The following is a 55770-nucleotide window of genomic DNA, read 5'->3' as shown; positions in this document are numbered from 1 at the left end:
CCCTGGTCCTGGCGCACCTCAGCCCCCGCAAGGCCTCCGCCGTGATGTCCGGGCTGCCCGGATCGCTGCGGGCCGACGTCGCGCTGAGCATCGCGACCATGGGTTCCGGTGCCCCCGAGGCAATCGGGATCGTAGCCGACACCCTCAAACTTCGCGGCGGCGCGGCCGTCTCACAGCAGGCATCCAAGGTGGTGGGCGGCATCCAGCCGCTGCTGGAAATCATCAACCGGACCGACGCCGGCACGGAACGCTCCGTGCTGGACGGTCTGGACCTGCTGGACCCGGACCTCGCGGGGGAAATCCGCGCCCAGATGGTCACCTTCGATGACATCGTGAAACTGGAACGCCGCGACGTGCAGCTGGTCCTCCGCGGCCTCGACGCGTCCGTGCTGGCGGTGGCCATGAAGGGGGCCTCGGAGCCCGTCCTGGAGACCATCACCACCAACGTTTCCGGCCGCAACCTGGAAATCCTCGAATCCGAGATCGCCGCGCTGGGGCCGCTGCGTGCCTCGCAGATCGAAGAAGCCCGTGCCGCCGTGGTCCGCTCCATCCGCGAACTCGAGGCGGAAGGCCAGATCACCATCCAGCGCGGGGACGAAGAAGACTATGTCTACTGACGGGACCGCTACCGACAGCGCCCCGGCCCGGATCATCTTCCCCTCGCTCCGCGCCAGCGGGCCCGCCAACGAACAGGCCGGTTACACCGAAGGGCACGCGGCCGGATACGCTGCGGGCGTCCGTGCCGCCGCGAAGGAACAGCGCCGCTGGCGTGACCGCATGGCCGCCGAGCAGGCCGCCACGCTGGCCTCCGGGCAGCAGGACCTCGACCGCGCGGTGCGCGCCCTCGCCGTGGCACGGACGGACTTCGCCTACCGGAACGTCCAGGCCCTGCACGACGCCGAGGAGGTCCTTGCCCGCACCGCCCTGGAGCTCGCCGAGGCCATCCTGGGCTACGAACTGGCTGACGGCACCCGGACCGCCCGCGCCGCCCTGGACCGGGCCCTTTCCGGACATGACGCCGCCACAGTGCTGGCCATCCGGCTGAACCCGGCTGACATCCAGGTCCTCGCCAAGGAAGGCCAGGACCTGCCGGCCGGCTTGCCGCTGCTGGCCGACCAGTCGCTCAACCGCGGCGACGCCAAGGTCGAATACCAGCAGGGTTGGCTCGACGCCAGCCTCGGCAGCGCCTTGGCACGCGCCCGCGCTGCGCTCCTGGGCGACCAGGACCGGGCAGAGAATCCGCCGGGGGACCCGCGATGATCGCCGAGTGGCGCCCCAAGGGGGCAGACTACGTTTCGGCCCTGCGCGCCGCCGCCCCGCAGCGGGTCGGCGTTGTGACCTCGGTGATGGGCCTCGGCCTTGAAGTGTCCGGACTCGACTGCGCCCTGGGCGATCTGGTGACCGTGGGCTCGAACCCGGGACTGGACGCCGAGGTGGTGGCGGCCCTGGACAGCTCCGTGCGCTGCATGCCGCTGGGCCGGCTCGCCGGTGTCGCGGCCGGCGATCCCGTCCGGGCCAAGGGCGGCACCGTCCTCGTCCCGACCGGATCGGGGCTCTTCGGCCGGGTCATTGACGGCCTCGGGAGGCCCATTGACGGCAAGGGGCCACTCAACAGCGGTCCCCGCGTACCGATCGACAACGAAGCCCCCAACGCCATGAAGCGCGCCCGCATCGACACGGCACTGCAAACCGGCGTCCGCGTGCTGGACACCATGACCACACTCGGCAAAGGCCAGCGCATGGGACTCTTCGCCGGTTCCGGCGTCGGAAAGTCGTCCCTGCTGTCGATGATCGCCCGCGGCACCGACGCCGAGGTTTCGGTGATCGCCCTCGTCGGGGAGCGCGGCCGTGAGGTCCGCGAGTTCCTCGAGGACGATCTCGGCCCTGCCGGGCTGGCCCGCTCCGTCGTTGTCGTCGCCACCTCGGACGAACCCGCTCTGATGCGCATGCGCGCAGCGTTCACCGCGACCCGCATCGCCGAATCCTTCCGGGACAAGGGCCAGGACGTGGTCCTGATGATGGATTCCCTCACCCGCGTGGCGATGGCCCAGCGCGAGATCGGGCTCTCCGCCGGCGAGCCGCCCGCGACCCGGGGCTACCCGCCGTCGACCTTTTCCATCCTGGCCCGGCTGCTGGAACGCGCCGGCACCGCTGAGACCGGCTCCGTCACGGGCATCTACACCGTGCTGGTGGACGGCGATGACCACAACGAACCGATCGCCGACGCGGCCCGGTCGATCCTTGACGGCCACGTGGTCCTGGACCGGAAACTTGCCGTCACCGGGCACTTCCCCTCGGTGGACGTGCTCGGCTCGGTCTCCCGCGTCGCCACAAAGGTCAACTCCCGCCCGCACCTTGACGCGGCGGCGACCCTCCGGCGCGTCCTCGCAGCCCGGAAGGCCGCCCAGGACCTGATTGACGTCGGCGCCTACCAGGCGGGCACCAACCCGCTGGTCGACGCGGCCCTGAACCACGAGCAGGACGTCAGCACTTTCCTGCAGCAGCCGATGGACGAGTCCACCGCCCACCACGACTCCTGGCAACGGCTCGCCCACCTCACCTCGATCCTGGGAGCAGCAGCATGAACCGCCAATTCTCACTGGCAGGGCTCCTGCGCCTCCGCCAGATCCAGCAGGACCAGGCGGCCACCGGACTGGCCGGTGCCCGCTCCCGCTCCAGTTCCGTGCGGGCCCGCGAAGCCGCCGCGCGCCGCGAACTGGCCGCGGGTGATGCGCCCATTTCCAGCTCCGCATCCCTGCGGGCCGTTGCCGCGGCGCGGTCCTCGTCCCACAGCATGCTCGCAGACCTGCAGAACCTCTCGAGGATCGCGGAGACCGAGGAAGCAACCGCACGGGATGAGTTCACCGCCGCCCGCACGCGTTCGGTCGGCCTGGAGAAGCTGCAGGCCCGCCACGAGGCCGAGGTCCACTCCGCGGACCTGCGTGCCGAACAATCGACCCTGGATGAGATCGCGTCCACCGTCTGGCACCGGGAAGAGCAGGAGGTGACGTCATGAGCATGACCGAAGCCATCGGCCGGATGCAGGGCATCCAATCGATGATCGCTGAATTGACACGCCCCACGGCGGCTGAGACCAATCCCGCAGCGCTGAAGTCGGCGGCCGCGACCTCGCTCGCCACCGGGACGGGAAGCGGCGACGCGGCATCCTTCACCGACGCCCTGACCGCGGCGCTGGGCGGGACCAGCGGGAACGGCAGTTCGTCCCTCGCGAACAGCCTGGGCATGGGCAGCACGGCGGCGGTCGGGGCACTGAAGGGCATCACCGCGCCCGCAACCGTTCCCGCGGCCGGTGCGGCGACGGGCACCGACGTTGTGGCCATGGCCAAGAAGTACATCGGCGTGCCCTACGTCTGGGGCGGCACGAACCCGGCCACCGGCATGGACTGCTCCGGCTTCACCCAGCGGGTGTTCAAGGACCTCGGCGTCGAGATTCCCCGCGTGGTGAGTGACCAGATGCGCCAAGGCACGCCGGTAGCGTCCCTGGCCGAGGCCAAGCCCGGTGACCTGCTGGTGAGCTTCGGCGGGAACCACATCTCCATCTACCTTGGCAACGGCAAGGCCATCGACGCGCCGGTCCCCGGCAAGACCATCCAGATCCGCGACGCCTGGGAACAGCATTCCAACCTGACCTCCATCCGGCGTATCGTCCCGGCCGGGACGGCGTGATGAAAGGCATGGATCTGACTTCCGCACTGGCCGCGCCGGTCCAGGGCCGCGACTCCGGGCAGGGCGCACGTTCCCGGTCCGAGGCCGGGAACACCGAAGCGGAGTCTTTCGACACCGTCTTCAATGACGTCCATGGTGTTGCCGACGCTGCGCACCGGCAGACCGACGACGCCGGCGCGGACAGCGCCGCCGACCGCGCCGCTCAGGGCGCCGACGTCGGTTCGGCCGCTGTGCAGATCCCGGCCGTTGCCGCCGGGAATGAGGGCGCGGCCTTTGCAGAGTCCGCCGGGCACGCTTCCGGTGACGTCGCCGGAGGCCCCGCGGACCAGCCGGCACAGCTGACATGGGCGCCCGGTCTCCCGGTGCAGGACGGCCAGGCGCCGCCAGGTGCCCCGGCGACTGTGGCAACAACCTCCGGGCCCGACCCTCGGCTTGCCGTGCCGGGAACGCTGTTGGCCGCGACCACCCAGCCGGCGGCCCTCCAGACCGCAGCGCCGGGGACGGCACAGACACCCGGTCTGCAGACCATCACCGCACCTGCCTTCACCGGGCAGGGGCCCGTAGCCGACCAGGCGCTGAACATCGGCGGCCCCTCCGGCGTCGCTTCCGGCAGCGCGGAAGCCGGCCCGCCCGCGGCGCCAGTCACGGGCACGCGGTCCGCCACCGTTCTGGGCAACGTTCCGGCACCGAACACGGACCCAGCAGGGGCGCCGTCGTCGACGGCCCCCCTACGCACCGCGGCCGCCGGCGGAAGTGCATCAGACTTCCCGGCCGCAGCCCTCGCCGAGGGGGTCAGCCCAGGACCCGCCCGGACCGGGACCACTCCCGCCACCGCTCCCGTCACGGCATCAGGGGACGCCCTCGCCGCCACCGGAACCGCAGCGGCGGCCGCAACGGCGGTCGCAGCGCCGGCCGGCCAGCCGACGTCGCCAACCGCTGCCGCGCCGCAACCCGCAGCCCCAGCGGCTCCCCAGCCGGGCGCCACGCTCCAGCCGCAGTTGGCCAAGCCGCTCTTCACGCTCGCCGGCGCCCCCCAGGGCCAGCACATCATGACGCTGCAGGTGACCCCCGAGGACCTGGGCCCGATGACTGTCAGGGCGCACATTGATGCCGCCGGCGTGCGGATCGAGCTCTTCGCCCCGGGCGACGCCGGACGCGAGGCCATCCGCGGGATCCTGCCGGAACTCCGCAAGGAACTCGCCGATGCAGGCTTCGGTGCCAGCCTCGACGTCTCCGAGGACACCGGGCCGGGCAGTTCGGCCCGGAACGGAACCAGCCAGGACCGTGCCAGCCAGGGCGGCGCCGCGCGGGACTCCGGCTCCGGGCAGGGCAACCGCAACGGCCCGGGCGATCCGCGCCCCGGCCACCGCTGGGCATCCTTGGCCGATGACGACGCCCTGCGCGACGCCAGGATCCTGAACGGCCCCCAGACCACCCTCGACATTCTTGTCTGACACGAAGGAACGCGACTCATGACGATCCAGCCCATTGCCCCGCAGCCGGTCACGGCCGCGGGGCAGACCGCCCAGGCAACTGCCGTCCGGGCACCCGTGCAGACCATGGATTCGGAGGTCTTTATGTCCCTCCTGGTGGCTCAGCTCAAGAACCAGAACCCGAGCGCTCCCATGGACACCAACCAGATGATGAGCCAGACCATCCAGCTCTCCATGATGGAGAAGATGCAGGAACTGACCACGAACAGCAAGGAAGGGTTCTCGCTGCAGATGCGGCAGGCCGCTGCGCAGCTGATCGGCCATTCCGTCGGCTACACGCTTGACGACGGCACTACCGGCACCGGCACCGCCAGTTCGGTGTCCTACTCCGGGGCAGTTCCGGTCGTCAAGGTCGGCGAGCTGTCCATCCCCCTAGACTCCATCACCGGCTTGACCGCTCCGGCCGCTTCCTGACCAGTTTTCCACCCGTAGAAAGGCAGTTCCCATGCTCCGCTCGCTGTACTCCGGAATCTCCGGCCTTCGTGCCCACCAGACCATGCTGGACGTCACCGGCAACAACATCGCCAACGTCAACACGGCAGGCTTCAAGGCGTCCTCCACCCAGTTCCAGGACACCCTCTCGCAGATGACCCAGGGCGCCTCCGCGCCGCAGGGCGAGACCGGCGGCAGTAACCCGGCCCAGGTCGGCCTCGGCGTCCGGGTCGCCGGCGTCAGCACCAACTTTGCCCAGGGCTCCTCGCAGAGCACGGGCCGCGCCACGGACATGATGATCTCCGGCGACGGCTTCTTCGTCACGAGCAAGGGCGGCCAGCAGCTCTTCACCCGCGCCGGCGCCTTCAGCCCCGACGCCGCCGGACAGCTGGTCAGCCCCGACGGCGGCATCCTGCAAGGCTGGTCGGCCGTCGACGGTGTGGTCAACACCGGCGGCCCGGTCAGCGGCATCACCCTGAACTCGAACAATCTGGTTCCCGCGAAAGCAACGTCGACGGTGGCGGTGGACGGTAACCTGCCCGGCGACGCTGCGGACGGCACCAAGCTTGAGCGCGTCGTCAAGACCTACGACGCCCAGGGCGCAGAGAAGGATTTGGCGCTCACCTTCAGCAAGACTCCTGCCGGGTGGGATGTGTCGAATGATGGCGGGGTCACAACCGACGGTTCCCTGGTATTCAACAGCAGCGGAGCGCTGACCTCGGGCAACCCGGTCAGGATTGACGGCGGAGCCGTTACCGTCAACCTCCCTGCTGTCACGTCCTACGCGGGGCTGACCTCACTCGCCGTCAGCGGCCAGAACGGCTCTGCGGCCGGCAAACTGGAGTCCTACACCCTCGGCAGCGACGGATCCGTGATCGGTTCCTTCAGCAACGGCGTCAAGCAGGTCCTCGCCAAGATTGCGCTGGCCAAGTTCACCAACCCCTCGGGACTGGAGAAGGCCGGGGGCTCCTCCTATGTTGCCACCGCCAATTCCGGTGGCGTGCAACTCGGCGGAGCAGGCGACGCCGGCATCGGCAGCCTGTCCGGCGGCTCCCTGGAAATGTCCAACGTGGACCTCTCGCAGGAGTTCACCAACCTGATTGTTGCCCAGCGCGGCTTCCAGGCCAACGCCCGCATCATCACCACCTCGGATGAAGTCCTGCAGGAACTCGGCAACCTCAAGCGCTAACCTTCGATTCACCCGGACGCACCCGGCGCCCCTCTCGGGCGCCGGGTGCGTCCGGGTTCGGGGCTAGCCAGGTGCACCCCAATGAGGACTTTGCCGAGTCCTTCGCCCACTATCTGCACATCACGGACGCCATCGATACCGCCCGGGAATTCGGCCTGATTTCGACGCCGCCGAGAACCCCGCCGTTCCGCACGTTGGTTGAGACAGTCTGGCTGCCGCTGTCGATCGCGCCGAATCAGGTCAACCGGAGCATGGGGCAGCGCAGACCGATACCCGTTCGTCCTTCCGGGCGCGGTGATCGACAAGCTCGAGTTCGTCTACGGGCTTCGCTGCTGAGCATCCGGCGGTTCCCGTCCTGCAGCCGGCCTGAAGCGGTCCGTCAGCCGGTTGCAGCGCTGGCGCCCAACGGCACTGCTCCGCCAGCACTGCCGGGTCCGGGGTCTGTCACCGTCCGGCGCAGTGCGTCCCAGAAAGCTGTGGCCTCGGCGGGCCGGGGCACGTCGAGGATCTCCTGGCGGGTCAGTGAATCGGTCCATTGCTGGACCAGTTCATGGTGGAAGACGAACTCCTGAAGCGCAGTCCGCTCGGGAAGGAGCATTCCGGCGGGATCGTGGCCGGGCGGCAGCTGATCGATCGCAGCCAGCAGGGACTCCAGGGTCCGCCGGGCCGTTTCCGGCCCCCGGGTCTGTTCCGGCAAGCGGCCAACGCGCTTGGCCGTGGCGATCTCGTCCCGTAGGGTCCTGGTGTACGCGGCCCAGGACCGCGCCTGCTCCGGGTCGATGGGCAGGGTGCAGCCGGAGTCGAACGCGCTGAGCCGGTCGTAGACCACATACCGGTCCCTGCCGGCGTGCTTTGCCGCGTACATGGCCTGGTCTGCCCACTCCAGCAGGTCTTCGACCTCATCCGCCCCTGAGCCGAGGGCCACACCCACGCTAGCCGTCATATGCAGTTCCGCCCCGGCCACGTGGACCGGCGCCGCCACAGCCTTCATGACCCGCCGTGCCATGCTGCCTGCAACGTCGCCGCCGGAGCCCGGCAGCAGGACCGTGAATTCGTCGCCGCCGGTCCGCGCCGCGGTGTCGCCGGCGCGGCAGCAGGTCTGGATGCGGCGCGCCAGTTCGAGCAGGACGGCATCACCGGCGGCATGGCCATAGGAATCATTCACCGGTTTGAACCCGTCAATATCCACGGAGAGCACCAGCAGCGGCGCGCCCGCCGTACTGGCCGCTTTCAGCCGGTTGTGCAGCAGAGTGCGGTTGGCCAGCCCGGTCAGCGGATCGTGCAGGGCCTGGCTGGCAAGCCGGTCCAGCAGAACGGTTTCCTCAGCCCGGGCCCGCTCGTGGATGGTCCAGTGCAGGATGCTCGTGGCACAGATGGCGAGGAAGAGGGCACTGTGGATGAATCCCCACACCAGGGGATCCTGCAGGGCAGCTGGATGGTTGTAGAGGTGCTGGGGCGCCAGTGCCCCGAGCACGCCGTGATGGGTGAAGACCACCGCCGCCGCGGCCGCGAGCGGAGTCCAGTCCTCGTAGAGGGCCACAATCGGCACCATGATGAAGAACAGGAAGTGCGCTTCGATGGCGCTCGACGCATGGACGGACATGGCCGCCACCGCCATGAGTGCCATCGAGGTCAGGGTGGCCCGGAAGCGGCGTCCCCAGCGGGCCCGCCACGCAACCGCCGCCATCAGGACAGGCACGGCCGCCTCCAGTAGCGCGTGTCCCGGATCGGTCCCCTGGGATACTGCGAACACGGTGGCGGCCAGGGTCGAGGCCACCACGAACCCTGCGATCATCCGGTGGCGGAACGCCCATGCCGGCTCGGGGAGTCTGGAACCGCGGGGAAAAAAGCTGCCGATCGCGCGAAGCCATTGCGGTGCCACGGAGACGCTCCCAAGTTGTGAAGTAAGTTTGACGATTGCTGGAACCCGCGCCGCGATGGTGCCGACAGCCCACTTTAGCCACCGCAAGCGGATGTGACGCGTATTACGGCCCAGAGTCGCGCTTCAGGCAGACGCAGTCGCCCCGCGCCTAACGGATATGCCCGCGATGCCGACAGTAAGTACAAGAACACCGCCACCTACTAACAGAGCAGAATCGGCCCATGATCGTCGTCACACGCCTCAACGGAACGCGCTTCGCGGTCAATCCGGACCTGATCGAGCGTATCCACGAGAGCCCCGACACCCACCTGGTGACCCTCGACGGCGCCGCCTATGTGGTGCTGGAAAGCCTCGCCGACGTGGTCGAACTCATCGCCGACTACCGGGCGTATGTCCTGAGTAAGGCACGGGATTTTCCCGCCGTGACGGGATACCCGTTGAGCCTCGTGCCGCCGTCGGACCCCGCGGACGCCGGCCGCCGCCCCGCACCTGAGCCCCCAAGAAAGTAATCCATGGATCCCGCAACAGTCATTGGACTGCTCCTCGCCTTTGGCTCCCTCATCGTCATGGTCCTGCTGGAAGGCGGCAGCCTCTCGTCACTGCTGCTGCCCGCCCCCATGATCCTCGTCTTCGGGGCCACCTTGGCCATCGGGCTTGCCGGTAACACCTTCAAGGACGTGATCCAGGCGTTCAAAGCGGTGCCGGGGATGTTCATCGGAAAAACCGCGAAGCCGCAGGACAGCATCGACCAGATGGTCCGGTTCGCGGAAAAGGCGCGCAGCGAGGGCCTGCTGTCCCTCGAGGAAGAAGCTGCCGGCGTCAACGATCCCTTTCTGGCCCGGGCGCTGCAGAACATCGCCGACGGCACCGACGCCGAGGACCTCCGGATGCAGATGGAGGATGAGATCGACACGAAGTCCCGCAGCGACCATTCCGCCTCGAAGTTCTTCGCCTCGCTCGGCGGGTATGCCCCCACCGTCGGCATTGTCGGAACCGTTGTGTCCCTGACCCACGTGCTGGAAAACCTGTCTAAGCCCGACGAGTTGGGGCACATGATCGCAGCCGCCTTCGTCGCCACGCTCTGGGGCCTGCTGTCCGCCAACTTCATCTGGCTCCCGTTCAGCAGCCGCCTGGCCCGGCTGTCCGAGTTGGACCTCGAACGCCGGACGCTGCTCATGGAAGGGATGCTCGCCGTGCAGGCCGGCGCCCAGCCGCTGTTGCTGGCCGAGCGGCTCCGCTCCATGGTTCCCGAGCACCAGCTCAAGAGCTCCGGAAGCGGCCGCAAGGCAGCTGCCGGCGACGCTGAAACGATGGACACCGCCGCGTGAGCGGCCGCCGGCGCCCCCGCAAGAAACCCGAAGAGCACCACGTCGACGAACGCTGGATGGCGTCCTACATGGACATGGTCACGGTGCTCATGTGCCTTTTCATCGTCCTTTACGCCATGTCCACAGTGGACGCCAACAAGTTCGACAAGCTCCGTAATTCCCTGGCCACCGGCTTCGGGGCCGTCGCCAGCGAAACAGTGGACACCGCCGAGGGCACGGTGGTCCCGCCGGAACTCGTGGACGAAAAGCTGGAGGCCTTCGCCGCGCTGCAGGCGGCGGATTCCGCAACGGCTCCCGACGCACTCGACGCGGCCCTCAAGGAAGTGGACCGGCTGCGTGCCCTTGAGGAGCAGATGAAGGCCGCCCTGGCGGCCGACGGGCTCAGCGAAAACGTCGAATTCCAGATCGACCAGCGCGGGCTCACGGTCAAGCTGGTCGGCTCGCAGACATTCTTCGCGCCGGACCGGCCGGAACTCACCGAACGGGCCTCCCAGGTCCTGACCATCATCTCGCCCATCCTCGGGCCTGCGTCCCTGGAGATCATGGTCGAGGGCCACGCGGCCAACGGCGTGACCGCCTACCCGTCCACCTGGGAGCTCTCCTCGGCCCGAGCCGTGAATGTCCTCCGCTTTATGGTGGACCGCGGCGGGATCGCCCCGGGAACCATCGGCGCCGTCGCCTTCGGCTCCGCGCGCCAGGTCAACGACGATTCCACGCCGGAGCTCATGGAGCTGAACCGCAGGGTGGACATCGTGATCATCTCGGACCAGCCCGACGTCGTCCGGGCGCTGATTCCGGAAGTGCTGAAGCTCAGCGGATAATAGCTGTCTGTTGCCCACACAATGCCTGCCGTGTATCTCGAAGTATTTGCCTGCGGCAGACTGCTTACCCCGCGCGATCCCTTGCCGATAGTGGCAACCGTGAGTGTTCTGGATGAGCGGGGAGTGGCACGGGAGCGGATGGTCAGCGTCTATGACTTCCGGCGTCCCGCGACGCTCGCACGCGAACACAGCCGCGTCCTTGAACTCGCTTTCGAAACCTACGCCCGCCAATGGGGAACCCAGCTGACCGCAAAGGTCCGCGTCAAGTCCGTCGTCCGGCTCGAAGACGTCAGTATGGTCAGCTATGACGAGTACGCAGCCTCCCTGCCCGCGGTCACGGCCATGGTGCTGTGCACCGTCGAGGGACTCGATTCCAAGCTCGTGGTGCAGTTCCCGGCCCCGGCCGCCCTCGGCTGGGTGAACCGCATGCTCGGCGCTTCAAATGATGCGCCCATGCCGGACCGCAAGTTCACCCAGATTGAACAAGCCCTGGTCAAGGGCCTGATGGACGAGGCACTCGAGGACCTCGGCTACTCCCTGGGACCGCTGCTGAGCGAAACCGTGCGGGTGGACACCATCCAGTACAACTCCCAGTTCGCCCAGGCCGCGGCCCCCAGCGAACTGATGATCGTCGCGGCGTTCACCATGAACGTCGGCGAGATGAGCGCCCCCGCCACCCTGGCCGTACCCGCCAGCCTTCTGCTCGGGCGGCTCAAGAAGGTCAACCCGACCGACAACCGCGGAGACGCCTCAGCGCGCGTGAGCGCTCAGTTGGAGCGGGTTCCCGTGGAGCTGTCGGTCCGGCTGTCGACGTCGTTCGTCACCCCCAGCCAGGTCCTGGGCCTGGCCGTGGGCGACGTCCTGCCCCTGCCGCATCTGGAAAACCGGCCGTTTGACCTCACCCTGGACGGCACCCGGCTCGCCACTGCCGCCCCGGCCCGCAATGGGTCCCGAGCGGCCGCCGTCATTGTCACAATCGAGGAGAATCACCGATGAGCATCACCCTGACCAGGCACGAATCGTCGGCGGAACGGCTCGTTGAAGAACTGCCGAGCCCGGTCGCGCTCAAGGTCCTGGCCCTCGTGCCGGGCCGCACCGCCGCGCCCTTCGCCCGGCAGGCCGTCGCCGCCACCTTCGTCGGCTCCGTTACCGCAGACCTCGCGCTCATGTTGAGCGACCGCACCTTCCTCGACGAAGCCGCCGGCGGCGTGACGGGAAACCAAGCCGGCGTTGTCTCGGTGACGGACGTGCTGCGTCCCGCGATGGAAAGCGCGAGTTCGGTGTTCGGCGCAGGTGTCCTGAGCGACCTGCGGGAATCCGACGCCTCCGGGCTGCTTTCGGACCCGGACACCGCGGTTTTCGAACTGACCGACGGCGCCAACGCCGCTGCCTGGTTTGCCGTCCGCATCCGGGAGCACAGCACCAGCCAGGAGCGCACGGGCGACGTGTTCCGCGATGGCGGGGCAGTCGCCGGCCGGCTCGGGCGGATCAACAACATCGAAATGGCCTTGACGGTGGAGATCGGACGCACCCGGATGTCGGTGCGCGACGTGCTCTCGCTCGAACCCGGCAAGATCATCGAGCTCGACCGCTCCGCCGGTGCGCCGGCAGACGTCCTGCTCAACGGGCGGCTGATCGCCCACGGCGAAGTGGTGGTCCTGGACCAGGACTACGCCGTCCGGATCACCCGCATCCTCGACGTTGCCGAGGGACTCAGCTGAATGGACGCACTGATCCTTGGGCTGCGGGTATTCGTGGCCCTGGGCGCGGTGCTGGGCCTCATGTGGTTCCTGCAACGCCGGCTCGGCAAAGGCACCGGACGGCGGCGGGCCGACCGTGCACTGACCGTTGTCAGCCGGCAGAGCGTCGGACAGAAGGCCTCTGTAGTGGTCGTCGACGCCGCCGGGCAGCGCTTCCTGCTGGGCGTCACCGAACACGCCGTCAACGTCCTGCACACCGGCGACATCCCGGCCGAAGCCGTTGAAGCCACAGTTCCGGAAGCCCGCCGCGGGGCCGGCGAATTTGCCCGTATCCTTTCCGGTTTCGGCCCGCTGACCGGCGGCCAGCCCAGTTTCGAGGAACTTCCCGAGGACAACGCAGGGGCTCCCGGTGCCACCGCCGACAAAGGCCCGCTGTCCCGGCGCAGCACCCTGCACCGGGACTCCCATGCTCGGGGGCCGGCACTGCGCGGCAGCGCCTCCGGCAAGGCCGGCCACCCGCCCCTGCACGGTTCAATCCTTGCCGGCTCCACGTGGAAGCAGGCCGCTGCCGCTCTCAGGAGCGGACGCCGCAATTGACCAGGATTCTGACTTCCCGTTCTGCATCCGCGCTCCCGGCTGCCGCACCGCTCCCGGCTGCCGCCGCCGCCGCCGCCGCCGCCGCTGCCGCCGCCGCCGGCCCGGTCCGGCCCGGCATTAGCCGGCCGGGCAGGGCCATGGTCCTCGGCCTTGCCGCCGTCGTGTTCGCGGTGCTGCTGCTGTGGTTGAGCGCCTCGGCCGGCCACGCTGCCCCCATCGACCCCACCCCGCCGGTCGCCCCGACGGATCCGGCGAACCCCGGCGGGGGTAGCGTCAACATCGAGATCAACGGTCTCGACGGCAAACCGTCGACGGCAGTCCTGACCCTCATCGGCATCACCTTGCTCTCGGTGGCGCCGGCCCTCCTGCTGATGATGACGTCCTTCACCAAGATCTTCGTGGTCCTGGCGATGACCAGGAACGCCCTGTCGCTGCCGACCATCCCGCCGAACCAGGTCCTCGCCGGGCTGGCACTGTTCCTCTCGATTTTCGTCATGTGGCCGGTCATCAACGAGATGAACACAATCGGGATCCAGCCCTACCTCAACGGCACCCTCGACTTCAACGGCGCGGTCGGCGCTGCCAGCGGCCCGCTGCAGCAGTTCATGCTGGCCCACACCAGGGAAGAGGACATCGCCCTGATGTCCCGTGCCGCTGCAGCGGAAAACCCGGCCACCCCCGAGGCCGTGCCCATGCAGACCCTCATTCCCGCCTTCATGATTTCGGAATTGCGTTCCGCGTTCATCATCGGGTTTGTCATCTTCATTCCGTTCCTCGTCATCGACCTCGTCGTTTCCGCAGCGCTCATGTCCATGGGCATGATGATGCTCCCGCCGGTGATGATTTCATTGCCCTTCAAGATCCTGCTCTTCGTTCTTGTGGACGGCTGGGGCCTGATCATCACCTCGCTCGTCCAAAGTTATGCAGGCACCGGATGAACGCCAACGCCGTCCTGGACATCTGCCTTCAGGCCATGATCATCGCGGCCAAGCTCTCGGCCCCAGTGCTGGTGACAGCGCTCGTGGTGGGACTGGCCATCGCACTGCTGCAGTCCATCACCCAGCTTCAGGAAGCGACCCTGTCCTTCGTGCCCAAGGCCGCGGCCGTGGCGGTGGCCCTGCTGATCTGCGGCCACTGGATGATCTCAGAGATGGTGGCGTTCACCAACGATCTCTTCGCCAGGATCCCCTCCCTGCTCGGAGGCCTGTGAGGTGGCCATACCGATCGACCCGACGTGGCTGGAAGCGCTTCTGCTGGCCACCGTCCGGATGACGGCATTCCTGGTCGTGGCACCCCCCTTCGCTTACCAGGCGTTTCCAGGCCGCGTGAAAGCCATGCTCGGACTCGGGCTCGGCCTCGCGGTTTCCCAGCGGGTATCCGCCGGCTATACGGCTCGCGACACTGCCGGCTTCCTCACCGGGGTGGTTCTGGAGCTCGTCACCGGGCTTGCCCTCGGCTTCCTGGTCCTCGTGATCTTCTCCGCCATCCAGTCCGCCGGCAGCCTGATCGACCTCTTCAGCGGCTTTCAGATGGCCCAGGCCTTCGACCCGCAGATGAACGTCAACGGCGCACAGTTCACCAGGCTGCTGCAGATGGCCGCGCTGGCGCTCTTGTTCGCCTCTGACGGCTACCAACTCGTCATCACGGGCCTCACAGGCAGCTTCGCGGCCCTGCCGCTGGCCGGCGGCATCGATCTGGCCCAGCCGGTCCAGGCCCTGATCCCGGCGGTCACCGGGATGTTCCTCGCCGCCGTCCAGATCGCCGGACCGCTCGTGGTCGTGTTGTTCCTCGCCGACGTCGGACTGGGCCTGCTGACGCGCGTGGCGCCGGCACTCAATGCCTTCTCGCTCGGCTTCCCGCTGAAGATCCTGATGACGCTGATGCTGGCCGGATTCATGTTCCTGGCGCTGCCCCGGATCGTCTCCAGCCTCGCCAATCAGGCCGCCAAGACAGTGCTGGGGGTGGGCTGATGTCGGATTCGCAGGAAAAGACCGAGGAAGCCACCGACAAACGCATGAAAGAGGTCCGCTCGAAGGGCCAGCTTTCCCGTTCCCAGGACCTCACCGCGTGGCTCGGCGTCGGCGCGGCCGCCATCATGATTCCGGCTACCGTGGAACGCGCCTCCAACGCCGCCACGGACCAGCTCTTCACCGTCCGCGGCATCGTGGCAGCACCGGACCGCGGCAGGGCCCTCAAGGCCTTGGAGGACGGCCTCGCCGCCATCGCCGGGATCGTCGGCCCAATGCTGATTGTGGTGTTCATCGTGGTCCTCGCCGGGGCCGCGCTGCAGGGCGGCGTGCACGTGAAGAAGTTCAAGGTGGACTTCGAGCACTTCAAGCTCCTCGACGGATTGAAGCGGATGTTCGGCATGCAGGCGGTCTGGGGCGGCGTCAAGGCGCTGCTGAAGGCCAGTGTGGTAGGTCTGGTCCTTTACAGCGTCGTGCAGGGACTGGTTCCTGTGCTGCTGACGGCCGGCGGGATGCCGGTCTCAGGGGTCGTGCAGGCCGCCGGCGGCGGTGTCGCCTCGCTGGTCCAGTTCGCGGTGGCCGCCGGCATCGTGTTGGCGGCGGCTGACTTCTTCGTCGTGATGCGCCGAAACCGCAAGAAGACCCGGATGTCCAAGAAGGAAGTCCAGGACGAAAACAAGAGCAGCGAAGGCGACCCCCTGATCCGGTCCCAGCGGCGGGCCCGGCAGATGGCGATGAGCCGGAACCGCATGATCGCGGCGATCGGGGACGCCGACGTCGTGCTGGTCAACCCTACGCACTTCGCCGTGGCGCTCAAATACGAACCGGGAAAGTCCGCACCCCGCGTGGTGGCCAAGGGTTCCGGCCACATCGCCGCCAGGATCCGGGACGAGGCCGAGGCAAAGAACGTGCCGATGGTCCAGGACATCCCGCTGACCCGGGCCCTGCACAGCGCTTGCGAGCTGGGCCAGGAGATCCCGGTGGACTTCTACCGTGCGGTGGCAGGGGTCCTCGCCTTCGTGATGTCCCTCAAGGCCCGCGGCGCCGCCCGGGGTATGCACCGGATGGCCGCTGCCCTATGAACACTGCTCCAGCCAGCGTCTGTGAAAGGACCGCACCATGAAGAACAAGCTCGCCCCGCTGACAGTGCCGATCGGCATCGTCGGCATTGTGCTGCTGCTGATTGTTCCGGTGCCCGCGCCCCTGCTGGACGTCCTCATCGTCTGCAATATCCTGCTGGCGCTCTTGGTGCTCCTGACCAGCATGTTCGTGAAGAAGCCGCTGGATTTCTCCGTTTTCCCGTCGCTCCTGCTGGTCGCCACGCTCTTCAGACTGGGCCTGAATGTCGCCTCCACCCGGCTGATTCTGGGGGAGGGGCACGCCGGACAGGTCATCGAGGCGTTTGGCCAGGTGACCGTGGGCGGTTCCATGATCATCGGTGCCGTGGTGTTCCTGATCCTCGTGGTCATCCAGTTTGTCGTGGTCACCAAGGGTGCGGAGCGCGTGGCCGAAGTCGGCGCGCGCTTCACCCTGGACGCCATGCCGGGCAAGCAGATGGCGATCGACGCCGACCTCAACGCCGGGCTGATCACCGACACCCAGGCGCGCGAACGCCGCGCCGAAGTCTCGGCCGAAGCCGACTTCTACGGCGCCATGGACGGCGCCTCGAAGTTCGTCAAGGGCGACGCCATCGCCGGGCTCATTATCATCATCATTAACTTCGTCGGCGGCATCGCGATCGGCATGCTGCAGCGCGGCATGGAGATCGGCGACGCCGTGAACACCTACGGCATCCTGACCATGGGCGACGGCCTCGTGACGCAGATCCCGGCCCTGCTGATGGCCGTCTCCACCGGCATGATCGTGACCCGCTCCAACGCGGAATCGGACATGGGCCACACGGCGTCCACCCAGCTGATGCAGTCACCCAACGCGCTGATGATCGCCGGCGTCGCCGCCATCGCGATGGCGTTGATCCCGGGCATGCCGCCGCTGCCGTTCGTTCTGGTCGGGGCCGGGCTGGTCTTCGCGTCGCGCCGGATCGCCGCCCAGCAGTCGAAGGAAAAAAAGACCCGTGAAGCAGAGGCCAGCGCCCTGAACTTCCCGGAAATGGACCCCAACGAGAAGCTCCTGGAGGACATGCGGATCCACCCCGTGGAGATTCTGCTGGCCCCCGACCTCGTGGACATGGTCTCCGGGGCCTCGGATGACCTGCTGGCCCGGGTGCGGTCCCTGCGGCACAAGATCGCCATGGAGCTAGGCCTGGTCATCCCGCCGGTCCGCACCAGGGACAGTCTGGACCTGCCCCCGGCGAGCTACTCCATCCGGATCGCCGGCGTCGAGGCGGGCGCCGGCACCGCCCCCGGCGGCCAGATGCTGGCCCTGGGCGACAGCCTCGACTCGCTCCCCGGGGTCGCGATGATCGAGCCCGTTTTCGGTCTGGCCGGGAAGTGGATCCCGGCCGAAATGCGCCACAACGCGGAGATGACCGGCGCCACCGTGATCGACCGCGTGTCCGTCCTTGTCACCCACCTCTCCTCCATCGTCACGGCCAACGCCGCCAGGCTCCTGTCCCGCGAGGACGTGCGTGTCCTCACCGAGGGGGTGCGGACACAGAGCCCGTCCGCCGTCGACGAACTCACTCCGGCTCTGCTCTCCCTCGCCGAGCTGCAGCGCGTGCTCCAAGGCCTGCTGGAGGAACAGGTCCCCATCAACGACCTCGCCCGGATCTACGAGGCGCTCACGCTCCGCGCGAAGGTCTCCACCGACCCGGAATCACTGGTTGAATCCGCGCGGCAGGCCCTCGGTCCGGCACTCACGGCCAAGTTCATGGACGGCCCGGTGCTGAACGTGATCATGATCGACCCCGTGCTGGAACAACACATGCTCGAGGACATGCGCCCCGCCGAGGGCGGAAGCCAGATCGTGATGGCCCAGAACCGGCTCGACGCCGTGCTCCGTTCGGTGCGCTCCGCCGTCGACGCAGCGGCCGTCGCCAACCGCCCGGCCGTGCTGGTCTGCGCCCCGGCGCTCCGCCCTGCCATCCGCCGACTTGTGGGAGCGCAGCCCGGATCGGTCCCGGTACTGTCCTACCGCGAAGTCACCTCAGCCAACGTCCGGATCGAAACAGTAGGAGTCGTTCGCCATGAAGAACAGCTTTCGGCTTAAGGGCGCTTCGCTGGAGGAGATCCGCCGCAAGGCGGAATTGCAGCACGGCCCGGCGGCACGCATCGTCTCTGCAGAGCGCGTCATCAGCCCAGGGATCGCCGGACTCTTCGCCGGCGACCGCTACGAGGCGATCGTCGAGGTGGTAGCGGAACGTGAGGTTGTCACCGGCGAGGTGGTTCCCGATCCGGACATCCTGGCCGATGCAGTGGCGCCGGCGATCGGTTCCGCTGCCCCGCTCGCGGGAGCGGCGCCCGCCCACGACCTGCAGGGCGCCACGATCGCGGCCCTTCTCGAAGAAGCCGATGCGGCCGAACTGAACCTGCACCGGCCCGGCAACCGCGGAGTCTCAACGGAGTCTCCGGACTTCGCCGAACTGCTCGAACAGCTCGGCGCCGGGTTGCGCGGCCCCGGTGCTGACGCTTTGGCCGTGCGGGGCAGCCCCCGCGGGCAGGGCTCCGGAACGGCCCCGGCGGCGGCGGCGTCGACGTCGGCCGCGCAACCGAAAGCGTCCCACGCGACAGCGGCACAGACGCCCGCGGCACCCCAAATACACCCGCCGAGCACACCCACACCGCCGCCCGGACCCGCCCTGCCACCCGGACCCGCCCTGCCGCGCGAGTCGGTGCCGGTTCCACTGAGCGGGATCGGGGATCTGGTGGTCCTCGTCGGGCTTGGCGACGACGCACTGGACACCGCGCTGGCCATGTCGACGGCAGCCGGCGGCGCCGACGTGCGCACCGCCGGGAAGCTGTCCGCCTACGGCCACCTGCACGTCGACGGGCGCCAGGGCGCGACGGCGGCACGCGCCCGCGCTGTCTTGACGGACCAGACCGTCGTGGTGGCCTTCGGCCTGGGAAGGGCCCGCGACGCCCTCGCCCGGCTCCAGTCCGTCGCGGCACTGTCCGCGGATCAGCTGTGGGTCGTGGTCGACGCCGGGCGCAAGCAGGAGGACTCTGCGCGCTGGGTTGGTGTGCTGGCTGCCCAGTTGGACATCACTGCGGTGGCAGTCGTGGGGGCGTCCGAGACCACTACGCCGGAAACCGTCAACGCTCTTGGATTTCCGGTGGGCTGGATCGACTCCGGCCCGGCCCGCTCGGTCAGGATCTGAGATGCCTGGAACTGACTGGCCGCCAGCGGCCAGATTCGTCCGCAGTTCCGCCACGCGAAGGGTAGATTGAGAGGATGCTGGTACTCACACGCAAACCGGGCGAACAGATCATGATCGGCGACGGGATCGTCATCACGGTTCTGGAAGGCCGCGGTGACGGTGTCCGGATAGGTATTGAGGCACCCCGAGGAGTTCCGATCCAGCGCCGGGAAGTCATCGAAGCCATCGCCGCAGCGAACCTGGCGGCAGCTGAAGCCGGCGCCGAAGCAGGTCCGGACACCGAATATGCCCTGCGGCGGCTATTGCCGCCGGGCGCCACCACCAAAGCGGGTCCCAGTACCGACTGAGCCCTGCACGGGGATCAGTCGCTGTTGCCGTCGAGGTACAGGGCCAAAAGCGGCTGGGGTGTCCGGCGGGTGACCGCCAGGGCGCGCTCAATATTCCCCGCCGTCGTGAGCTGATCGAGAGTTTGGGCGGGGTCCGAAGGCAAAGACGCCTCGCCCTCACCGTTGCCGCCTTGTCCGCGCTTCGCGCCGGACGGTACCGAAGTGCCCCGATGGCGCAGTGCGTCCTCGTTGGCCCGGGCGGCATCCCCGAGCTGTGCAAGCAGCACGCGCAGGCCGTCAAGGTGTTCGCGGAGGATCTCCGGCCAAGGACCGGAGGGAGCCCCTGCTGCGAGTTCGATCAGCGTCGCCTGCGCGGGAAGCCCCCATTCGGCCGCCACCGCGGCCGAATCGACGTTCCGGGCCAAGGCTTCGAAGCGCAGGCGGTCGAGGACGCTCTCTACTTCAGAGGCCGTGAAGCTCAGCCAATGGAGGTTTCCGGCCATGACATGAAGCCGCTGCGTCTCCAGCCTGAACAACAGCAACTCCAGCTGCCGCCGCTCCTGCCAGAGAGCTGCGGAAAGATCACCTGCACCCATGAACCCCATTCCCCTTGCCGCCCCGGCTGAGAAGCGTTACCGCATTTTCAGCCAAGCTTTGTCCTGAGGTTACACGCAGAATGTGACTCAGGTGATAGGTTTCGTCATGGGTGCTGCCCCGGGTTTTGAACTCCGACTTCCATTGGGGAGCACGGGGCGTCGTTTGTGGGTGCGGCTTTCAATCTTTTTACGCTTCCGGAACCTGTCTCATGGGGGGACACTATTGAATCGCGTGGAACGCAACGAGATGGTCACACAGCATCTCCCGCTGGTGGGCTACCTCGTCTCAGACTTGTGCTCGAAGGCCTCACACCTTTCCCGCGATGACCTGGCGTCTGCGGGCGCCATTGCACTGATTACGTCGGCGGACTCGTTCAACCCGGACCTCGGCGTGCCGTTCGGTGCCTTTGCGCGCCGGCGTATCCTGGGTGCATTCGCTGACGAGATGCGCGCCAGCGACTGGGCCACCCGCTCGGCGCGCCGCCGAATCAAGGAAACGATGTCGGTCCAGGAATCCCTGGCCGCAGCCCTCGGACGCACCCCCAGCGTTGACGAGATTGCCTCGGCCCTGGGCGTCCAGCAGAGCGTCGTCGAAGCAGCCCTGGCCGACGCCTCCCGCACCCTGACACCACTTGATGAAGCTGTTGTTGACACGCTGGCCGCTGAGACGCTGACCCCGGAACAATCCGTGCTCGCGGACGAGCGGCTCCAGTACCTCCGCGCCGCGGTGAAGTCCCTCCCCGAGCGGATGCGCTACGTCGTCGAGGAGATCTACTTCGGCGACAGGACAGTCAAGGACCTGGCCGCGGAACTCGGATCCACCCACGCGGCGGTCTCCCAGCAGCGCGCGGAGGCCATCCGGCTCCTGCGTGACGGTTTGACCGCACATTACGCCGACGACTCCGAGCAGGTCTTCGAGCCCCAGTCCCGGATCACAATGAAACGCCGGAATGATTACCTTTCCCAGCTGGCGGAAGCGACCACGGGCGGCATTACAAAGGCCATTTTCCCGCAGGGGCCGGTCCTCGACGAGGCAGTCTGAGCCGGCCTGGCTTCCCGCCGCCGTGATTAGTAAGCCTTCTTAGTAAGCTGACCGAGAAATTCCTCCGGGACCGTCGCGGTCCTGTTGCGCCCTGCGGTAGCGTCGAAGACATCGGACCTAGCCATACCGGACGCAACGGTATCGCACCTACTCAGGAGGACGCATGAAAGCTTCACCGACCCTCACAACGAACCTGCAGGCAGTGCTTGTTGACCTGATCGAACTTCACGTCCAGGGCAAGCAGGCGCACTGGAACATCGTCGGAACGAACTTCCGGGACCTCCACCTCCAGCTGGACGAGATCATCGAATCGGCCCGTGAGTTCGCGGATGATCTGGCGGAGCGCATGCGCGCCCTCCACGCCCTGCCGGACGGGCGCAGCTCCACGGTGTCCAAGTCCACTGCGCTCGCCGAGTTCCCCAGCGGCCTGATCAACACCAAGGACGCCATTGAGCGGATCGTCGCGGCCCTTGACGCCGCCGTCGGCACCATGCGCAAGGTCCACGACGAAGTCGACGAGGAGGACCCCACCACGGCAGACCTGCTGCACGCGTTCATTGCCAAGTTCGAGCAGTACGCCTGGATGGTCAATGCCGAGACGATGCGGGCTAACTCGAACGTCACCACGGCGGACAGCAAGTAGCCTTCCCCCGGCAGACTCAGCGCCCGGCCCCGGTTCCCACCGGCGCCGGGCGCTTGGCGTTTAAGCGGCGCCCGGCCCCGGGAGCGTCCGGGTGCCCGGCTATTTGGCGGTCGGCACGTTCCGGAGCACGACGGCGGCGAGCACCGACGCCCCCGCCATGAGGACGAGTGCGATGGTGGCCGTGATGTGGACGCCTGAATCGAACGCTGCCCGGGCGGCGGTCATTACGGCCTCCGCCAGCGGTCCCGGCAGGGCCTGCGCCAGTTCCACGGCCCCGGCGAGCGTCTCGCCCGCCTGGGCCGATGCCTCAGCCGGTGCCGCGTCCGCGACGCCGTCGGGAAGCCGCAGATTGCCCTGGTAGGAAGCCGTCAGGATGGAGCCGAGGATGGCGGTGCCCAGCAGGGAACCGATTTCGTAGCCGGTCTCGGATATTGCGGCCGCCGCCCCGGACTTCTCTGCGGGGGCGGCACCGAGGATCAGGTCATTGGAAATGGTCTCCGCGGCGCCGACGCCCAGGCACAGCACCAGCAGGGCCGCCAGCAGCAGCGCAGGGCCGTTGCCGTGATCGCCGAAGGCCACCAGGAAGTAGCCGCCGGCGCTCAGGAGCAGGCCGCCCGCGACCACAAAACCAGGGCGGATTTTCTTCACCAGCGGCACCACCAGCAGGCCGGCCAGGACGGTCGCGATGAGCGCGGGGACCATGGCGACGCCGGATTCCGAGGGGGACTGCCCCTCGAGCAGCTGCAGGTGCTGGGCCAGGAACAGGATGAAGCCGTTAAAGGAGAACAGCGCCAGCACGTTGGCGATGATGGCGGTGGTGAAGACCCGGTTGCTGAAGAGGCTGAGATCCAGCAGGGGAGCGGTCCGGTTTCGTTCCCCTGCGCCGTCCGCTGGCACACCTGTCGGTTCCGCGGCGCCCTGCGGGAGGCTGTCCTGCGGGAGGCTGCCCTGCGGCAGGCCGGCCGCCAGGAGCTGCCGCTGCCGCCGGATGAAGATGTACCCCATCAGCAGGCCGAAGGCGATGGCGGCCAGCGGTTCCAGTGCCAGACCGTGTGTGGCCAGGATCTTGATGCCGTAGACCACCGGCACCATGACCAGCAGGGACAGGACGATGCTGGGCACGTCCACCCGGCCGGGGTTCGGGTCCCGGGATTCCGGGATCAGGGCCGGGCCCAGGACCAGCAGCGGCAGGATGATCGGCACGGCCACCAGCAGTACTGCGCCCCACCAGAAGTGCTCCACCAGCCAGCCGCCGAAGATCGGGCCCAGCGCGGCACCACCGGAGAAGCCGGCGGCCCAGATGGCCACGGCCAGCCGGCGCCGGTTGGGCTCGGGGAAGATGTTGCGGATCAGGGAGAGGGTGGAGGGCATCAGCATGGCCCCGAAGAACCCCAGCCCCGCCCGCCCGGCGATCAGCCACTCGGCGCTGGGGGCGAAGGCCGTGACCGCCGAGACGGCTGCGAAGCCGGTGCTGCCGATAAAGAGCAGCCGGCGGCGGCCGATCCTGTCGCCGAGGCTGCCCATCGCCACCAGGAGACCGGCGAGGACCAGCGGATAGGCATCGACGATCCAGAGCAGTTCCACCCCGGAGGCATCGAGGCTGCGCGCGATGGCCGGCAGCGCGAAGGTCAGGGCCGTGTTGTCGACGGCCACGAGCAGCACGGGAAACATCAGCAGAGCCAGCGCCAGCCAGTCGCGCCAGGGCGCACGCGGCGGTGTCGACGTCGTTCCGGCGGCGGAGTTGCCAGCGGCGAAGCTGCCGACCGTACCGGTGCCGCTGCGGGTGATCGATGCGTTGCTCATGATCATAACTGTACCGTCTGGACGGTACAGTTATGAAACCGACCGCAAAGACTCGTCTCCGCCCGGGGCATGATTGGAACCATGGCCAGAAAACCCGTCGCCCGCGAAGCCGTCCTTGACGCGTTCGAATCCCTGCTCATCGAAGAGGGCGAACGTGCCGCGACGCTGGATGCCGTCGCCCGGCTGGCCGGCGTCTCCAAGGGCGGGCTGCTCTACCACTTCCCCAATAAGGAGGCGATGATTTCCGTCCTGTTGGAACGGCTGGACCGGCTGCTCGCCGAGGACCTCACCGCCATGGCCGCCGCGCCGGAGGGCGCCGCGGCGTTCTTCATCAAGTCCTCGGTCTGGGCGGACACACCGCTGGACCGGGTCTTCGTGGCCGCCACCCGGCTGGCTGAGGTGGCCCACCAGGAAACCCTGCGCCGGATGGCCGCGGCCCAGGCGAGCTGGTTGGAACTGCTGGCGGTCGACGTCGGCCCCGCCATGGCCAAGCCGGTCCTCTACATGGGCGACGGGCTCTACTTTAACGCCATGCTGGCGCGCGGCCCGGGCGGCCCGCTCCCGGAGGTCGGGCCCGACGTCGAAAGCCTGCTCACCGCCCTCGAGCGGCTCCGCGGCTGACCGCAGGAGCGCCCTGGCCGCCGAATTCGCGGGATGGGTGCGGGGTCGCGGGAACGTTTCGGCGACGCCGCAGCTTTCCCGCGATTTCGCGTCCGACAGCTGTCGGCTGCGGTTCCGCCGGCAGCTTTCCCGCGATTTCGCGTCCGGCAGCTGTCGGCTGCGGTTCCGCCGGCAGCTTTCCCGCGATTTCGCGTCCGGCAGCTGTCGGCTGCGGTTCCGCCGGCAGCTGTCCCGCGATTTCGCGTCCGACGGCGGCCCCAGCGCGTCACTGGTTTGCGGACGCGGGCCCGGCATAGGACAATGGGGGCTGTGACTGTGGTCACGAAAATTTAATATGCCTTTGATCTGCGGCGGGAGAGTTCTGCAAGTAGGTACAAGCAGGCGCCGTAGGAGCAAACCCTCCCCAGGAATCTCTCAGGCCCACGTACCGCCGCGGCAAGGCAACTCTGGAAAGTAGCAGGCATGTCCTTTGACATGCTGTGCTCACCGACGGTGCAAGCGGAACCATGCGAGAGCACGGCTGCGCGGAAACTCTCAGGTCCAATACAGAGCGGGGAGGAACCCGAATCAATGTGGCGTACCCTGCGCCGCCTTAGTTATGGAGTTCCTTGTGACTGTTTCCTCAGCGTCCACGTCCTTCGTTGACCGGCACATCGGCGCCCGCCGCCAGGCCGACGTCGATGCCATGCTGAAGGCTGTCGGCTACGACACCGTCGATGCGCTCGTAGACACGGCCGTCCCGAAGGACATCCGGCAGGACTCCGCACTGGCCCTCGGTCAGGCGCTCAGCGAAGTCGAGGTCCTCGCCGAGCTGCGCAAGCTCGCCGCGAAGAATAGGACGGCCGTCCAGATGATCGGGCAGGGCTACTACGACACCCTCACCCCGGCCGTCATCCGCCGCAACATCCTCGAGGCGCCGGCCTGGTACACGGCCTACACCCCGTACCAGCCGGAAATCTCCCAAGGCCGGCTCGAGGCGCTGCTGAACTTCCAGACCATGGTCCAGGACCTGGTGGCCCTGCCCATTGCCAATGCCTCGCTGCTGGACGAAGCCACCGCCGTCGCGGAGGCCGTGCTCATGATGCGCCGGGCCAACAAAAACAAGTCCGCTCACGACGGCAAGACCGTCCTCGACGCCGACTGCCTGCCGCAGACGATCGCTATCGTCAGGGGCCGTGCCGAGGCGCTGGGCTTCGAGGTCGAGGTCGCCGATCTCTCCAAGGGACTGCCAGAGGGCGTCATCAACGGCGTGGTCCTGCAGCAGCCCGGCGCCTCCGGCCGCGTGTTTGACCACACCGCCGTGATCGCCGACGCCAAGGAACGCGGTGCCCTCGTCACCGTCGCCGCGGACCTCCTGTCCCTGGCCCTCATCACCCCGCCCGGCGAGCAGGGCGCCGACATCGCCGTCGGCTCCGCGCAGCGTTTCGGCGTCCCGCTGTTCTTCGGCGGCCCGCATGCCGCCTACATGGCGGTCCAGAAGGGCCTCGAACGGTCCATGCCCGGCCGTCTGGTCGGCGTCTCCAAGGACAACGCCGGCGTCCCGGCCTACCGCCTGGCCCTGCAGACCCGTGAGCAGCACATCCGCCGCGAGAAGGCCACCTCCAACATCTGCACCGCGCAGGCTTTGCTGGCGATCGTGTCCTCCTTCTACGCCGTTTACCACGGCCCGGACGGCCTGAAGGCCATCGCCGAGACCACCCACGGCCACGCCAGGACCATCGCCGCCTCGTTGAAGGCCGCGGGCCTGGACGTACTGCACACCAGTTTCTTCGACACCGTGACCGTCTCGGTCCCCGGCAAGGCCGCGCAGATCATCGCCGCGGCCGAGGCCAAGGGCATCAACCTGCGCTGCATCGACGCGGACACCGTTGGCATCTCCGCCGATGAGGCCACGACGGCGGCCATCGTCGCCGACGTCGTCGCTGCCTTCGGCGCCGCCGTTGTGGATTCAGTAGAGGCCTTCGCGCTGGATACCGCGCTCGAGCGCACCTCGGACTACCTGCAGCACCCCGTCTTCAACACGCACCGCTCCGAGACGCAGCTGCTGCGCTACATCCGCCGCCTCTCGGACCGCGACCTCGCCCTGGACCGCACCATGATCCCGCTGGGTTCGTGCACCATGAAGCTGAACGCCACGGCCGAAATGGAAGCCATCTCCTGGCCGGAGTTTGCTTCCATCCACCCCTTTGCCCCGGAATCCCAGACCGCCGGCTGGCGCGAACTGATCGCGGACCTCGAAGCCGACCTGACCGAGATCACCGGCTATGACCAGGTCTCCATCCAGCCCAACGCCGGGTCGCAGGGCGAGCTTGCCGGCTTGCTGGCCATCCGCGGCTACCACCTCTCCCGCGGCGACGCCCAGCGCACCATCTGCCTGATCCCCGCCTCCGCGCACGGCACCAACGCCGCCTCGGCGGTGCTGGCCGGGATGAAGGTTGTTGTCGTCGCCACTGCCGCCAACGGCACGATCGACCACGCCGACCTGCAGGCCAAGATCGAGCTGCACAAGGACGCGCTGTCCGCGATCATGATCACCTACCCCTCCACCCACGGGGTGTTCGACGCCGACGTCCGCGAGGTCTGCGACGCCATCCACGCGGCCGGCGGCCAGGTCTACATCGACGGCGCCAACCTCAACGCCCTCGTTGGGCTTGCCCAGCCGGGCCTGTTCGGCGGCGACGTCTCGCACCTGAACCTGCACAAGACCTTCTGTATCCCGCACGGCGGCGGCGGCCCCGGGGTCGGCCCGGTCGCGGCCAAGGCCCACCTGGCACCGTTCATGCCGGGCAACGCCGCCGATCCCGCCAACGGCGAAAGCGGAACTCCGATCTCCGCCTCGCGCTACGGCTCGGCCGGCGTGCTGCCGATCTCCTGGGCCTACGTGAAGCTCATGGGCGGCCAGGGCCTCACCGAGGCCACCAAGTCAGCGCTGCTGGCCGCCAACTACATCGCGGCCCGCCTGAACGAATTCTTCCCGGTGCTCTACACCGGCGAAGGCGGACTCGTGGCCCACGAATGCATCTTGGACCTGCGCGAACTCACGGCCAAGACCGGTGTGACCGCCGAGGACGTCGCCAAGCGCCTGATCGACTACGGCTTCCACGCACCCACCCTGGCGTTCCCGGTGGCCGGCACCCTGATGGTCGAGCCCACCGAGTCCGAGGACATCGGCGAGATCGACCGCTTCATCACGGCCATGATCTCCATCCGCGCCGAAATCGACCAGGTGGCGCACGGCGCCTTCACCGTCGAGCACAGCCCGCTGCGCAACGCCCCGCACACCGCCGCCGCCGTGATCAGCAGCGACTGGGCCCGCGAGTACCCGCGTGAGCAGGCCGTTTTCCCGATCCACACGCTCAAGCAGGACAAGTACTTCCCGCCGGTCGGCCGGATCGACGGCGCCGCCGGTGACCGAAACCTGATCTGTTCCTGCCCACCCCTCGAATCCTTCGAAGAAGACACAGCAGTCCACTCCGACGACTCCGCCTCTGACAATTAGGGACAGCCACCGATGACTGAGAATTACACGGCACTTTACGAAGAGCACCAGAAGCTCGGCGCCTCCTTCACCGACTTCGGCGGCTGGCAGATGCCGCTCAAGTACAGCTCCGAACTGGCCGAGCACCACGCCGTCCGCAAGTCCGCCGGCCTGTACGACCTCTCCCACATGGGCGAAGTCTGGGTCACAGGCCCCGACGCAGCGGCCTTCCTGGACTACGCCCTGGTCGGCAAGATCTCCGCGATGGCGGTCGGCAAGGCCAAGTACTCGCTGATCTGCAACGCGGACGGCGGCATCATCGACGACCTCATCACCTACCGCCGCGGCGACCAGAAATTCCTGGTGGTCCCGAACGCGGGCAACGCGAAGGTCGTGGCAGCGGCCCTGGCCGAGCGGGCCGGTTCCGGCACGGAAGGCGGGTTCGACGTCACGGTCGAGGACGCCTCCGCCGGGACCTCGCTGATCGCCGTGCAGGGTCCCAAAGCCCAGGAGATCCTGCTGCGCCTCGTTCCGGCCGCGCAGCACGAACTCGTCACCGGCCTGAAGTACTACGCCGCCGTCGACGTCCCCGTGATGTTCGGCGGCACCAGCCAGGAGCTCCTGCTCGCCCGCACGGGCTACACCGGCGAGGACGGCTTCGAAATCTTCGTCGCGAACGGCGACGCAGCCACCCTCTGGCAGGCGCTCGTGGCCATCGCCGAGGACGGCGAACTGACCCCCGCCGGCCTCGCGTCCCGCGACTCGCTCCGGCTCGAAGCCGGGATGCCGCTCTACGGCAACGAGCTCTCCCTCGACGGCGACCCCTTCGCCGCCGGGCTGGGCCCGGTCGTGGCGCTCTCCAAGGAAGGCGACTTCGTCGGCAAGGCTGCCCTCGCCGCCAAAAAGGAAGCCGGCGCAGGCACCACCACGGGCCGCAAGCTCGTCGGGCTCAAGGGCCTGGGCCGCCGGGCCGGCCGCGGCCACTACCCGGTCCTGAAGGATGGCAACACCGTCGGCGAAGTCACCTCCGGCCAGCCCAGCCCGACCCTGGGCTACCCGGTCGCGATGGCCTACGTCGACGTCGAGTTCACCGAACCCGGCACGGCCCTGGACATCGACCTCCGCGGCAAGGCCGAACCCTTCGAAGTGGTCGCACTGCCGTTCTACAAGCGCCAGAAGTAGCCACTTAGATTTAGCACCAACGACCACTCCAAGACTTAGGAAAAAAACACATGGCAAGAGTTGCCCCTGAACTGCAGTACTCCGACGAGCACGAGTGGGTTGCTCGGGACTCCGGCAACGCCGGATCCAACATTGTGTCCATCGGCATCTCGGCGGTCGCCACGGACGCCCTCGGCGACATCGTCTACGTGGACCTGCCCGAGGTCGGCGCCACGGTGACCGCCGGGGAGACCTGCGGCGAGGTGGAGTCCACCAAATCCGTCTCGGACCTGTACGCCCCCGTCACCGGCGAGGTGACCGAAACCAACCCGGCCGTCGTCGAGGACCCCGCGCTGATCAACAGCGACCCCTACGGCGCCGGCTGGCTCTTCAAGGTCGCCGCCGAATCCGAGGGCCCGCTGCTCTCCGCCCAGGAGTACGCGTCCAAGAACGGCGGCGAGCTGTGAGCGCGGCCGCAGGCACCGCCACAGCAGCCGGCACCGGGACGGTGTTTGAGCAGGTGGTCTCGCCGAGCCTGGATGCCGAGCTGTCCGCCCTGGACCCGGAGATCGCCGCAAAGATCGACGCCGAGCTGACCCGCCAGCGGGACGGCCTGGAAATGATCGCCTCGGAGAACCACACGGCCAGGGCCGTTATGCAGGCGCAGGGGTCCGTGTTGACGAACAAGTACGCCGAGGGTTACCCGGGCAAGCGCTACTACGGCGGCTGCGAGCACGTTGACGTGGTCGAGCAGCTCGCGATCGACCGGGTCAAGGCCCTGTTCGGGGCCGGGTACGCCAACGTCCAGCCGCACTCCGGCGCGCAGGCCAACGCCTCCGTCATGCACGCTCTGATCCGCCCGGGCGACACCATCATGGGCCTGAACCTGGCGCACGGCGGTCACCTCACCCACGGCATGAAGATCAACTTCTCCGGCCGCCTGTACAACGTGGTCCCGTACCAGGTCCGCGAGGACGACCACCGGATCGACATGGCCGAGGTGGAGCGCCTCGCCCAGGAGCACAAGCCGCAGCTGATCGTCGCCGGATGGTCGGCCTATGCCCGGCAGCTGGACTTCGCCGAGTTCCGCCGGATCGCCGATTCCGTGGGCGCCTACCTGATGGTGGACATGGCCCACTTCGCCGGCCTCGTCGCCGCCGGGCTGCACCCGTCCCCGGTGCCGCACGCCCACGTCACCACCTCCACCACGCACAAGACCCTCGCCGGTCCGCGCGGCGGCATCATCCTCTCCAACGACGCCGACATCGCCAAGAAGATCAACTCGGCAGTGTTCCCCGGCCAGCAGGGCGGCCCGCTGGAACACGTGATCGCGGGCAAGGCCGTGGCGTTCAAAATCGCCGCGTCCCCCGAGTTCAAGGAACGCCAGGAGCGTGTCCTGGCCGGGGCCCGGATCCTCGCCGAACGGCTGGTCCAGCCGGACGTCACCGCCAGGGGCATCAACGTCATCTCCGGCGGCACCGATGTGCACCTGGTCCTCGTGGACCTGCGTAACTGCGAGCTCAACGGCCAGCAGGCCGAGGACCGCCTCGCGGAAATCGACATCACCGTGAACCGGAACGCCGTGCCGTTCGACCCCCGCCCGCCGATGGTCACCTCGGGGCTGCGCATCGGCACCCCCGCGCTGGCCACCCGCGGGTTCGGCGAGGCGGCGTTCGCCGAAGTCGCGGACATTATCGCGGAGGCCTTGACCGCCGACGCCGGCACGGACCTGTCCGGTCTGCGCTCCCGGGTGCAGGCCCTCGCCGCCGCCCACCCGCTCTACCCCTCGGTTGCCCAGCTCGCCTGAGCGCCGAACCACAGGCAGTAGCAGCAATGGATCACGACGCCGGGCCGGCCGCCACAAGCCGCCGCCCGGCGTCGTGCATCCGGCGGCACCGCCGCCACCCGGCGGCCGTGCCGCCTTCCGGCAGGACCATCTGCCGGGCCACAGTTAGAGCTAGTTAGGAACGACAATGGCCGTTGGAGTCTTCGACCTTTTTTCCATCGGAATTGGGCCCTCCAGTTCGCACACGGTGGGCCCCATGCGGGCCGCGGCGGTGTTCGCCGGGGAACTCAAGGCCTCCGGTGCGCTGGAGCGGGTGGCCTCGCTGCGGGTTGACCTCTACGGTTCCCTGGCCGCCACCGGCCACGGCCACGGCACCATGACCGCCATCCTGCTCGGCCTGGAAGGCTTCCATCCCGAGCTGATCCTCCCCGAGGAGGTGGAGGAACGGCTCGCCACAATTGCCGAGACCGGCATCCTGCAGCTGGCCGGCGCCGGCGAAGGGGCCGGCGTTCCGCTGCCCTACGGCGTGAAGGACATGGTCCTGCGGCCCCTGACCGTCCTCCCGCGGCACACCAACGGCATGACGTTCACCGTCTCCTCTGCCGACGGGGAAGTCCTGCACGGCGCCACCTTCTTCTCCGTGGGCGGCGGCTTCATCGTCCGCGAGGGCGAGGAGGACGCGGCGCTGAAGGAACTCGCCGAGTCCAAGAAGGAACTGCCCCTGCCCTTCCGCACCGCCGCGGAACTGCTGGGCCGCTGCCAGTCCAAGGGCCTCTCGATCGGCGAGATCATGTTCGTCAACGAACGTGCCTCCCGGACCGAGGCCGAGATCCGCGAAGGCCTCCTGCACATCTACTCCGTGATGGAAAGCTGCGTCGAGGTCAGCCTCAAACGGGTTGGACTGCTGCCCGGCGGGCTCAAGGTCCGCCGCCGTGCCCCCGACTGGCACGAACGCCTCATGAAAGAAACCCTGGATCAGGACCCCGACTTCCGGGACCCGAAGTACTGGCAGGAATGGGTCAACCTGATCGCCCTGGCCGTGAACGAGGAAAATGCCTCGGGCGGCCGCGTGGTCACCGCCCCGACGAACGGTGCCGCCGGCATCATCCCCGCGGTGCTCTACTACGCCCTGCACTTCGCGCCGGGCATGGACAAAGCCACCCAGGCCGACCGGGACGACGTTGTGGTCAAGTTCCTGCTGACCGCCGCCGCCATCGGGGTGCTGTACAAGGAACAGGCCTCGATCTCCGGCGCGGAGGTCGGCTGCCAGGGCGAGGTGGGCTCGGCGTCGTCGATGGCGGCGGCGGGTCTGGCCGAGGTCATGGGCGGCACACCGCAGCAGGTGGAGAACGCCGCGGAAATCGCGATGGAGCACAACCTCGGCCTGACCTGCGACCCGATCGGCGGGCTTGTGCAGATCCCCTGCATCGAACGCAACGCCATCGCGGCGGCCAAGGCCATCAACGCCGCCAAGATGGCGCTGTGGGGCGACGGCTCACACCGGGTGTCCCTCGACGAGGTCATCGTCACCATGCGGGAGACCGGCCGGGACATGAGCTCCAAGTACAAGGAGACCGCGATGGGCGGGCTCGCCGTGAATGTGGTGGAGTGCTGAGTCAGTTGTTTAGCGCCATCCAGAGATTCAGCGACGAGGCGAACACAATCCAGGCCAGGTAGGGCAACAGCAGGAGCCCGGCCGCGCGGCTGATCGGTCCGAAGTAGAGCACGGTGACGGACACGGCCACAGCCAGGGCCACAATGATGACAAAGGCGATCCACAGGGCCGGGGCGCCGAGCGCCGGATACAGGCCGAAGAAGACCGGCGTCCACAACAGGTTCAGCACCAGCTGGACGGCGTAGGCGGTGAGGGCGGGTCTGGTCCCTTCCGCCCGGCTCCTCCAGATAAGCCAGGCGGCCACGGCCATTGCAATGTAGAGGGCCGTCCAGACCGGCCCGAACACCCAGTTCGGCGGCGACCATGGCGCCTTGTCTGCGGTGGCATACCAGCCGTTGACGTTGTTGGCGGTGGCCAGTCCGCCCAGTCCCGCGACCAGGGCGGAGGCCGCGAGGAAAGCCAGCAGCCCCAGCAACTGGGGTCCCAACGCGCGCCTTGCGGGCGCGTGTTCCTGGCTTCCGGATCCTGCGGCTAACGATTGCTGATCAGCGGGCATGCTTCCAGCGTAGCGGCTCCGTTCCCGGGCGGGAACAGGGGCCCGGGCGGATAGACTTGAACCTGCATGTCCGCATGCCGCCGACGCTCGTACCGCAATGATTGGACCCCGCACCCTTGCGTGAATTCACCGCCCGCTTCGCCTCTGCCGAAGAGACCGCCAACTGGGACGCCCACGTCACCGCGAACCCCAATGGCGGAAATCTCCTGCAATCGGAAGCCTTCGCCGAGGTCAAACAGCACTTTGGCTGGAAGCCCCTTCACCTCGTCTACGAGACGGCAGATTACACGAGCTACAACCTCATCCTGGAGAAGTCCTTCCCGCTCCTGGGCAAGCTCTGGTACCTGATCAAGGGCCCGGATGTGGCTTCGGTCGAGGACATCCCCGGCATCGCCGCTGCCAACGCCGAGTTCGTCAAGCGGGCCCGGCTGGGCGTCTTCGCCATTAAAATCGAGCCGGACATCGTGCTCTCAGCGGAGGCCACGCGAGTGATCGAGGGCGCAGGGCTGGTCAAGACGCACAACCTGCAGCCCAACGACTCCACAGCCCTGCTCGACATCTCCCCGGACCCCAACCAGCTGCTGCGCAACCTGCACTCGCGCGGCCGCAACGCCGTCCGGCGCGCGATCCGCGAGGACGTGGTGGTCCACAACGCGGAGCCCACCGAGGAAAACTTCCGCGCCATGTACGCGCTGATGACCACCACGGTGGAAGCCAAGTCCCAGGTCCGGGTCCGCGAGTACGAGTACTACCGCCAATTCTGGACCAATTTCATCAGCCGCGGCCAAGGCAGGCTACTCTTCGTCTACGAGGACGGCGTGCCCTCCGTGGGAGCCTTCGTCATCAACTACGGCCGCAAGGGCACCTACAAGGACGGCGGCTCGCTGCAGAAGCGCGGCCAGTACGGCGACTCCCACCTGGTGCAGTGGACGGCCATCAACCAGCTCAAGGACCTCGGCTGCACCGAATACGACTTCTGCGGCACGCCCCCCAGCGACCAGCTCAAGGACACGTCCAACCCGTTCCATGGACTGGGCCTGTTCAAGACCAGCTTCAGCAAGACCGTGACCGACTTTGTCGGCTGCTATGACCAGGTGCTGAGCCCGTTCAAGTACAAGGCCTGGATGGCCGCGGGGGAACGCATTGCCCGCCAGCTCTTCACCCGCCGCACGGGCCAGCAGTTCTACTAGACCGGCAGCCACGGAAATTAAGGACGCCGGAATGACCCAGGAACCCGATGGCCGCCCCAGGCCGCACACCGACGCGCTGCCCAGGACCGAGCCGATGTCGGCCACGCAGGTGCGCCAGAACGCCGCGGCCAAGCGGATGCTGCGCCGCCTGGTCCAGGGCGAAAACCCGCCGACCGCCCCGATGAGCATCGTGGACCGCCTGGCCGGCAGCCCCTACGCCAACCCGATGATCCAGGTCGGCGGGGTGGACACCTCGGCCCGCAAGACCATTGACTTCGCTTTGCACCTGGCCGAGTCCATGTTCCGGTACGGCGCCGGCGCCCTCGAAGTGGAAACCAGCATCATCGCCATCACGGCCGCGCTGGGGCTCAAACACATCGAAGTGGACATCACCAACCAGTCCGTAGCCATCAACTACGCACCCAAGGACCAGACTCCCATCACACTGCTCCGTGTTGTGAGGTCCTGGACCAATAACTACGCGGGCCTGGCCAAGGTGCACCAGCTGGTCACGGACATCGTCGCCGGCGGGGTCGGACGCGAGGAGGCTGTGCGCCGGCTCGAGGAAATCACGCACAGTTCCAAGCCGTTCCCACGATGGATGGTCACGGTGGCGTTCGGCGTGTTCTCCGCCGTCTTCGTCGGGGTACTCGGTGGCGGCCCGGGAGCCTCAGCCGTCGCCTTCCTGTCCAATCTCCTGGTCAGCCTGCTGGCCCGAAAGTTGTCGCGGTGGCGCACCCCGGACTTCTTCGTCACTGCCTCGTGTTCCTTCCTGGTCACCTTCATCGCCCTGCTGTTATGGCGTTTCGGCGGCCTGGTAGGAATCCAGATACCTCCCGCCATCGTGGTGGTCGGGGGAATCCTGCTGCTCCTGCCCACCGGACGGCTCGTCTCCTCGGTGCAGGACGCGATCAACGGTTTCCCGGTCACGGCGGCCGGCCGGTTCCTGTCCACCATGCTGACCTTCGGTGCGCTCGTGGCCGGCATCGCCGTCGGCTTCGTGGTCGGGGACATGACCGGGATGGAGCCGATCGACGTCACGGAAACATTCCCTCCGGCGTATCCATGGTGGGCCGTCGGCATCATGATCGCCGTCGCGGTCGTTGCGATCGGAATCACCGAACAGACAAGCTGGGCGCTGCTCCTTCCCACCGCGGCCGTGGGCGTCATCGGCTACCTGGTCCTGATCGGCGGAGAAGCCGCAGGGATCGGGCCGCGGTTCGCTCCGGCCCTCGCCGCCGTGGTGATCGGTCTGCTGGCCCGCGTGCTCGCCCTGCGGATGGGCGCCCCGCAGCTGGTCGTGGCCGTACCGGCAGCGCTGATCCTGCTGCCCGGACTCACCATATTCCGGTCCATGTATGTATTGACCATCGAGGAATCCGAGATCCTGATCGGCGCCGGCGGGATGCTCAACGCCGGGGCCATCGTGATGGGCGTCGCGGCAGGCATTGTCCTCGGTGACACGCTCGCACGGCCCCTGACGCGCGGCCTGGCCAGCAACGAACGGCGGCGGGCCCGGCGCCGCTAGGTCCCCTTTGCACTCTGCGCCGCCGGGTTTCCCCACCTTCGCCGGGTCCCGACGGCGTGGCGGGCGGCCGGGCCGGCGATCCCCGGCGTCGTGATGGCAAAGGTGGGGAAACTCCGCGGTACCCCGCTGGATCTGCTGTTAGATCTTGCGCCGGTCAGATCTTGCCGATGGGGAGCTTCTTCTCGGCCTGGAAGTCGTCCTCCACCCGGCCCCTCGCCCAGTAGCCGGAGAGCGAAACCTGGGAGCGCTCCAGCCCGCGCTGCGCGTAGAGCACCTCCCGCAGGCTCTTCATGTAGCCGCGCTCGCCGTGCGCAAAAACCTGCACGCGGCCTTCCGGCCAGGTGGCGTCGCGCACCGCGCTGACCAGCAGTTCACTGGCCCCGGCAGGCACGCCGCTGCGCAGGAGCCAGCGCAGTTCCACACCGGCCGGCGCCGCGATGGCCTGGATGTCGGCTTCGCCGTCCACCTCGAGGAAGGCGAGACCGCAGGCATCCTCCGGCAGCGATTCGATCGAGGCGCCGATGGCCGGCAGGGCGGACTCGTCGCCCGCGAAGAGGTACCAGTCCGCGGCCGGATCCGGGTTGTAGCCGCCGCCCGGGCCGGTGAAGGTCAGGGCGTCGCCGGCCAGGGCGGACGCAGCCCACGGTCCAGCGAGGCCCTCATCGCCGTGGATCACGAAGTCGATGGCGAGTTCACCGGCCGCCGTATCGACCCAGCGGACGGTGTAGGTCCGGGTGTGCGGCCACTGATCCCGCGGCATGGACTCCCGGATTTCCCAGAGGTCCGGCGGTTCCGGGTAGTCGATCCCGGGCTGCGGGAACACGATCTTGACGTAACGGTCCACGAAGTCATTGTTCACGTAGCCGGCGAAACCCGGACCCCCGGCAATGATCCGGACCATGTGCCGCGAGAGCTGCTCCCGGCGCAGGACGGTGAGGCTGGTCTGTGGGCGGGATTTCCGGGTGGCCGAGGTGGCTGCGGGGACTGAGGTCATGAAGCCAAGCGTAGCCAACATCCCTGGACGGAACCCTGACCGTGAAGCCCGCCAGTAGAGGCAGCCGGCTAGGGAAGCGGCGGCAGTCCCCAGTCCACTGTGCCGTCGCCTTGCTCCTGGAGCAGCATGTTGGCGTGGCTGAACGGTCGGGAGCCGAAGAATCCCCGCGAGGCCGAGAGCGGACTCGGATGGGCGCTGGAGAGCACCGGTGCGGAGCCCAGCAGCGGCCGGGCGGTCCCGGCGTCGCGGCCCCACAGGATCGCCACGAGCGGCGCGGGGGAGCCGTCGGCTGTGATGCGTTCCGCCACGGCGCTGATCGCCGCCGCCGTGATGGCTTCCCACCCCTTGGTCCGGTGCGAGCCGGCCTCCCCGGCCCGGACGCTAAGGACCCGGTTCAGCAGCAGGACGCCCTGGTCTGCCCAGCCGCTGAGATCGCCGTGGATCCGCGGCGGCAGCCCCAGATCGGCCTCGAGTTCCTTGTAGATATTGGCGAGGCTGCGCGGAATGGGCCGGGTGGCGCCGTCGACGGCGAAAGACAGTCCGACGGCATGGCCGGGCGTCGGATACGGGTCCTGGCCCACAATGAGGACCCGGACCTCTGCCAGCGGCCGCCGGAACGCCCGCAGCACGTTCGACGCCGACGGCAGGACCTCGTGGCCCTCGGCGACTTCCCGGCCCAGGAAGGACAGGACGTCGCGCAACTTCCCCTCGACCGGGGCCAGCGCCCCGGCCCAGTCGCCAGCCACGAGCTCGTGCAACGGCAGGCGGGCCAGCCCGGCGAAGCCCACGGGTTGGGTCACTGCGGGCTCCAGCTCGAACAGGGCACCGCTGTCAAGGGAGTCGAAGGTAGGCACAGCACCTATTCTCGCAGGGTGGCGAATGACAACACTGTTATTCGCCCGTAACATGGGTGAAGACTTTTCACCGTATCCAGCCGTACCGGAACAAGCAGGGAGTGTGTCGTGGCCGAACAAGCGCAGGAGCGCCTCTCGACGGCGGAATCTGTCGCCGCCGGGACCAGCCCCGAGTCGCTGCTGGGCAGCCGCCACCAGCAGATGCTGGCGCTGGAACGGCAGTGGTGGAAATACGCCGGCGCCAAGGAACAAGCCATCAGGGAGCTCTTCGACCTCTCCGCCACGCACTACTACCAACTCCTGAACGCCCTCATCGACACCGAGGATGCGCTGGCCCACGATCCCATGCTGGTGAAGAGATTGCGTAGACTACGTACGTCACGCCAACGTGCGCGCACTGCTCGCCGCTTGGGCTCAGACGCGTAAAGCACAGCCGGATGCGCGGATTCCCGCGCGGACGCCGGCGTGGGCAAATCGTCAGAAATCAGCAAGGACGTCGTTTTTACCATGACCAAATACGCTCGGGATGAATTTGATCGGGTCCCGGAGACCTCCACACGCCAGGGTGTCCACCGGGCAGTCGCCGAAACCCGCCGCCGCCACCGCCTGGGGTCCATTCTGGCCGTCGGCGCCGCGGCATTGGCCGTCGGCCTCGTGGCCTTCCTGATTCTGCCGAAGCTGGGATTCCCCTCCGCCGGCGAGCCGATGGCCGCCTCGTCCGAGCAGGTCGGCAGCAGCGCCGCCGCGTCGCCCGCCCCCACGAGCTCCACCCCGGCGCCGTCCAGCCCCGGGCCGTCCAGTCCTGCCCCGGTGAACCCGGAGGCCAGCGTGGCACCCTCCACGCCCGCCACCACGCCCGCCGCCGCCTCCGCGGCTGCCGTCGTCGACAAGACCCAGCCGGTCGCGGTCTACAACGCGGCAGGCACTGCGGGCCTGGCCACCCGCGTAGGCGGAACCGTCTCCACCGCCGGCTGGAAAATCGGCACGCTCGGAAACTGGGGTGGTGCGCCCCAGCAGCGGTCCGTCATTTTCTACAGCGGTGCCGCGCAGAAGACAAACGCCGAAGCCCTTGGCAAACTCCTGGGCATCCCGACCGTAGTGGACTCGGCCGACTTCCAGCTCCCGCTCGTTGTTGTCCTGGCGCCAGGTTTCCAGTAGTGAGTTCCGGTTACGCCTGAATAACTATTGGCTGCCTGACCCGACCCAGCCGCGCGCTCCGGCCCGAGGCTGTGGGTACAGTAATTGCGGACTGCTTGCATTCCGCGGCCCACGTTGTGGTGGGCCGCCCGCCAGCCAACTGAAAGTGTGGTCTCCAATGGCATTGGGAACCGTCAAATGGTTCAACGCCGAGAAGGGCTACGGGTTTATCACCGTGGACAGCTCCGGGGCCGATGTCTTCGTGCACTGGTCTGCCATCGCGGGGGAGGGCTACCGTGCCCTGGACGAGGGGCAGCGGGTGGAACTCGAAGTCGGCGAGGGCGAAAAAGGCCCGCAGGCCGAAAGCGTCCGGCCCGTCCAGTGACCTTCGCCGCCGCAGCGCCCGCCCCGCAGGGCCCCGCCGACGCCGCTGCTCCAAGGGCCCCTGGCAGTACCTTCCGGAGCCGGCCTGCGGCCCAGCGGGTCTGCCGCGCCATGGCCGTGGCCGCGGCTGCCGCCCTGACCACAACCGCGTGTCTGGGCCCTACTGGCGGCGCCCGCGTGGAGCAGGCGGACGCGAGCGGTGACGGCACCCTGCGGATCGGGCTGATCCTCGACAACACCGGCCCACAGAGCTTCCTCAACGCCCCCCAGTTGGCTGCCGCAAAGCTTGCCGTGAAGGAAATCAACGCAGCGGGCGGCCACAAGGGCAAGCCGGTGGAGTTGCTCCCGGAGACCATCAGCGCGGACACCGGAGCGCAGGCCAAGGCGCTGGTGGCGGCCAAAGCCGACGTCGTCATTGGCCCCACGGACTCAAGCCGGGCTCCCGCCGCCATCGATGTCCTAGCCAACGCCAGGATCGCCGTGATTTCCCCCGCGAACACTGCCAGCGGGCTCAGCAGCTATGAGAGCGGCGGCTTCTATTTCCGGACTTCGGCGGCCGACATAGCGCAGGCCCCCGTGCTGGTCAAGCTCGCCACGGACAGCGCGGCCGCCACCCTCGCCGTGGTGTACGAGGAAGGCAGCTACGGCAAAGACGTGTCCACCGCCGTCGCCGCCGCCGCCCAGCGGTCCGGCCTCGGGTCCGTCGCCGTCGCGGGGTTCGCCCCGGGCCAGGCCCAGCAGGCGGCCGCTGCCGTGAAGGCGGCGGCTCCCGACGCCGTCGTGCTGGTCTCGCGGGCCGGGGCGCAGGGCGCCATCGCCGAGCTGAACAACGCCGGCGTAGCCGGAGCGAAGCTCATCCTCAGCGACGGTGCGGTCAACCAGTACGGCTCAGGCCTTGGATCCAGCGCACTCGGCGGTGCCCGGGGAATCCTGCCCGGGACCTTCGCCTCCGCGCACTTCCAGGCCGAGCTGGTGTCCGTGGATCCGGAGCTGGCGGACATGACCTTTGCCGCTGAGACGTACGACGCCGTCAACCTCGCCGCCGTTGCGGCCGCTGCGGCGGAGGACGACGCCGGAGCCTCCGTTGCGGCCAGCCTGATCGCCGTCTCGGGGGGCAGTGCCCAGGCGTCCGGCGGCTCCGGGCCTTCCGGCGAAGCCACGGTCTGCAAGAGCTACCAGGAATGCCTCGACGTCCTCCGGGCCGGCAAGCGGCCCGATTACGACGGTGAATCCGGGCGGATCGGCTTCGATGCCAACGGTGATGTCAGTTCCGCCAACTATGTCGTCTACACATACGGTGCGGACAACATGGCAACCATGAGCGGCAGCGAGACGGCCGGCAGCAACGGGAGTTAATCGCCCGTAGCGTATTGCGTCGCGCCGGAGCCCCGCCAGCCGGCGGTGCAGGGCGTTCCGTTGCGCGCACTGCTTGCACTCTCCCCGGGGGAGTGCTAATTATTGAGTTAGCACTCCCGCGTATCGACTGCTAAAACAACGCCCGGTTCGCCCGGCCGCGAAGTTGCAGCAGCCGCATCCGGGAGCGAAAGAAACACCTGGCTGGGGTGAGATTCCTGGCCCGGCGGCATACAGAGGCCGCGGGGCAAGGATCGTCCGTCGCGGGCACCGCAGCAAAGGTTCATTCTTAACGACTGTCCCGAAAGGACTACTGCCGTTATGGCCAAGATCATTGCATTTGATGAAGAGGCACGCCGCGGACTTGAGCGGGGCCTGAACATCCTCGCCGACGCCGTCAAGGTCACCCTCGGCCCGCGTGGACGCAACGTCGTCCTCGAAAAGAAGTGGGGCGCCCCCACGATCACCAACGATGGTGTTTCCATCGCCAAGGAGATCGAGCTGGAGGATCCTTACGAGAAGATCGGCGCCGAGCTGGTCAAGGAAGTTGCCAAGAAGACTGATGACGTCGCCGGCGACGGAACCACCACCGCCACCGTGCTGGCTCAGGCCCTGGTCAAGGAAGGCCTGCGCAACGTCGCGGCCGGCGCTGACCCCCTGTCCCTCAAGCGCGGCATCGAGAAGGCTGTCGAAGCTGTCACCCGCGAGCTCCTGGCCTCCGCCAAGGAAATCGAAACCAAGGAAGAGATTGCCGCCACCGCGTCGATCTCTGCCGGTGACAACGAGATTGGCGCCCTGATTGCCGAGGCCCTGGATAAGGTCGGCAAGGAAGGCGTCATCACCGTCGAGGAGTCGAACACGTTCGGCCTCGAGCTGGAGCTCACCGAAGGCATGCGCTTCGACAAGGGCTACATCTCCGCTTACTTCGTCACCGACGCTGAGCGCCAGGAAACGGTCCTCGAGGATCCGTACATCCTGATCGTCAACTCCAAGATCTCCAACGTCAAGGAACTGGTTGCTGTCCTCGAAAAGGTCATGCAGTCCTCCAAGCCGCTGCTGATCATTGCCGAAGACATCGAGGGCGAGGCCCTGGCCACCCTGATCGTCAACAAGATCCGTGGCACCTTCAAGTCCGTCGCCGTCAAGGCTCCGGGCTTCGGCGACCGCCGCAAGGCGCAGCTCGCCGACATCGCCATCCTCACCGGTGGCCAGGTCATCTCCGAGGAAGTCGGCCTCAAGCTTGAGACCGCTGGACTCGAACTCCTGGGCCGCGCCCGCAAGGTCGTTGTGACCAAGGATGAGACCACCATCGTCGAGGGTGCAGGTGACGCTGACCAGATTGCCGGCCGCGTTTCCCAGATCCGCGCCGAGATCGAGAACTCCGATTCGGATTACGACCGCGAGAAGCTGCAGGAACGCCTGGCCAAGCTGGCCGGCGGCGTTGCGGTCATCAAGGCCGGTGCCGCAACCGAGGTCGAGCTCAAGGAACGCAAGCACCGCATTGAGGACGCTGTCCGCAACGCCAAGGCTGCTGTTGAAGAGGGCATCGTCGCCGGCGGTGGCGTTGCCCTGATCCAGGCCGGTGCAAAGGCATTCGCCAACCTGCAGCTCGAAGGCGACGAGGCAACCGGTGCGAACATCGTCCGCGTTGCCATCGATGCCCCGCTGAAGCAGATCGCCTTCAACGCCGGCCTCGAGCCCGGCGTTGTCGTCGACAAGGTCCGCGGCCTGCCTGCCGGCCACGGCCTGAACGCAGCAACGGGCGAGTACGTCGACCTGCTGGCTGCCGGCATCAACGACCCGGTCAAGGTCACCCGCTCTGCCCTGCAGAACGCGGCTTCCATTGCCGGACTGTTCCTCACCACCGAGGCCGTCGTGGCCGACAAGCCGGAGAAGAACTCCCCAGCCATGGGCGGCGGCGACGACATGGGCGGCATGGGAGGCATGGGCGGTTTCTAACCACCCGGCTTCCGGCGCTGGCTGGTCCAGCGCTGAACCTCCAGTTCAACGACGGCGGTCCCACCTTCGGGTGGGGCCGCCGTCGGCGTTGAAGGCCCGGCCGGTCTGGCAGGATAGTGCAGTGACGATTACAGCAGCAGCCGACGGTTCGGCTTTAGGAAATCCCGGCCCGGCCGGATGGGCCTGGTACGTGAACGACGATTGCTGGCGGGCCGGGGGATGGCCGCACGGCACCAACAACATGGGCGAGCTCATGGCCGTGCTGGACCTGTTCCGCTCCACCGCGCACCTGGCGGGCGAGGACCTGCACATCCTCTGCGACAGCCAGTACGTCATCAACTCCGTCACTAAGTGGATGCCGGGCTGGAAACGCAAGGGCTGGCGCAAGTCCGACGGCAAGCCCGTCATGAACGTCGAGCTGCTCAAGGAGATCGACCAGGCGCTGGTCGGCCGCAAATACACCTTCGAATGGGTGCGCGGCCACGCCGGGCACGACCTGAATGAGGCGGCGGATGACCGCGCGAGGGCAGCCGCGACAGCGTACCAGCGGGGCGTCGCCGTCCGGCAGGGCCCCGGCTTCGGTGCCGCAGCCGAGGCGCCGGCTCCCTCAGCCGGGACCGCCCCCGCAGCCGCTCAGGGTCCGCAGACAGCGCAGGCCGCGCCGGCCCTGATCGGCCAGCAGCAGCTGTTTGGTGAAGCGTCGCTCTTTGATGAACCCGACCTCTTCAGCGAGCTCGATGAGGACACCATGCCCGCCCCGGGCACCGACGCGAGCCCGGAAGCCATCGTCGAGGCACTGGAACGCGAACTCCTCCGGCCCGAAACCCGTGCGGACCCCGGCCGCACCGGTGTGCTGCTGCACCCGGATTTCACCGAGATCGGCAGCTCAGGCCGGATCTGGACCCGGGATGCCGTGATGATGTCCCTCGAGGATCAGCCGGGAGCGCCCATCGAGCTGGAACTGCTGGGCGCGGACCGGCTGGGCGGACAAACGGTCCTCCTGACCTACCGCAGCCACGCCCGGTCAGGGACGGCCCTGCGCAGCTCCCTGTGGGTCCACGACGGCGCTCAGTGGCGGCTCCGCTTCCACCAGGGCACCCCCGAAGCCTGAGTCCTTCTCCGGCGTCGTGGCGGCCGCTCAGCTGAACCGCTGGGTATTGTGCAGCTCGGCCTGGGCGTAGCTGGCCGCTGCGGAGTTCAGCGCCAGGTTGATCGACGCCAGGGATGCCTCGACCTTCCCCTGGGTCAGGGCCCACTCGGCCACGAGGGCCTGGAAGTTGGTGGCTGCCGAGCCGCGCCACGTGGCCTGCAATTCATCGAGGCCGTGTTTCATGGCCTGGACGTCAGCGCTGATCCGGTCGACGGTGGCCTTGACGTTTGCCGACTTGAGCTGGAGGAGTTCCGTGTCGACGGAGATGATGCTCATGGGATGCCCTCTCTGCGGTGCCTGATCCGGAATCTCCGGACCCCTCGGGCCTAGGCAGGCCGCAGGGGCCCGGGGACCGCACGGTCCGGCTATGTGGAAACCTCCACGGGTCCGGGCTACTCCCCGTCACCGGAACGGGTGCCGGCATCCGGACCGTTATCCTCCGCCTCGTCCAGGAACGGCAGGCTGACCACCAGGGTGGCTCCGCCGCCGTCGGTCTTCGCGACCCGGACGGTGCCGGCATGCGAACCGACGATGGCCGCGACGATCGCCAGCCCCAGCCCGCTGCCTCCGGTTTCCCGGGTGCGGGAGGTGTCCGCGCGGTAGAACCGCTCGAAGATCCGTGCGGCTTCCTCGTCCGGGACGCCGGGGCCGTGGTCGCGGACTTCGATGAAGGACTGCCGGGCGCCGTCCGCGGCGGTCCGGACGCCGACAGCGAGTTCGATGGGCGTACCCTCGGGGGTGTAGCGCAGGGCGTTGCCCACGAGGTTCCCGACCACCTGGCGCAGCTTGGCCTCGTCGCCGAGCACCGGCGCCGGACCCGGGGGACCGCCGTCGAGCCCGGTCAGGGTTATGACGCGCCCGCGGTCGCTGGCCTGGGTGTCCACCACGGCGTCGTGGGCAATCAGCAGCAGATCGGCGGGCTTTTGCTGCAGCGGCCGCTGCTCATCGATCCGGGCCAGCAGCAACAGGTCCTCCACCATGGTTCCCATCCGCTTGGCTTCGCTTTCGATCCGCCCCATCGCGGTCGCCACGTCCTCCGGGGTGGACAAGGCGCCGTGCCGGTACAGCTCGGAGAAGCCGCGGATGGTCACGAGCGGGGTGCGCAGTTCGTGGGAGGCGTCAGCGGCGAAGCGGCGCATCCGCGCCTCGGAGGCCATCTTGGCGGCAAAGGCCGTCTCGATATGGGCGAGCATGGCATTGAGGGACCTGCCCAGCCGGCCCACCTCGGTGCTCGGGTTCTCGATCTCGACGCGCCGGGAGAGGTCGCCGGCGGCAATCGCCGCGGCGGTCTTTTCGACCCGGGCCAGCGGCCGGAAGGACCGCGAGATGCTCCAGGTGGCGATGAAGAACGCCAGCACCAGGGTCAGCAGCCCGACGCCGACAACCACCAGGGCGGCGTGCTCCATCACGGAATCCACCGGCCACAGCGGGAGCCCGATGACCACCACGGAGCTGCGCTGGTTGCTGTCGAGGACATTGAGCGCCACCACCCGCCAGTTGCGTCCGTCCGTGCCGCGGACCTGGAAAGGGGCCTGCTGGCGTTCCGCGGCATCGGCGGCGCTGATGCTGGCGATGTCCGGGCGGATTTCCTTATCGCCGCCGAATGGTATCGGCGTTTGTCCCGGCGCGAAAAGCATCAGCGAATAGTCAGTGGGGATGCTCTGGTTCTGGTCCTGCAGCTGCCTGAAGGACTGCTGCTGGACCACCGAGGCGACCGCGGCCCGGAGCTTGTCATCAACCTGCCCCTGCAGGTAGCTGTGCAGCAGGGTCAGGGTCCCGGCGCCGGTGGCGGTGAGGGCTACCAGCATCAGCGCGGTCATGATGGCAACAAGCTGCGACCGCAGCGACGCCGACTTCCAACGGTGCAGCAGCAAGGTCAGCGCTTCTCAGCCGTCCGCAGCACGTAGCCGACGCCCCGTTTGGTCTGGATCAGGGCCGGGGCGTCCGGATCAATGTCCACCTTGCGGCGCAGATACGAGATGTATGACTCGACAATCGAGGCATCACCGTTGAAGTCGTACTCCCACACGTGGTCCAGGATCTGGGCTTTGGACAGTACACGGTTGGGGTTCAGCATGAGGTAGCGCAGGAGCTTGAATTCGGTGGGGGACAGCTCGATCACGGTGCCGCCGCGGCGGACCTCGTGGGCGTCGTCATCGAGCTCCAGGTCATCGACGCGGATGACCGCATCGTCATCCTGCAGCGGCTGGGTGCGGCGGAGCACGGCACGAATGCGGGCCACCACCTCGTCGAGACTGAAGGGCTTGGTGACGTAGTCGTCGCCGCCCACGGTGAGGCCCATGACCTTGTCCTCGGTGTCATCCTTGGCGGTGAGGAAGAGAACGGGGAAGTGCTTGCCCGCGGCGCGCAGCCGGCGGGTGACGGTGAAGCCGTCCATATCCGGCAGCATGACGTCCAGGACCGCCAGGTCGGGGGAATGCAGATCGGCCGCCGCCAGGGCCTCGCGCCCGTTGGACGCCGAGACCACCTCAAAGCCGGCAAAGCGCAGCGAGGTGGACAGCAGTTCGCGGATGTTCGGTTCATCATCAACGACGAGCAGCTTGGCTTCAGGACCGTTCTTTTTCATGGTTCCCATGATCCTCCCAGAATCTGGGAGTTTTCTGAATGGAAGTTGTGTGTTGCGTGGGATCGGAGTGCCCGCCGGACGGCCCGGCCCGGCGGAGCGATCAGCACAAATGGTTCCCTGGGGCATTCCCCTGCGCCCACGGCGACATTAGAGTGGCCCTATCTAACTCACTCCGCCGCGCGCGGCACGGGCGCGGGTATCCAATGAAAAGGACACACAGTGACAACTGAGACTAATGCAGCGGACAGTGCGGGCCCCGGTGACCGGAGCATCCGAGACTGGGCGGATCTTGCTGAAGAGATGTGGTCCTACCTGACCGGCAAAGGCGCCGCAATCAACTACAACTTCATCGACATGACCATCGAAGTTCCCCGCGACATCGGCCCGGACGCGCCGCGCGCCACCTGGAAGCTCAACGGAAGCCTCCGCGTGACCACCAGCGACAAGGACGCCGCGGGTTCCGACGAGAACAGGGCCTGACCATGGCCCCGCGGTTCAGGGCCGACATCAACCTGGACTTTTCCCTCCAGGAGGCCTCCGGGGAGGAGGCCCGCGGAACGGTGAAGGCTGCCGGGAGGGAAGTGGTTGTTGCGCTGGACCGCATCGACGCCCTGAAGTCCCAGCGGCTGCCGTCCCTGGGCGATCTCAGGCCCCTGGCCAAGACGCTGGCGGACCAGGGTCTGACCGTCGTCGTGGACGGACCGGACGGCAGGATCATCAGCCTCGGCGCCGTCGAGGCTCCGGCCTCGCAGCGGGTGGTTACCAGGTCACCCCACATCAAGCTGGGAAAGCTGGGAGCGCTGGCGCCCATGCTGAAACGGGGCCGGCGTTCTCCGGCCCGGGGGGTTTCCCTGTTGCCGCCGGGGACCCTGTTGCCGTTGCTGCCGACGGTGAAGCGCAGGATTCCCCGGCGCATCACGACGACCCACTACACGCGAGGCGGCGGACGGCCGCGGTTGATTTTTGTTCAGGACTCGAAGTCCTGGAACGGACAGGTCCCGCGGGAGTTTAGTCTCACTGCGGAACGGGTGCGCATCGGCAGTGATGACTCCGTTGACCTTCAGCTTCCGGGACTCGACGGAGTGCATGCGGAAATAGTCCACAACGACCGGGATGAATATGTCCTGGTCCGGCACGGCAAAGTCACCGGCAGCTTCGGTCCGGACTCGACGTCGGTGTTGCGCACCGGCTCCCGCCTCCAGATGGGCCAGTGGTGCCTGGCGTTCTTCCGGGAAGAGTTTGCCGACCACGGACGCCCTTTCGGCGGCCGGAGCGGCGGCGAATTCGCCTACCAGCGCCCGCAGCGCGACCCGCGCACCGGAGCGCTGGAACAGGACGGGTCGACGTACATCCGCTAGTGCGGGGCCCCGGTCGAAAGGCGGCCTGCCCGGCACGCGGTGTGCCGGGTCAGTCGGTGGGGGAGCTGGAGCCGACGTCCCGGGCATCCATGATCCGGTAGGCGTAGCCCTGCTCGGCCAGGAACCGCTGGCGCTTGGCCGCGAAGTCCTGGTCCAGTGTGTCCCTGGCCACGAGGGAGTAGAAGCGGGCGGCGCGGCCGTCCTTCTTGGGACGCAGCAGACGGCCAAGGCGCTGGGCCTCCTCCTGCCGGGAGCCGAAGGACCCGGACACCTGGATCGCGACCGAGGCCTCGGGCAGGTCGATGGAGAAGTTGGCGACCTTGGACACCACGAGGGTCTGTACCTCGCCGGCGCGGAAGGCGTCAAAGAGCCGTTGGCGTTCCTTGACCGGGGTGTCGCCCTTGATCACCGGAGCGTTCAGGCGCTCGCCGATCTCGTCCAGCTGGTCGATGTACTGGCCGATCACCAGCAGCTGCTCGCCGGCGTGCCCGGCCACGAGCTGTTCCACCACCAGGGTCTTGGACTCGGACGTGGCGCACAGGCGGTACTTGTCCGCGTCCTCGGCCATCGCGTAGGCCACACGTTCGTCGCGGGGCAGGTCGATCCGGACCTCGACGCAGTCGGCCGGCGCGATATAACCCTGTGCCTCGATGTCCTTCCACGGCGCGTCGTAGCGCTTCGGACCAATCAGGCTGAAGACTTCGCCCTCGCGGCCGTCCTCGCGGACCAGGGTGGCGGTGAGGCCGAGTCTGCGGCGGGCCTGCAGGTCCGCCGTCATCCGGAAGATCGGGGCGGGCAGGAGGTGGACCTCGTCGTAGATGATGAGTCCCCAGTCATTGCCGTCCACCAGCTCCAGATGGGGGTAGAGCCCGCCCCGCTTGGTGGTCAGGACCTGGTACGTGGCGATTGTCACGGGACGGACTTCCTTGACGGAGCCGGAGTATTCGCCGATCTCCTCTTCGGTGAGGGAGGTCCGCTTGAGCAGCTCGTCCTTCCACTGCCGGGCGGACACGGTGTTGGTGACCAGGATCAGCGTTGTGGTGGAGCTGGTGGCCATCGCGGCTGCCCCCACCAGCGTTTTGCCTGCCCCGCAGGGAAGCACGACAACGCCGCTGCCCCCGGCCCAAAAGTTCTCCATCGCCAGTTGCTGGTAGGGGCGGAGCTTCCAGCCGGACTCGTCGAGCAGGATGGGGTGCGGGGTGCCGTCAACGTAGCCGGCCAGGTCCTCGGCGGGCCAGCCGATCTTGAGCAGCAGCTGCTTGAGCTGGCCGCGCTGGGAGGAGTGCACGACCACGGTTTCGCCGTCGATCCTTGGACCCAGTAACGGGGCGATCTTCTTGGCGCGGCTGACTTCCTCCAACACCGGATAGTCCGAGGTGCGCATGACGAGGCCGTGCTGGGGGTCCTTCTCGAGCCGCAGCCGGCCGTACCGGGACATCGTCTCTTCGATGTCGATCAGCAGGGAATGCGGGACCGGGAAGCGGGAGTACTTCAGCAGCGTGTCCAGCACCTTCTCGGCGTCCAGGCCGGCAGCCCGGGCGTTCCAGAGGCCCAGCGGCGTCAGCCGGTAGCTGTGGATGTGCTCGGGGGCGCGTTCCAGTTCGGCGAATGCGGCGATGGCGTGGCGTGCTTCGGTGGCGAGTTCGTGGTCCACTTCGAGCAGGATGGTTTTGTCACTCTGGACGATCAGCGGTCCATCGTTCACTGGAGCAATTCCTCTGCGGCTTCTACGTCAATAATCCGGTGGATGGACAGGACGCGTTCGGTTTCCTTGTCCGGGTCGAAGACCCGGACTCGTCCGCCGTTCACAGCTACCGGAACAACTGTTTCCCGCACGGCATTCCCCAGCCCGTCGACGACGTTCATCACCACACGCTGTTTGAGCCGGATCGCCTTCTGCAGGGTTTCCAGCCCCAGCTGCGTCGCTTCCTCACTGCCGGGGGCCGCGGCCGGATGCACGGAAGCGCCGCTGCCCGCGGTCCGTTCGCTGCGCAGTACTGCCAGCTGGGCGTCGACGTCGGCTTCCGGCGGGGCGGTGCGCGGGGCGCTGTAGACCGGCCGGACGCTGCCGGGAACCGCAGTGGTGCGGCGCAGCCGGAGGCCGCCTGCCTCGGATTCGTCCACCGCCGGGGACAGCCCCAGGCTCCGGAGCAGCTGGGCTGTTTCCCGCGGCGCGGCGTGCGAGACCAGCACGGTGGGGGCAATCCGGACCAAGCCGAGGCCGGCGGCGCCGGGTGTGTTGAGCAGCTCCAGGAGGGCCGTTTCGTCGTCGCTCTGGATGAAGCTTGCGGCGGACCCCACCCGGAGCCTGGCGTGGCGGGCGGCGGTGTCCTCGATCAGGTACTTCAGCGGCTGCGGGATCGCCGTGGCCGAGTGCAGGCCCAGGAAGTCCAGCATCGCCTGGGAGTCCTGGCCGGCGTCGAGCGCGCGCCGGACCGAGGCGACCGAGAAGCGGTAGATCGTGGCGGGGCCCTGGCCTTCGGCGTCGGCCATGGTGAGGAGCTTCTCGGTCAGGTCCGGCGCGAGGTAGCCGGGCGCCACTGCCGTCAGGTCGGCCTGGAGCAGGACGTGATTCAGGGCGGCCGGCAGGTGTTCGCCCAGGATGCCCGTCGCCTCATCGGGCCGTTCGGCGGCGATGGCCGCGCCGATCTGGCTGAGCGCGCCCGAGCCGATGAGGCCGAGCATTGCCGCCTCGGTCAGGATCCCGCGGACCAGCGAGCTGAAACGCCGCGCCATCCGGGGTTGGGTCCAGTCGGCGCGTTCCAGCACGGCCGCGGCGTCCAGGACCGGCGCCTGCCCGTCCTGGGCAGCGGCCTCTTCGGTCAGTTCGGCCAGGATTTCCAGGATCCGTTTCCGGACCACCGGGGCGTCCGGGCGCTGGGCTTCGGCCGAGAGCGCGTTGATGGTGCCGCCGGCTGCGCCGCGGTGCAGGGCCGGGACCGCGGCCTGGCCGTTGACGGGCTGGCCCACCAGGGACGGCGCCCGCTCGCTGGCGAGCCAGGCATTGACCAGCCAGAGCCACTGTTCCTGGCGCGGAAGCGCCAGCCATTCCAGCTGCGCCGGCTGGATCCAGGCGGAACTGTCCACATCCAGGCGGATGAGGCCGGACAGGGCGCACAACTCGGCCAGCACCCCGGCGTCGTGCGTCTCGACCCGCAGCCCGTCCGCGAGGCGCTTGAGCTCCCGCACACCCACGCCGCCGCTGCGCAGGGTGACGAGAGGCTGTTCGCGGACGCTGTACAGCAGTTCACCCACCAGCCGCAGGGTCTCGGCGATCGCGCCCAGGGCGGCGTTGCGGCGCAGCGCCGCGGAGGTCGAGCCCAGCCGCGGCACCGGGGGGGTCAGCGCGAACTTTTCGATGACAAAGCCGCCGCGCAACGAGACCCCGACGCTGTGCGGGAGCTCAACATGTGCGGCGTCCAGCGGCACCAGCAGCCCGCGGGCCAGGAGCCAGTCCACCGGCCCGACATCGGCGGCCTCGTGCAGCACGGAGGCGCGCCGTTGCGCTTGGGGAACGGCGCCCATGGCCCAGTTCCCGAAGCGTGCGAGCAGTGCGGGGGTGCGTTCCGGGGCGGTCGCCAGGATCTGCCGCAGCGAGTCCGGCGTGGCCGTCCAGTGCTGCAGCGACAGTGCGGCCTCCATCGGCGTGGCCGCGGGGGAGATGGCCGCGCCGCTGCGATGCAGTTCCCCGACGAGCTGGACCGCACGCTGGGCGAAGGCCGGCTGGAGCCGCACCAGTTCGGTGTAGCTGCGCCCGAGCCCGGCCGGGTAGATCCCGATGACGTCCTTGAGGCTGCCGACCGGCAAGTAGTAGCGCTGCTTTGATCCCGCGGACGGCGCGGCGCCGGGCGGAGGTGCCGCCCGGTGAATAAGGGCCAGTTCCTGGAGCGAATGCAGCATCTTGTCGATGGAGGTCAGAGTCGCGCCGTTGATCAGCTTCTTCAGCATCGGGGCCGAGGCGCTGTGCCCGGTGTCCGTGTTCGTGCACAGGTGCAGGGTTTCCAGGACCTGCATTTCCGGGCGGTTCAGCCGCTCCAGGGCCCGCTGCACGCTGACGCGGCCGCTCGCGCGGGCGGCGAGGGCGGCGAAGTCCGGCACGCCCGGGGAAATGAGGTCCGGCCGCGCGGAGAACAAGGCACGGAGCGAGTCATCGCTGCGTGCCTGCAGTTCCTTGCTCAGCGCGCGGATAAGAGACATCAGTGCAAGGCTACCTCTCGTCCGGCTCTCGCGTACGTCGCCGGGCTGCGACGTCGTCGATCACGAGCAAGAGCATAAGGAGGAAAGCCACCGGAAGCCCGTAGAGGGCGGCGGAGGTGATCCAGGCGGGCGACGCGGCATTGTTGAAGGCCATCGCCATCACGACGCCGATGGCCGTGAGCGACAGCACGGCGGCGGCAGCCGCGACAATCAACAGTGGCCGCCGGAAACGCAGTGGAGTCATGGAGCTAACGCTAACAGCCCGGCTTGTCCCGCGCCCCAAACGACCAAAGTGGGCCGGGCAGGATAACCTTGAAGGAACAGACCAACACGGTCCTGGCAGTCACACCCTGACCCCGCATATCAATGCGGATGCGATGACCGCCGGCCGTGTCACCAGCAGAACGAAGAAGGTTGATTACGTGCCTACCGGCAAGGTCAAGTGGTATGACAAGGAAAAGGGCTTCGGATTCCTCGCGGGCGAGGACGGCCAGGAAGTCTTCCTGCCAAAGTCCGCGCTGCCGGAGGGCGTAATCGACCTGAAGGCCGGCACCCGGGTTGAATTCGGCGTGGCCGACGGCCGCAAGGGCGCCCAGGCCCTGGGCCTGCGCGTGCTGGACAAGACACCGTCCATCGCCAAGGCCAAGCGGCCCAGCGCAAAGGATCTCGCCCCGCTGGTGCAGGATCTCGTCTCCGTGCTGGACAACCTGTCCGGAACCCTGTCCGCGGGCAAGTACCCGGAAGGCAACAAGGGCAAGGCGATCGCCGTCGCCCTGCGTAAGGTTGCCGACGAGCTGGACGCGTAGGGTTCTGGGATGACTCCGGAAACTGATCAGACCGCCTCCCGGGCCGCCGGGGACAAAAAAGCCGGAACCAAAGAGGGCAGCAAGCCGCGCGCCGGGGTACCCGCCTGGCGCACCGGCAAGCCCGATGCCTTCCTGGCCGCCGCCGTCGACGTCGCCCGCGCCGCCATCGAGGGCATCGCCCCCGCCGAACAGATCGGCCGGCACCTCGCGGCCAAGAGTGAGGGCGACCGCCTGGTCACGCACCTGTTCGAGTCAAAGCTGGCCGGCTATGGGGGCTGGCAGTGGTATGCCGTGCTCACCCGGAACTCCCGGTCCAAGGTTGTGACGGTCGACGAACTGGGGCTTTTGCCCTCCGAGGACTCGATCCTGGCACCCGTTTGGGTCCCGTGGGCCGAACGTGTCCGCCCCGGCGACGAACAGGGCGAGGACGAACTCACGGCAGCCGCAGGTACCGCACCGCCGGAGGACGCCGCCGGAGCCGACGCGCCCCTGGACGCGCTCGACGCCGCTGAGTCCGACGCCGACTCGGACGACGACGCGCCCCTGGACGCGCTCGACGCCGCTGAGTCCGACGCCGACTCGGACGACGACGTGCCCGAAGACGACTCCGACGATGCAGACGGCAACGCGGACGGTGCCGGCGACGAGTACGACGCCGACGATGTTGACGACGACGACGACGACGACGACGACGTCCCGGGCGGGGCTATCGAGGACGCCCCCGACGACGAGCTGCCCGCTGCGCAGGCTGACTAACGGTTGGAACCATCCGGGATGCCGCACAGTGAGGGCTGGACATGATGTCCACCTTCAAATCCCTGCACATCCTGAACTACCGGATCTGGTTCATCGGCGCGGTGATCTCCAACATCGGGACCTGGATGCAGCGCACTGCCCAGGACTGGCTGGTCTTTGACCACCTGACCGACCACGATGCCAGCGCCATGGGCATCACAATGGCCCTGCAGCTCGGACCCCAGCTCTTCCTCGCCCCTGTGGCCGGGCTGCTGGCCGACCGCTTCAACCGCAGACAGGTGCTTATCCTGACCCAGTCCGCGATGGCGGTGCTGAGTGCAGGGCTGGGCGTCCTGGTGGTATCCGGGGCCGCGCAGCTCTGGCATGTCTACGGCTTCGCGCTGCTGCTCGGCGTGGTGTCCGCCTTCGACGCCCCGGTGCGGCAGACCTTCGTCTCTGAATTGGTCCGCGACGACTACCTGCCCAATGCGGTAGCGCTCAACAGCGCATCCTTTAACGTGGCCCGCATGATCGGGCCTGCGGTGGCCGGCATCCTCACGGTCGCCGTCGGCCCCGGCTGGGTCTTCCTGATCAACACCCTGACGTTCGTGGCGTTGCTGCTCAGCCTGTGGAAGATTCCCACCGCCTCGCTGCGCCAGCTGCCCCGGGCCGCGGCCGGCAAGGGCCGGATCCGCGAGGGGCTGCGCTACGTGCGGTTCCGCCCGGACATCGTGGTGGTACTGGTCGCGGTCTTTATCGTCGGGACCCTGGGACTGAACTTCGTGCTGTTCATCGCGGCCATGGTCGGCACGGAATTCGGCCTCGATGCCAGCGCCTTCGGGCTGATGAATTCCATTATGGCCATCGGCTCCGTCGCCGGCGCCCTGCTGTCCGCGGGCCGCAAGAAGCCCCGGCTGCGGATCATCTTCGGAGCGGCCGGAGCCTTCGGCGTCGCCTCCGGCATCGCGGCGTTGGCCCCCAGCTACTTCTGGTTCGGCGTGGCGCTGGTGCCGGTGGGACTCTTCGCCATCACCATGGTGACGAGCGCCAACGGCTACGTGCAGACCACCACGGACCCCGTGATGCGCGGCCGGGTGATGGCGCTCTACATGGCGATCTTTATGGGGGGCACACCCATCGGGGCTCCGTTCGTGGGGTGGGTCGCCAACGCCGCCGGTCCCCGCTGGTCCCTGAGCGTCGCCGCCGCCTCCGGCCTGCTCGCGGCCCTGATCGGACTCGTGTGGATTGTCCGGGCCAGGCAGCTGCGGATCCGGTTCGACCGGCGCGCCCGGGGGCTGCGCCACTTCCGTGTGGTGTCCGCCGGCCCGGAGACCTCAAGCGGCCCCGACGCCAACGGCGACGCCCGGGACTAAAACCGGACGGCGCCGTCGGACGCCCGGACGCCGGCGGCCGCCCGTCAAACGCTAACGCCCTGGCGCCGCGCTGGCCTGGAGAGTTACTTCTTCAGCTCGCCCACCACGAAGTCGATGCACTCCAGCAGCGCAGACACATCGTCCGGCTCGATCGCCACGAAGGTCGCGATGCGGAGCTGGTTGCGGCCCAGCTTGCGGTACGGCTCGGTGTCAACGATGCCGTTGGCGCGGAGCACCTTAGCGATCGCTGCGGCGTCGATGGAGTCATCGAAGTCGATCGTCGCGATGACGTTGGAGCGTTCCTCGGCCTTTGCCACGAACGGCATGGCGTACTCCGAGGCCTCGGCCCAGCGGTAGATGCGGCCGGCCGAATCCGCCGTCCGTGCCGAGGCGAAGTCCAATCCGCCGTTCGCGTTGAGCCACTGCACCTGGGCATCGAGAGTGACCAGCGTGGCCAGGGCCGGGGTGTTGTAGGTCTGGTTCAGCCGCGAGTTGTCAATCGCCGTCTGAAGGTCCAGGAAGTCCGGGATCCAGCGGCCGCCGGCCTTGATCCGCGCCGCTCGTTCCAGCGCCGCCGGGGAGAACAGGCCAAGCCACAGGCCGCCGTCGGAGGCAAAGTTCTTCTGCGGGGCGAAGTAGTAGACGTCCGCTTCGGCGACGTCGACATCCAGCCCGCCGGCAGCCGAGGTGGCGTCAACCAGGACGAGGGAGCCTGCATCGGCGCCAGCCACACGCCGGACCGGTGCGGCAACGCCGGTGGAAGTCTCGTTCTGCGGCCAGGCATAGACGTCGACGCCGGCTTCGGCCCTGGCCGCCGGGCGGGTGCCCGGTTCGGATTTGATGATGCTGGACTCCGCAAGGAAAGGTGCCTTGTTGGTGGCGGAGGCGAACTTCGAGCCAAACTCGCCAAAGGACAAGTGCTGGGCCTTGTTCTCCACCAGGCCGAAGCTCGCGATGTCCCAGAACGCCGTCGATCCGCCGACGCCCAGAATGACTTCATATCCCTCGGGGGCGCGGAAGAACTGGCTGAGCCCGCTCCGGACCGATCCCACGAGGTTCTTGACCGGCGCCTGGCGGTGGGAGGTTCCCAGCAGCTGCGACGCCGCGGCGAGGGCTTCCATCTGCTCCCGACGGACCTTGGACGGTCCGGCGCCGAACCGGCCGTC

General features: G+C 68.0%; 54 protein-coding genes, 2 pseudogenes and 2 riboswitches (2 of these 58 only partly in view). Of the genes and pseudogenes, 43 read left to right on the top strand and 13 right to left on the bottom strand.

Annotated elements, in window-relative coordinates; all coding sequences use genetic code 11:
* From fliG to ACZYZ3_RS09410, 9 genes and pseudogenes are all read left to right on the top strand, one after another.
* Positions 1 to 617, top strand: the 3' portion of a protein-coding gene (fliG, locus tag ACZYZ3_RS09450) for a flagellar motor switch protein FliG (protein ID WP_463963560.1). 400 nt of this gene lie to the left of the window's left edge; 617 of the gene's 1017 nt are visible here — the last part of the coding sequence; the start codon falls outside the window, past its left edge; the stop codon is at positions 615 to 617.
* Positions 607 to 1260, top strand: a complete 654-nt coding sequence (locus ACZYZ3_RS09445) for a FliH/SctL family protein (RefSeq protein WP_463963559.1) — start codon at positions 607 to 609, stop codon at positions 1258 to 1260. Before fliG ends, ACZYZ3_RS09445 begins: the two co-directional genes overlap by 11 nt.
* Complete coding sequence (locus ACZYZ3_RS09440) at positions 1257 to 2585, top strand: FliI/YscN family ATPase (protein ID WP_463963558.1); 1329 nt, start codon at positions 1257 to 1259, stop codon at positions 2583 to 2585. The genes ACZYZ3_RS09445 and ACZYZ3_RS09440 overlap by 4 nt, the downstream gene beginning before the upstream one ends.
* Entirely contained in the window at positions 2582 to 3016 is a 435-nt protein-coding gene (locus ACZYZ3_RS09435) for a flagellar FliJ family protein (protein ID WP_463963557.1), read from the top strand. Before ACZYZ3_RS09440 ends, ACZYZ3_RS09435 begins: the two co-directional genes overlap by 4 nt.
* Complete coding sequence (locus tag ACZYZ3_RS09430) at positions 3013 to 3687, top strand: C40 family peptidase (protein WP_463963556.1); 675 nt, start codon at positions 3013 to 3015, stop codon at positions 3685 to 3687. The genes ACZYZ3_RS09435 and ACZYZ3_RS09430 overlap by 4 nt, the downstream gene beginning before the upstream one ends.
* Before the next feature lie 8 nt (positions 3688 to 3695).
* Positions 3696 to 5141 carry a flagellar hook-length control protein FliK gene (locus tag ACZYZ3_RS09425; RefSeq protein ID WP_463963555.1) on the top strand — a complete coding sequence of 482 codons (1446 nt, stop codon included), beginning with the start codon at positions 3696 to 3698 and terminating at the stop codon, positions 5139 to 5141.
* A gap of 18 nt (positions 5142 to 5159) precedes the next feature.
* On the top strand, positions 5160 to 5594 hold the full coding sequence (locus ACZYZ3_RS09420; RefSeq protein WP_463963554.1) for a flagellar hook assembly protein FlgD: 435 nt from the start codon (positions 5160 to 5162) through the stop codon (positions 5592 to 5594).
* A 31-nt stretch (positions 5595 to 5625) separates the two neighbouring features.
* Positions 5626 to 6801 carry a flagellar hook protein FlgE gene (locus ACZYZ3_RS09415; protein ID WP_463963553.1) on the top strand — a complete coding sequence of 392 codons (1176 nt, stop codon included), beginning with the start codon at positions 5626 to 5628 and terminating at the stop codon, positions 6799 to 6801.
* A 71-nt stretch (positions 6802 to 6872) separates the two neighbouring features.
* Positions 6873 to 7064 (top strand): annotated as a pseudogene (locus ACZYZ3_RS09410) (putative zinc-binding metallopeptidase); the annotation flags it as partial.
* A 116-nt stretch (positions 7065 to 7180) separates the two neighbouring features.
* Here the strand turns inward: ACZYZ3_RS09410 and ACZYZ3_RS09405 are convergent.
* Positions 7181 to 8683 (bottom strand): diguanylate cyclase domain-containing protein, encoded by a 1503-nt coding sequence (locus ACZYZ3_RS09405; RefSeq protein WP_463963552.1) that lies wholly within the window; start codon positions 8681 to 8683, stop codon positions 7181 to 7183.
* A gap of 221 nt (positions 8684 to 8904) precedes the next feature.
* On the opposite strand from ACZYZ3_RS09405, the gene ACZYZ3_RS09400 reads away from it, so the two are divergent.
* The 13 genes from ACZYZ3_RS09400 to ACZYZ3_RS09340 all read left to right on the top strand — a co-directional run bounded on the left by ACZYZ3_RS09400 (position 8905) and on the right by ACZYZ3_RS09340 (position 19719).
* On the top strand, positions 8905 to 9192 hold the full coding sequence (locus tag ACZYZ3_RS09400; protein ID WP_463963551.1) for a flagellar FlbD family protein: 288 nt from the start codon (positions 8905 to 8907) through the stop codon (positions 9190 to 9192).
* A gap of 3 nt (positions 9193 to 9195) precedes the next feature.
* Positions 9196 to 10011, top strand: a complete 816-nt coding sequence (locus tag ACZYZ3_RS09395; protein ID WP_463963550.1) for a motility protein A — start codon at positions 9196 to 9198, stop codon at positions 10009 to 10011.
* Positions 10008 to 10832, top strand: coding sequence for an OmpA/MotB family protein (locus ACZYZ3_RS09390; RefSeq protein WP_463963549.1), 825 nt, complete (start codon positions 10008 to 10010; stop codon positions 10830 to 10832). Before ACZYZ3_RS09395 ends, ACZYZ3_RS09390 begins: the two co-directional genes overlap by 4 nt.
* A gap of 99 nt (positions 10833 to 10931) precedes the next feature.
* Positions 10932 to 11828 carry a flagellar motor switch protein FliM gene (locus tag ACZYZ3_RS09385; RefSeq protein ID WP_463963548.1) on the top strand — a complete coding sequence of 299 codons (897 nt, stop codon included), beginning with the start codon at positions 10932 to 10934 and terminating at the stop codon, positions 11826 to 11828.
* On the top strand, positions 11825 to 12553 hold the full coding sequence (gene fliN, locus ACZYZ3_RS09380) for a flagellar motor switch protein FliN (protein WP_463963547.1): 729 nt from the start codon (positions 11825 to 11827) through the stop codon (positions 12551 to 12553). Before ACZYZ3_RS09385 ends, fliN begins: the two co-directional genes overlap by 4 nt.
* The gene (gene fliO / locus ACZYZ3_RS09375; RefSeq protein WP_463963546.1) at positions 12554 to 13129 is read left to right on the top strand and encodes a flagellar biosynthetic protein FliO; all 576 of its coding nucleotides are present in this window, start codon (positions 12554 to 12556) and stop codon (positions 13127 to 13129) included.
* A 137-nt stretch (positions 13130 to 13266) separates the two neighbouring features.
* Positions 13267 to 14067, top strand: coding sequence for a flagellar type III secretion system pore protein FliP (gene fliP / locus ACZYZ3_RS09370; RefSeq protein WP_463963593.1), 801 nt, complete (start codon positions 13267 to 13269; stop codon positions 14065 to 14067).
* Entirely contained in the window at positions 14064 to 14339 is a 276-nt protein-coding gene (fliQ, locus tag ACZYZ3_RS09365; protein WP_463963545.1) for a flagellar biosynthesis protein FliQ, read from the top strand. Before fliP ends, fliQ begins: the two co-directional genes overlap by 4 nt.
* A gap of 1 nt (position 14340) precedes the next feature.
* Positions 14341 to 15099: a flagellar biosynthetic protein FliR gene (locus ACZYZ3_RS09360; protein ID WP_463963544.1), complete on the top strand. Its 759-nt coding sequence runs from the start codon at positions 14341 to 14343 to the stop codon at positions 15097 to 15099.
* Positions 15099 to 16178 (top strand): EscU/YscU/HrcU family type III secretion system export apparatus switch protein, encoded by a 1080-nt coding sequence (locus ACZYZ3_RS09355; protein ID WP_463963543.1) that lies wholly within the window; start codon positions 15099 to 15101, stop codon positions 16176 to 16178. The genes ACZYZ3_RS09360 and ACZYZ3_RS09355 overlap by 1 nt, the downstream gene beginning before the upstream one ends.
* Before the next feature lie 37 nt (positions 16179 to 16215).
* Positions 16216 to 18264: a flagellar biosynthesis protein FlhA gene (locus tag ACZYZ3_RS09350; protein ID WP_463963542.1), complete on the top strand. Its 2049-nt coding sequence runs from the start codon at positions 16216 to 16218 to the stop codon at positions 18262 to 18264.
* Positions 18242 to 19372, top strand: a complete 1131-nt coding sequence (locus ACZYZ3_RS09345) for a hypothetical protein (RefSeq protein ID WP_463963541.1) — start codon at positions 18242 to 18244, stop codon at positions 19370 to 19372. The genes ACZYZ3_RS09350 and ACZYZ3_RS09345 overlap by 23 nt, the downstream gene beginning before the upstream one ends.
* Before the next feature lie 74 nt (positions 19373 to 19446).
* Positions 19447 to 19719, top strand: a complete 273-nt coding sequence (locus ACZYZ3_RS09340) for a carbon storage regulator (protein WP_463963540.1) — start codon at positions 19447 to 19449, stop codon at positions 19717 to 19719.
* Between the two features lie 14 nt (positions 19720 to 19733).
* Here ACZYZ3_RS09340 and ACZYZ3_RS09335 read toward each other — a convergent pair whose 3' ends face one another.
* Entirely contained in the window at positions 19734 to 20294 is a 561-nt protein-coding gene (locus tag ACZYZ3_RS09335; RefSeq protein ID WP_463963539.1) for a flagellar protein FlgN, read from the bottom strand.
* Positions 20295 to 20517: 223 nt separating this feature from the next.
* Between ACZYZ3_RS09335 and ACZYZ3_RS09330 the strand changes: the two genes are divergently transcribed.
* Together ACZYZ3_RS09330 and ACZYZ3_RS09325 are read left to right on the top strand one after the other, a co-directional pair.
* Positions 20518 to 21336 carry a sigma-70 family RNA polymerase sigma factor gene (locus ACZYZ3_RS09330; protein WP_463963538.1) on the top strand — a complete coding sequence of 273 codons (819 nt, stop codon included), beginning with the start codon at positions 20518 to 20520 and terminating at the stop codon, positions 21334 to 21336.
* A gap of 163 nt (positions 21337 to 21499) precedes the next feature.
* A complete protein-coding gene (locus ACZYZ3_RS09325) occupies positions 21500 to 21979 on the top strand; it encodes a Dps family protein (RefSeq protein WP_463963537.1) in 480 nt (159 codons plus the stop codon).
* Positions 21980 to 22078: 99 nt separating this feature from the next.
* Here ACZYZ3_RS09325 and ACZYZ3_RS09320 read toward each other — a convergent pair whose 3' ends face one another.
* Positions 22079 to 23782, bottom strand: coding sequence for an MFS transporter (locus tag ACZYZ3_RS09320; RefSeq protein ID WP_463963536.1), 1704 nt, complete (start codon positions 23780 to 23782; stop codon positions 22079 to 22081).
* Between the two features lie 81 nt (positions 23783 to 23863).
* Between ACZYZ3_RS09320 and ACZYZ3_RS09315 the strand changes: the two genes are divergently transcribed.
* From ACZYZ3_RS09315 to ACZYZ3_RS09290, 6 genes are all read left to right on the top strand, one after another.
* Positions 23864 to 24403, top strand: a complete 540-nt coding sequence (locus ACZYZ3_RS09315) for a TetR/AcrR family transcriptional regulator (RefSeq protein ID WP_463963535.1) — start codon at positions 23864 to 23866, stop codon at positions 24401 to 24403.
* A 341-nt stretch (positions 24404 to 24744) separates the two neighbouring features.
* A riboswitch (glycine riboswitch) is annotated at positions 24745 to 24843 on the top strand.
* A 1-nt stretch (position 24844) separates the two neighbouring features.
* Positions 24845 to 24962, top strand: a riboswitch (glycine riboswitch).
* Between the two features lie 39 nt (positions 24963 to 25001).
* Complete coding sequence (gene gcvP, locus ACZYZ3_RS09310) at positions 25002 to 27902, top strand: aminomethyl-transferring glycine dehydrogenase (protein WP_463963534.1); 2901 nt, start codon at positions 25002 to 25004, stop codon at positions 27900 to 27902.
* A gap of 12 nt (positions 27903 to 27914) precedes the next feature.
* Positions 27915 to 29063: a glycine cleavage system aminomethyltransferase GcvT gene (gcvT, locus tag ACZYZ3_RS09305; protein WP_463963533.1), complete on the top strand. Its 1149-nt coding sequence runs from the start codon at positions 27915 to 27917 to the stop codon at positions 29061 to 29063.
* 50 nt (positions 29064 to 29113) lie between these two features.
* A complete protein-coding gene (gene gcvH / locus ACZYZ3_RS09300) occupies positions 29114 to 29509 on the top strand; it encodes a glycine cleavage system protein GcvH (protein WP_463900138.1) in 396 nt (131 codons plus the stop codon).
* The gene (glyA, locus tag ACZYZ3_RS09295) at positions 29506 to 30849 is read left to right on the top strand and encodes a serine hydroxymethyltransferase (protein ID WP_463963532.1); all 1344 of its coding nucleotides are present in this window, start codon (positions 29506 to 29508) and stop codon (positions 30847 to 30849) included. The genes gcvH and glyA overlap by 4 nt, the downstream gene beginning before the upstream one ends.
* Positions 30850 to 31015: 166 nt before the next feature.
* Positions 31016 to 32443, top strand: a complete 1428-nt coding sequence (locus ACZYZ3_RS09290; RefSeq protein ID WP_463963531.1) for an L-serine ammonia-lyase — start codon at positions 31016 to 31018, stop codon at positions 32441 to 32443.
* A gap of 1 nt (position 32444) precedes the next feature.
* Here the strand turns inward: ACZYZ3_RS09290 and ACZYZ3_RS09285 are convergent, their stop codons facing one another.
* Positions 32445 to 32999: a TspO/MBR family protein gene (locus tag ACZYZ3_RS09285; protein ID WP_463963530.1), complete on the bottom strand. Its 555-nt coding sequence runs from the start codon at positions 32997 to 32999 to the stop codon at positions 32445 to 32447.
* A gap of 116 nt (positions 33000 to 33115) precedes the next feature.
* Between ACZYZ3_RS09285 and ACZYZ3_RS09280 the strand changes: the two genes are divergently transcribed.
* Positions 33116 to 34189, top strand: a complete 1074-nt coding sequence (locus tag ACZYZ3_RS09280) for a lipid II:glycine glycyltransferase FemX (protein WP_463963529.1) — start codon at positions 33116 to 33118, stop codon at positions 34187 to 34189.
* 31 nt (positions 34190 to 34220) lie between these two features.
* A complete protein-coding gene (locus tag ACZYZ3_RS09275) occupies positions 34221 to 35717 on the top strand; it encodes a threonine/serine exporter family protein (RefSeq protein ID WP_463963528.1) in 1497 nt (498 codons plus the stop codon).
* Positions 35718 to 35871: 154 nt separating this feature from the next.
* Here the strand turns inward: ACZYZ3_RS09275 and ACZYZ3_RS09270 are convergent, their stop codons facing one another.
* Positions 35872 to 36711: a siderophore-interacting protein gene (locus ACZYZ3_RS09270; RefSeq protein WP_463963527.1), complete on the bottom strand. Its 840-nt coding sequence runs from the start codon at positions 36709 to 36711 to the stop codon at positions 35872 to 35874.
* Positions 36712 to 36779: 68 nt separating this feature from the next.
* Positions 36780 to 37565 carry a uracil-DNA glycosylase gene (locus tag ACZYZ3_RS09265; protein ID WP_463963526.1) on the bottom strand — a complete coding sequence of 262 codons (786 nt, stop codon included), beginning with the start codon at positions 37563 to 37565 and terminating at the stop codon, positions 36780 to 36782.
* A 108-nt stretch (positions 37566 to 37673) separates the two neighbouring features.
* Here ACZYZ3_RS09265 and ACZYZ3_RS09260 point away from each other — a divergent pair, with 108 nt between their 5' ends.
* From ACZYZ3_RS09260 to ACZYZ3_RS09235, 6 genes are all read left to right on the top strand, one after another.
* Positions 37674 to 37991 (top strand): DUF3263 domain-containing protein, encoded by a 318-nt coding sequence (locus ACZYZ3_RS09260; RefSeq protein WP_463963525.1) that lies wholly within the window; start codon positions 37674 to 37676, stop codon positions 37989 to 37991.
* Between the two features lie 81 nt (positions 37992 to 38072).
* A complete protein-coding gene (locus ACZYZ3_RS09255; protein ID WP_463963524.1) occupies positions 38073 to 38723 on the top strand; it encodes a LytR C-terminal domain-containing protein in 651 nt (216 codons plus the stop codon).
* Between the two features lie 157 nt (positions 38724 to 38880).
* Positions 38881 to 39087, top strand: coding sequence for a cold-shock protein (locus ACZYZ3_RS09250; RefSeq protein WP_282382031.1), 207 nt, complete (start codon positions 38881 to 38883; stop codon positions 39085 to 39087).
* A 110-nt stretch (positions 39088 to 39197) separates the two neighbouring features.
* Positions 39198 to 40442 (top strand): ABC transporter substrate-binding protein, encoded by a 1245-nt coding sequence (locus ACZYZ3_RS09245; protein WP_463963592.1) that lies wholly within the window; start codon positions 39198 to 39200, stop codon positions 40440 to 40442.
* Between the two features lie 318 nt (positions 40443 to 40760).
* Positions 40761 to 42398: a chaperonin GroEL gene (groL, locus tag ACZYZ3_RS09240; RefSeq protein WP_463963523.1), complete on the top strand. Its 1638-nt coding sequence runs from the start codon at positions 40761 to 40763 to the stop codon at positions 42396 to 42398.
* 121 nt (positions 42399 to 42519) lie between these two features.
* Positions 42520 to 43509 (top strand): RNase H family protein, encoded by a 990-nt coding sequence (locus ACZYZ3_RS09235; protein WP_463963522.1) that lies wholly within the window; start codon positions 42520 to 42522, stop codon positions 43507 to 43509.
* 27 nt (positions 43510 to 43536) lie between these two features.
* Here ACZYZ3_RS09235 and ACZYZ3_RS09230 read toward each other — a convergent pair whose 3' ends face one another.
* From ACZYZ3_RS09230 to ACZYZ3_RS09220, 3 genes are all read right to left on the bottom strand, one after another.
* Entirely contained in the window at positions 43537 to 43824 is a 288-nt protein-coding gene (locus tag ACZYZ3_RS09230; RefSeq protein WP_463963521.1) for a WXG100 family type VII secretion target, read from the bottom strand.
* A gap of 116 nt (positions 43825 to 43940) precedes the next feature.
* A complete protein-coding gene (locus ACZYZ3_RS09225; protein ID WP_463963591.1) occupies positions 43941 to 45419 on the bottom strand; it encodes a sensor histidine kinase in 1479 nt (492 codons plus the stop codon).
* A gap of 5 nt (positions 45420 to 45424) precedes the next feature.
* Positions 45425 to 46135 carry a response regulator transcription factor gene (locus ACZYZ3_RS09220; protein WP_069952599.1) on the bottom strand — a complete coding sequence of 237 codons (711 nt, stop codon included), beginning with the start codon at positions 46133 to 46135 and terminating at the stop codon, positions 45425 to 45427.
* Between the two features lie 219 nt (positions 46136 to 46354).
* Here ACZYZ3_RS09220 and ACZYZ3_RS09215 point away from each other — a divergent pair, with 219 nt between their 5' ends.
* Both ACZYZ3_RS09215 and ACZYZ3_RS09210 read left to right on the top strand, forming a co-directional pair.
* Entirely contained in the window at positions 46355 to 46615 is a 261-nt protein-coding gene (locus ACZYZ3_RS09215) for a hypothetical protein (protein ID WP_463963520.1), read from the top strand.
* A gap of 2 nt (positions 46616 to 46617) precedes the next feature.
* Positions 46618 to 47493, top strand: coding sequence for an FHA domain-containing protein (locus ACZYZ3_RS09210; RefSeq protein WP_463963519.1), 876 nt, complete (start codon positions 46618 to 46620; stop codon positions 47491 to 47493).
* 49 nt (positions 47494 to 47542) lie between these two features.
* Here ACZYZ3_RS09210 and ACZYZ3_RS09205 read toward each other — a convergent pair whose 3' ends face one another.
* From ACZYZ3_RS09205 to ACZYZ3_RS09195, 3 genes are read right to left on the bottom strand one after another with little or no spacing between them, the layout of a single operon-like run.
* A complete protein-coding gene (locus ACZYZ3_RS09205) occupies positions 47543 to 49198 on the bottom strand; it encodes a DNA repair helicase XPB (RefSeq protein WP_463963518.1) in 1656 nt (551 codons plus the stop codon).
* A complete protein-coding gene (locus tag ACZYZ3_RS09200) occupies positions 49195 to 51690 on the bottom strand; it encodes a helicase-associated domain-containing protein (protein ID WP_463963517.1) in 2496 nt (831 codons plus the stop codon). Before ACZYZ3_RS09200 ends, ACZYZ3_RS09205 begins: the two co-directional genes overlap by 4 nt.
* Positions 51691 to 51700: 10 nt before the next feature.
* Positions 51701 to 51934 (bottom strand): hypothetical protein, encoded by a 234-nt coding sequence (locus ACZYZ3_RS09195; RefSeq protein WP_463963516.1) that lies wholly within the window; start codon positions 51932 to 51934, stop codon positions 51701 to 51703.
* A gap of 178 nt (positions 51935 to 52112) precedes the next feature.
* Between ACZYZ3_RS09195 and ACZYZ3_RS09190 the strand changes: the two genes are divergently transcribed.
* The 3 genes and pseudogenes from ACZYZ3_RS09190 to ACZYZ3_RS09180 all read left to right on the top strand — a co-directional run bounded on the left by ACZYZ3_RS09190 (position 52113) and on the right by ACZYZ3_RS09180 (position 54604).
* Complete coding sequence (locus tag ACZYZ3_RS09190) at positions 52113 to 52496, top strand: cold-shock protein (protein WP_463963515.1); 384 nt, start codon at positions 52113 to 52115, stop codon at positions 52494 to 52496.
* A gap of 9 nt (positions 52497 to 52505) precedes the next feature.
* A pseudogene (locus ACZYZ3_RS09185) lies at positions 52506 to 53078 on the top strand (DUF3027 domain-containing protein); the annotation flags it as partial.
* Positions 53079 to 53296: 218 nt separating this feature from the next.
* Complete coding sequence (locus tag ACZYZ3_RS09180; protein ID WP_463963590.1) at positions 53297 to 54604, top strand: MFS transporter; 1308 nt, start codon at positions 53297 to 53299, stop codon at positions 54602 to 54604.
* 83 nt (positions 54605 to 54687) lie between these two features.
* Here ACZYZ3_RS09180 and serC read toward each other — a convergent pair whose 3' ends face one another.
* Positions 54688 to 55770: the 3' portion of a phosphoserine transaminase gene (gene serC / locus ACZYZ3_RS09175; protein ID WP_463963514.1), read on the bottom strand. It continues 45 nt past the right edge of the window; 1083 of the gene's 1128 nt are visible here — the last part of the coding sequence; its start codon lies off the right edge, out of view — the gene reads right to left on this strand; the stop codon is at positions 54688 to 54690.

The organism is Pseudarthrobacter linnaei, from assembly GCF_055412825.1.
The sequence above is the reverse complement of the archived record's forward strand: the minus strand, read 5'-3'. Positions and strand labels throughout refer to the sequence as shown.

Excerpts from the sequence above, each read along its gene's own strand:
- ACZYZ3_RS09445 (WP_463963559.1), top strand. The coding sequence starts at position 607 with ATGTCTACTGACGGGACCGCTACCGACAGCGCCCCGGCCCGGATCATC.
- ACZYZ3_RS09440 (WP_463963558.1), top strand. The coding sequence starts at position 1,257 with ATGATCGCCGAGTGGCGCCCCAAGGGGGCAGACTACGTTTCGGCCCTG.
- ACZYZ3_RS09435 (WP_463963557.1), top strand. The coding sequence starts at position 2,582 with ATGAACCGCCAATTCTCACTGGCAGGGCTCCTGCGCCTCCGCCAGATC.
- ACZYZ3_RS09430 (WP_463963556.1), top strand. The coding sequence starts at position 3,013 with ATGAGCATGACCGAAGCCATCGGCCGGATGCAGGGCATCCAATCGATG.
- ACZYZ3_RS09425 (WP_463963555.1), top strand. The coding sequence starts at position 3,696 with ATGGATCTGACTTCCGCACTGGCCGCGCCGGTCCAGGGCCGCGACTCC.
- ACZYZ3_RS09420 (WP_463963554.1), top strand. The coding sequence starts at position 5,160 with ATGACGATCCAGCCCATTGCCCCGCAGCCGGTCACGGCCGCGGGGCAG.
- ACZYZ3_RS09415 (WP_463963553.1), top strand. The coding sequence starts at position 5,626 with ATGCTCCGCTCGCTGTACTCCGGAATCTCCGGCCTTCGTGCCCACCAG.
- ACZYZ3_RS09400 (WP_463963551.1), top strand. The coding sequence starts at position 8,905 with ATGATCGTCGTCACACGCCTCAACGGAACGCGCTTCGCGGTCAATCCG.
- ACZYZ3_RS09395 (WP_463963550.1), top strand. The coding sequence starts at position 9,196 with ATGGATCCCGCAACAGTCATTGGACTGCTCCTCGCCTTTGGCTCCCTC.
- fliN (WP_463963547.1), top strand. The coding sequence starts at position 11,825 with ATGAGCATCACCCTGACCAGGCACGAATCGTCGGCGGAACGGCTCGTT.
- fliO (WP_463963546.1), top strand. The coding sequence starts at position 12,554 with ATGGACGCACTGATCCTTGGGCTGCGGGTATTCGTGGCCCTGGGCGCG.
- fliP (WP_463963593.1), top strand. The coding sequence starts at position 13,267 with ATGGTCCTCGGCCTTGCCGCCGTCGTGTTCGCGGTGCTGCTGCTGTGG.
- fliQ (WP_463963545.1), top strand. The coding sequence starts at position 14,064 with ATGAACGCCAACGCCGTCCTGGACATCTGCCTTCAGGCCATGATCATC.
- ACZYZ3_RS09355 (WP_463963543.1), top strand. The coding sequence starts at position 15,099 with ATGTCGGATTCGCAGGAAAAGACCGAGGAAGCCACCGACAAACGCATG.
- ACZYZ3_RS09350 (WP_463963542.1), top strand. The coding sequence starts at position 16,216 with ATGAAGAACAAGCTCGCCCCGCTGACAGTGCCGATCGGCATCGTCGGC.
- ACZYZ3_RS09345 (WP_463963541.1), top strand. The coding sequence starts at position 18,242 with ATGAAGAACAGCTTTCGGCTTAAGGGCGCTTCGCTGGAGGAGATCCGC.
- ACZYZ3_RS09340 (WP_463963540.1), top strand. The coding sequence starts at position 19,447 with ATGCTGGTACTCACACGCAAACCGGGCGAACAGATCATGATCGGCGAC.
- ACZYZ3_RS09335 (WP_463963539.1), bottom strand. The coding sequence starts at position 20,294 with ATGGGTGCAGGTGATCTTTCCGCAGCTCTCTGGCAGGAGCGGCGGCAG.
- ACZYZ3_RS09325 (WP_463963537.1), top strand. The coding sequence starts at position 21,500 with ATGAAAGCTTCACCGACCCTCACAACGAACCTGCAGGCAGTGCTTGTT.
- ACZYZ3_RS09320 (WP_463963536.1), bottom strand. The coding sequence starts at position 23,782 with ATGAGCAACGCATCGATCACCCGCAGCGGCACCGGTACGGTCGGCAGC.
- ACZYZ3_RS09315 (WP_463963535.1), top strand. The coding sequence starts at position 23,864 with ATGGCCAGAAAACCCGTCGCCCGCGAAGCCGTCCTTGACGCGTTCGAA.
- gcvP (WP_463963534.1), top strand. The coding sequence starts at position 25,002 with ATGGAGTTCCTTGTGACTGTTTCCTCAGCGTCCACGTCCTTCGTTGAC.
- gcvT (WP_463963533.1), top strand. The coding sequence starts at position 27,915 with ATGACTGAGAATTACACGGCACTTTACGAAGAGCACCAGAAGCTCGGC.
- gcvH (WP_463900138.1), top strand. The coding sequence starts at position 29,114 with ATGGCAAGAGTTGCCCCTGAACTGCAGTACTCCGACGAGCACGAGTGG.
- ACZYZ3_RS09290 (WP_463963531.1), top strand. The coding sequence starts at position 31,016 with ATGGCCGTTGGAGTCTTCGACCTTTTTTCCATCGGAATTGGGCCCTCC.
- ACZYZ3_RS09285 (WP_463963530.1), bottom strand. The coding sequence starts at position 32,999 with ATGCCCGCTGATCAGCAATCGTTAGCCGCAGGATCCGGAAGCCAGGAA.
- ACZYZ3_RS09275 (WP_463963528.1), top strand. The coding sequence starts at position 34,221 with ATGACCCAGGAACCCGATGGCCGCCCCAGGCCGCACACCGACGCGCTG.
- ACZYZ3_RS09270 (WP_463963527.1), bottom strand. The coding sequence starts at position 36,711 with ATGACCTCAGTCCCCGCAGCCACCTCGGCCACCCGGAAATCCCGCCCA.
- ACZYZ3_RS09255 (WP_463963524.1), top strand. The coding sequence starts at position 38,073 with ATGACCAAATACGCTCGGGATGAATTTGATCGGGTCCCGGAGACCTCC.
- ACZYZ3_RS09250 (WP_282382031.1), top strand. The coding sequence starts at position 38,881 with ATGGCATTGGGAACCGTCAAATGGTTCAACGCCGAGAAGGGCTACGGG.
- ACZYZ3_RS09245 (WP_463963592.1), top strand. The coding sequence starts at position 39,198 with ATGGCCGTGGCCGCGGCTGCCGCCCTGACCACAACCGCGTGTCTGGGC.
- groL (WP_463963523.1), top strand. The coding sequence starts at position 40,761 with ATGGCCAAGATCATTGCATTTGATGAAGAGGCACGCCGCGGACTTGAG.
- ACZYZ3_RS09230 (WP_463963521.1), bottom strand. The coding sequence starts at position 43,824 with ATGAGCATCATCTCCGTCGACACGGAACTCCTCCAGCTCAAGTCGGCA.
- ACZYZ3_RS09220 (WP_069952599.1), bottom strand. The coding sequence starts at position 46,135 with ATGAAAAAGAACGGTCCTGAAGCCAAGCTGCTCGTCGTTGATGATGAA.
- ACZYZ3_RS09210 (WP_463963519.1), top strand. The coding sequence starts at position 46,618 with ATGGCCCCGCGGTTCAGGGCCGACATCAACCTGGACTTTTCCCTCCAG.
- ACZYZ3_RS09200 (WP_463963517.1), bottom strand. The coding sequence starts at position 51,690 with ATGTCTCTTATCCGCGCGCTGAGCAAGGAACTGCAGGCACGCAGCGAT.
- ACZYZ3_RS09195 (WP_463963516.1), bottom strand. The coding sequence starts at position 51,934 with ATGACTCCACTGCGTTTCCGGCGGCCACTGTTGATTGTCGCGGCTGCC.
- ACZYZ3_RS09180 (WP_463963590.1), top strand. The coding sequence starts at position 53,297 with ATGTCCACCTTCAAATCCCTGCACATCCTGAACTACCGGATCTGGTTC.